At 66.5% G+C, this 57,015-nt stretch carries 48 protein-coding genes and 3 pseudogenes (1 of these 51 only partly in view); 26 read left to right on the forward strand and 25 right to left on the reverse strand.

Annotated elements, in window-relative coordinates:
- Positions 1-59: 59 nt before the first annotated feature.
- The 4 genes from B2X67_RS17190 to B2X67_RS17205 all read right to left on the reverse strand — a co-directional run bounded on the left by B2X67_RS17190 (position 60) and on the right by B2X67_RS17205 (position 3,199).
- Positions 60-296, reverse strand: coding sequence for a (2Fe-2S)-binding protein (locus tag B2X67_RS17190; protein WP_273232897.1), 237 nt, complete (start codon positions 294-296; stop codon positions 60-62).
- A complete protein-coding gene (locus B2X67_RS17195) occupies positions 289-1,410 on the reverse strand; it encodes an NAD(P)/FAD-dependent oxidoreductase (protein ID WP_286786239.1) in 1,122 nt (373 codons plus the stop codon). The genes B2X67_RS17190 and B2X67_RS17195 overlap by 8 nt, the downstream gene beginning before the upstream one ends.
- A complete protein-coding gene (locus B2X67_RS17200; protein WP_286786240.1) occupies positions 1,407-2,396 on the reverse strand; it encodes a 4-hydroxyproline epimerase in 990 nt (329 codons plus the stop codon). The genes B2X67_RS17195 and B2X67_RS17200 overlap by 4 nt, the downstream gene beginning before the upstream one ends.
- A 131-nt stretch (positions 2,397-2,527) precedes the next feature.
- Positions 2,528-3,199, reverse strand: a complete 672-nt coding sequence (locus tag B2X67_RS17205; protein ID WP_273232937.1) for a GntR family transcriptional regulator — start codon at positions 3,197-3,199, stop codon at positions 2,528-2,530.
- A 158-nt stretch (positions 3,200-3,357) separates the two neighbouring features.
- On the opposite strand from B2X67_RS17205, the gene B2X67_RS17210 reads away from it, so the two are divergent.
- The 6 genes from B2X67_RS17210 to B2X67_RS17235 all read left to right on the forward strand — a co-directional run bounded on the left by B2X67_RS17210 (position 3,358) and on the right by B2X67_RS17235 (position 11,203).
- The gene (locus B2X67_RS17210) at positions 3,358-4,110 is read left to right on the forward strand and encodes a FadR/GntR family transcriptional regulator (protein WP_273232893.1); all 753 of its coding nucleotides are present in this window, start codon (positions 3,358-3,360) and stop codon (positions 4,108-4,110) included.
- A 400-nt stretch (positions 4,111-4,510) separates the two neighbouring features.
- A complete protein-coding gene (kdgD, locus tag B2X67_RS17215; protein WP_273232891.1) occupies positions 4,511-5,422 on the forward strand; it encodes a 5-dehydro-4-deoxyglucarate dehydratase in 912 nt (303 codons plus the stop codon).
- A gap of 14 nt (positions 5,423-5,436) precedes the next feature.
- Positions 5,437-6,873: an aldehyde dehydrogenase family protein gene (locus B2X67_RS17220; protein ID WP_286786241.1), complete on the forward strand. Its 1,437-nt coding sequence runs from the start codon at positions 5,437-5,439 to the stop codon at positions 6,871-6,873.
- 236 nt (positions 6,874-7,109) lie between these two features.
- Complete coding sequence (locus B2X67_RS17225) at positions 7,110-8,471, forward strand: MFS transporter (protein ID WP_273232889.1); 1,362 nt, start codon at positions 7,110-7,112, stop codon at positions 8,469-8,471.
- A gap of 61 nt (positions 8,472-8,532) precedes the next feature.
- Positions 8,533-10,086 (forward strand): galactarate dehydratase, encoded by a 1,554-nt coding sequence (garD, locus tag B2X67_RS17230; RefSeq protein ID WP_286786242.1) that lies wholly within the window; start codon positions 8,533-8,535, stop codon positions 10,084-10,086.
- Positions 10,087-10,300: 214 nt separating this feature from the next.
- Positions 10,301-11,203: a chemotaxis protein gene (locus B2X67_RS17235; RefSeq protein WP_273232886.1), complete on the forward strand. Its 903-nt coding sequence runs from the start codon at positions 10,301-10,303 to the stop codon at positions 11,201-11,203.
- 51 nt (positions 11,204-11,254) lie between these two features.
- Here B2X67_RS17235 and B2X67_RS17240 read toward each other — a convergent pair whose 3' ends face one another.
- Complete coding sequence (locus B2X67_RS17240; protein ID WP_090228629.1) at positions 11,255-11,968, reverse strand: murein L,D-transpeptidase catalytic domain family protein; 714 nt, start codon at positions 11,966-11,968, stop codon at positions 11,255-11,257.
- A 146-nt stretch (positions 11,969-12,114) separates the two neighbouring features.
- On the opposite strand from B2X67_RS17240, the gene B2X67_RS17245 reads away from it, so the two are divergent.
- Positions 12,115-13,728, forward strand: a complete 1,614-nt coding sequence (locus B2X67_RS17245) for a L,D-transpeptidase family protein (RefSeq protein WP_286786243.1) — start codon at positions 12,115-12,117, stop codon at positions 13,726-13,728.
- Between the two features lie 93 nt (positions 13,729-13,821).
- Here the strand turns inward: B2X67_RS17245 and ahpF are convergent, their stop codons facing one another.
- From ahpF to B2X67_RS17260, 3 genes are all read right to left on the reverse strand, one after another.
- Positions 13,822-15,378 (reverse strand): alkyl hydroperoxide reductase subunit F, encoded by a 1,557-nt coding sequence (gene ahpF / locus B2X67_RS17250; protein WP_273232882.1) that lies wholly within the window; start codon positions 15,376-15,378, stop codon positions 13,822-13,824.
- A gap of 266 nt (positions 15,379-15,644) precedes the next feature.
- Positions 15,645-16,208 carry an alkyl hydroperoxide reductase subunit C gene (gene ahpC, locus B2X67_RS17255; RefSeq protein WP_090228623.1) on the reverse strand — a complete coding sequence of 188 codons (564 nt, stop codon included), beginning with the start codon at positions 16,206-16,208 and terminating at the stop codon, positions 15,645-15,647.
- 249 nt (positions 16,209-16,457) lie between these two features.
- Complete coding sequence (locus B2X67_RS17260) at positions 16,458-17,057, reverse strand: short chain dehydrogenase (protein ID WP_286786244.1); 600 nt, start codon at positions 17,055-17,057, stop codon at positions 16,458-16,460.
- Positions 17,058-17,185: 128 nt separating this feature from the next.
- On the opposite strand from B2X67_RS17260, the gene B2X67_RS17265 reads away from it, so the two are divergent.
- Positions 17,186-17,524, forward strand: coding sequence for a DUF5629 family protein (locus tag B2X67_RS17265; RefSeq protein ID WP_286786245.1), 339 nt, complete (start codon positions 17,186-17,188; stop codon positions 17,522-17,524).
- Positions 17,525-17,593: 69 nt separating this feature from the next.
- Here the strand turns inward: B2X67_RS17265 and B2X67_RS17270 are convergent, their stop codons facing one another.
- The 5 genes from B2X67_RS17270 to B2X67_RS17290 form a co-directional block, all read right to left on the reverse strand.
- Positions 17,594-18,295: an ABC transporter ATP-binding protein gene (locus B2X67_RS17270; protein ID WP_273232873.1), complete on the reverse strand. Its 702-nt coding sequence runs from the start codon at positions 18,293-18,295 to the stop codon at positions 17,594-17,596.
- A gap of 4 nt (positions 18,296-18,299) precedes the next feature.
- Complete coding sequence (livG, locus tag B2X67_RS17275; RefSeq protein WP_090228615.1) at positions 18,300-19,067, reverse strand: high-affinity branched-chain amino acid ABC transporter ATP-binding protein LivG; 768 nt, start codon at positions 19,065-19,067, stop codon at positions 18,300-18,302.
- Positions 19,064-20,323, reverse strand: a complete 1,260-nt coding sequence (locus B2X67_RS17280; protein ID WP_090228613.1) for a high-affinity branched-chain amino acid ABC transporter permease LivM — start codon at positions 20,321-20,323, stop codon at positions 19,064-19,066. The genes livG and B2X67_RS17280 overlap by 4 nt, the downstream gene beginning before the upstream one ends.
- The gene (livH, locus tag B2X67_RS17285; protein ID WP_090228610.1) at positions 20,320-21,234 is read right to left on the reverse strand and encodes a high-affinity branched-chain amino acid ABC transporter permease LivH; all 915 of its coding nucleotides are present in this window, start codon (positions 21,232-21,234) and stop codon (positions 20,320-20,322) included. The genes B2X67_RS17280 and livH overlap by 4 nt, the downstream gene beginning before the upstream one ends.
- Before the next feature lie 118 nt (positions 21,235-21,352).
- Complete coding sequence (locus B2X67_RS17290) at positions 21,353-22,474, reverse strand: branched-chain amino acid ABC transporter substrate-binding protein (protein WP_286786246.1); 1,122 nt, start codon at positions 22,472-22,474, stop codon at positions 21,353-21,355.
- A gap of 374 nt (positions 22,475-22,848) precedes the next feature.
- On the opposite strand from B2X67_RS17290, the gene B2X67_RS17295 reads away from it, so the two are divergent.
- From B2X67_RS17295 to B2X67_RS17310, 4 genes are read left to right on the forward strand one after another with little or no spacing between them, the layout of a single operon-like run.
- Positions 22,849-23,169, forward strand: a complete 321-nt coding sequence (locus tag B2X67_RS17295; protein ID WP_090228606.1) for a DUF2288 domain-containing protein — start codon at positions 22,849-22,851, stop codon at positions 23,167-23,169.
- A 51-nt stretch (positions 23,170-23,220) separates the two neighbouring features.
- Positions 23,221-23,595, forward strand: coding sequence for a DUF5064 family protein (locus B2X67_RS17300; RefSeq protein ID WP_282343381.1), 375 nt, complete (start codon positions 23,221-23,223; stop codon positions 23,593-23,595).
- 53 nt (positions 23,596-23,648) lie between these two features.
- Positions 23,649-24,536, forward strand: a complete 888-nt coding sequence (locus B2X67_RS17305) for an NAD(P)-dependent oxidoreductase (protein WP_286786247.1) — start codon at positions 23,649-23,651, stop codon at positions 24,534-24,536.
- Positions 24,533-25,330 (forward strand): hydroxypyruvate isomerase family protein, encoded by a 798-nt coding sequence (locus B2X67_RS17310; RefSeq protein ID WP_286786248.1) that lies wholly within the window; start codon positions 24,533-24,535, stop codon positions 25,328-25,330. The genes B2X67_RS17305 and B2X67_RS17310 overlap by 4 nt, the downstream gene beginning before the upstream one ends.
- Here the strand turns inward: B2X67_RS17310 and B2X67_RS17315 are convergent.
- Positions 25,304-27,493 (reverse strand): putative bifunctional diguanylate cyclase/phosphodiesterase, encoded by a 2,190-nt coding sequence (locus tag B2X67_RS17315; protein ID WP_286786249.1) that lies wholly within the window; start codon positions 27,491-27,493, stop codon positions 25,304-25,306. The genes B2X67_RS17310 and B2X67_RS17315 overlap by 27 nt on opposite strands.
- Before the next feature lie 236 nt (positions 27,494-27,729).
- On the opposite strand from B2X67_RS17315, the gene B2X67_RS17320 reads away from it, so the two are divergent.
- Entirely contained in the window at positions 27,730-29,061 is a 1,332-nt protein-coding gene (locus B2X67_RS17320; protein ID WP_286786250.1) for a spinster family MFS transporter, read from the forward strand.
- A gap of 61 nt (positions 29,062-29,122) precedes the next feature.
- On the opposite strand, the gene rapA is transcribed toward B2X67_RS17320, so the two are convergent.
- Positions 29,123-31,966 (reverse strand): RNA polymerase-associated protein RapA, encoded by a 2,844-nt coding sequence (gene rapA, locus B2X67_RS17325; RefSeq protein WP_286786251.1) that lies wholly within the window; start codon positions 31,964-31,966, stop codon positions 29,123-29,125.
- 191 nt (positions 31,967-32,157) lie between these two features.
- Here rapA and B2X67_RS17330 point away from each other — a divergent pair, with 191 nt between their 5' ends.
- The 7 genes and pseudogenes from B2X67_RS17330 (at position 32,158) to ccoM (ending at position 37,910) form a co-directional block, all read left to right on the forward strand.
- Positions 32,158-32,457, forward strand: a complete 300-nt coding sequence (locus B2X67_RS17330; protein ID WP_273232857.1) for an aspartate-semialdehyde dehydrogenase — start codon at positions 32,158-32,160, stop codon at positions 32,455-32,457.
- 5 nt (positions 32,458-32,462) lie between these two features.
- The gene (locus B2X67_RS17335; protein ID WP_286786252.1) at positions 32,463-33,068 is read left to right on the forward strand and encodes an alpha-ketoglutarate-dependent dioxygenase AlkB family protein; all 606 of its coding nucleotides are present in this window, start codon (positions 32,463-32,465) and stop codon (positions 33,066-33,068) included.
- Between the two features lie 198 nt (positions 33,069-33,266).
- Positions 33,267-33,777: pseudogene (locus B2X67_RS17340) on the forward strand (sigma-70 family RNA polymerase sigma factor).
- The gene (locus B2X67_RS17345) at positions 33,774-34,739 is read left to right on the forward strand and encodes a FecR domain-containing protein (RefSeq protein ID WP_273232935.1); all 966 of its coding nucleotides are present in this window, start codon (positions 33,774-33,776) and stop codon (positions 34,737-34,739) included. Before B2X67_RS17340 ends, B2X67_RS17345 begins: the two are co-directional and overlap by 4 nt.
- Positions 34,740-34,805: 66 nt before the next feature.
- Positions 34,806-37,226, forward strand: a complete 2,421-nt coding sequence (locus tag B2X67_RS17350) for a TonB-dependent receptor (RefSeq protein ID WP_286786253.1) — start codon at positions 34,806-34,808, stop codon at positions 37,224-37,226.
- Positions 37,227-37,457: 231 nt separating this feature from the next.
- Positions 37,458-37,613: a hypothetical protein gene (locus B2X67_RS17355; RefSeq protein WP_090228577.1), complete on the forward strand. Its 156-nt coding sequence runs from the start codon at positions 37,458-37,460 to the stop codon at positions 37,611-37,613.
- A gap of 180 nt (positions 37,614-37,793) precedes the next feature.
- Positions 37,794-37,910, forward strand: a complete 117-nt coding sequence (gene ccoM, locus B2X67_RS17360) for a cytochrome c oxidase subunit CcoM (RefSeq protein WP_275937449.1) — start codon at positions 37,794-37,796, stop codon at positions 37,908-37,910.
- A 267-nt stretch (positions 37,911-38,177) separates the two neighbouring features.
- Here ccoM and codA read toward each other — a convergent pair whose 3' ends face one another.
- The 10 genes from codA to B2X67_RS17410 form a co-directional block, all read right to left on the reverse strand.
- Positions 38,178-39,419 carry a cytosine deaminase gene (gene codA / locus B2X67_RS17365; protein ID WP_286786254.1) on the reverse strand — a complete coding sequence of 414 codons (1,242 nt, stop codon included), beginning with the start codon at positions 39,417-39,419 and terminating at the stop codon, positions 38,178-38,180.
- On the reverse strand, positions 39,416-40,657 hold the full coding sequence (locus B2X67_RS17370; protein WP_286786255.1) for a PucR family transcriptional regulator: 1,242 nt from the start codon (positions 40,655-40,657) through the stop codon (positions 39,416-39,418). The genes codA and B2X67_RS17370 overlap by 4 nt, the downstream gene beginning before the upstream one ends.
- Positions 40,657-41,586, reverse strand: coding sequence for an ABC transporter permease (locus tag B2X67_RS17375; protein ID WP_286786256.1), 930 nt, complete (start codon positions 41,584-41,586; stop codon positions 40,657-40,659). Before B2X67_RS17375 ends, B2X67_RS17370 begins: the two co-directional genes overlap by 1 nt.
- Positions 41,586-42,659, reverse strand: a complete 1,074-nt coding sequence (locus tag B2X67_RS17380; protein ID WP_273232845.1) for an ABC transporter permease — start codon at positions 42,657-42,659, stop codon at positions 41,586-41,588. Before B2X67_RS17380 ends, B2X67_RS17375 begins: the two co-directional genes overlap by 1 nt.
- Positions 42,660-42,674: 15 nt before the next feature.
- Positions 42,675-44,195 carry an ABC transporter ATP-binding protein gene (locus B2X67_RS17385; protein WP_286786277.1) on the reverse strand — a complete coding sequence of 507 codons (1,521 nt, stop codon included), beginning with the start codon at positions 44,193-44,195 and terminating at the stop codon, positions 42,675-42,677.
- Positions 44,196-44,200: 5 nt separating this feature from the next.
- Positions 44,201-45,313 carry a BMP family ABC transporter substrate-binding protein gene (locus B2X67_RS17390; protein ID WP_286786257.1) on the reverse strand — a complete coding sequence of 371 codons (1,113 nt, stop codon included), beginning with the start codon at positions 45,311-45,313 and terminating at the stop codon, positions 44,201-44,203.
- Complete coding sequence (locus B2X67_RS17395) at positions 45,310-46,371, reverse strand: isopenicillin N synthase family dioxygenase (RefSeq protein ID WP_286786258.1); 1,062 nt, start codon at positions 46,369-46,371, stop codon at positions 45,310-45,312. Before B2X67_RS17395 ends, B2X67_RS17390 begins: the two co-directional genes overlap by 4 nt.
- A gap of 29 nt (positions 46,372-46,400) precedes the next feature.
- Complete coding sequence (codB, locus tag B2X67_RS17400) at positions 46,401-47,675, reverse strand: cytosine permease (protein WP_273232840.1); 1,275 nt, start codon at positions 47,673-47,675, stop codon at positions 46,401-46,403.
- 271 nt (positions 47,676-47,946) lie between these two features.
- Entirely contained in the window at positions 47,947-48,417 is a 471-nt protein-coding gene (locus tag B2X67_RS17405; RefSeq protein WP_273232839.1) for a MaoC family dehydratase, read from the reverse strand.
- On the reverse strand, positions 48,414-49,355 hold the full coding sequence (locus B2X67_RS17410; RefSeq protein ID WP_286786259.1) for an alpha/beta hydrolase: 942 nt from the start codon (positions 49,353-49,355) through the stop codon (positions 48,414-48,416). Before B2X67_RS17410 ends, B2X67_RS17405 begins: the two co-directional genes overlap by 4 nt.
- A gap of 225 nt (positions 49,356-49,580) precedes the next feature.
- Here B2X67_RS17410 and fadD2 point away from each other — a divergent pair, with 225 nt between their 5' ends.
- The 6 genes and pseudogenes from fadD2 to hrpA all read left to right on the forward strand — a co-directional run.
- Entirely contained in the window at positions 49,581-51,269 is a 1,689-nt protein-coding gene (gene fadD2 / locus B2X67_RS17415) for a long-chain-fatty-acid--CoA ligase FadD2 (protein WP_286786260.1), read from the forward strand.
- 227 nt (positions 51,270-51,496) lie between these two features.
- A complete protein-coding gene (gene fadD1, locus B2X67_RS17420) occupies positions 51,497-53,185 on the forward strand; it encodes a long-chain-fatty-acid--CoA ligase FadD1 (protein WP_286786261.1) in 1,689 nt (562 codons plus the stop codon).
- 185 nt (positions 53,186-53,370) lie between these two features.
- A pseudogene (locus tag B2X67_RS20920) lies at positions 53,371-54,195 on the forward strand (cache domain-containing protein); the annotation flags it as partial.
- Between the two features lie 261 nt (positions 54,196-54,456).
- Positions 54,457-55,053: pseudogene (locus B2X67_RS20925) on the forward strand (methyl-accepting chemotaxis protein); the annotation flags it as partial.
- A gap of 237 nt (positions 55,054-55,290) precedes the next feature.
- Positions 55,291-56,070 carry an SGNH/GDSL hydrolase family protein gene (locus tag B2X67_RS17430; RefSeq protein WP_286786263.1) on the forward strand — a complete coding sequence of 260 codons (780 nt, stop codon included), beginning with the start codon at positions 55,291-55,293 and terminating at the stop codon, positions 56,068-56,070.
- Between the two features lie 120 nt (positions 56,071-56,190).
- Positions 56,191-57,015: the start of an ATP-dependent RNA helicase HrpA gene (gene hrpA / locus B2X67_RS17435; RefSeq protein ID WP_286786264.1), read on the forward strand. 3,285 nt of this gene lie beyond the right edge of the window; 825 of the gene's 4,110 nt are visible here — the first part of the coding sequence; the start codon lies at positions 56,191-56,193; the stop codon falls past the right edge of the window.

The following is a 57,015-nucleotide window of genomic DNA, read 5'->3' on the forward strand; positions in this document are numbered from 1 at the left end:
GAGGGCGGCGGCCATGCCGGCCGGGCCGGCGCCGATGATCAGCAGTTCGACCGCCTCGCTCATGGCCGGGTCTCCACCCGCATGCCCTCGCGGCAGAGCGTCTGGCAGGCCAGCCGGCGCACGCCGTCGATGCTCACCCGGCATTCCTGGCAGATGCCCATGCCGCAGAGCGGCGCGCGGCGCTGGCCGCTGACCGAGGTGCGCGTGCAGCCGTCGCCGCCCAGGGCGAGCGCGGCGGCCACGCTGGTACCGTCGGCAACGCGCAGCGGGCGACCGTCGAGAAGGAGTTCAGGCATGCGCGGGGTCTCCGAAGAAGCGCTGCGGCGAGTAGTCCTGCGCCGCCAGGGGCGAGGTCTCGCCGAGCAGTTGCGCGACCAGCAGGTCGGCGGTGCCGGGCGCGGTGGTCACGCCGAGGCCCTCGTGGCCGACCGCCAACCAGAGGCCCGGTCGTTGCGGGTGTTCGCCAACCAGCGGCAGGCCGTCCGGGCTGGCGGCGCGAAGGCCGGTCCAGCTGCGGATCGCGTTGAGGTCGCCCAGGCCGGGCATGTAGTGCAGGGCGCGGCCGAGCATCTTCGCCAGCATCCAGCCTTCCACTGCCGGGTCGACGCTGTCGAACTGCCGCGAGGCGCCGATGAACAGCTGGCCGGTGGGACGCGGCTGGATGTTGCAGGCGGCGGACGGGCCGGTCGCATTGTGCGCGCTGGTGACGTAACCCAGCTCGACCAGCGTGTGCCGGACCTTGCCGGGATAGCGGTCGGTGATCAGCAGGTGGCCCTTCTTCGGCACGATCGGCAGTTCCGGGCACAGCGTGCCGGCCTGCACGCCGTTGGCCAGCAGCACGGCCTGGGCGGCGAGCCATTGGCCGTCGGCCAGGCGCACGCGATTGCCGTCGATCTCGACCACCTCGGCGCGCTGCTGGCGGATGCGCGCGGGGTCGCTTTCCAGCAGCCAGCGCGCGGTGTTCGGTGCATAGAGAATGCCGTCGCCGGTGACCTTCAGCGCGCCGAGCAGGTCGTCGCGCAGTTCCGGTTCGGCCTCGCGCAGCGCCTGCGCGCCGAGCATCTCGCAGGCCAGCCCGCGGGCGCTCAGCACGGCGTGCTTGGCTTCGGCCACCGCCAGCTCCTCGGGGTTCTCCGCCAGCCACAGGGTGCCGTTGCTGCGGTAGGCGCAGCCCTCGGGCAATTCGGGCGCCAGCTCGCGCCAGCGCTGCAACGAGTATTCGCTCAGCGCCAGCTCGGCCGGATTGTCGTCGAGCACCAGCAGGTGGCCCATGCCGGCGGCGGTGGCGCCGGGCAGGCCGGCGTCCAGCACGTGTACGTCGAGGCCGCGCCGGGCCAGGGCATGGGCGCAGTAGGCGCCGACGATGCCGGCGCCGATGACGATGACGTCGGCGGCGCGGCCCTCGCTCACGGGCGGATGCCCCAGGCGAAGGGGTCGTCGTCCTCGATGATCAGTGTCGCTTCGGCGCTGATGTTGGCGCGCCCGCGGATGGTCGGCACGATCCGCTCGCCCTGCCATTCGAAGCTGCCCTCGAACCGGCTGCCGATCAGGCTGGCCTGGCGCCAGGTCTCGCCGGGTTGCAGCTTGCCGTCGGCCGCCAGGCACGCCAGCTTGGCGCTGGTGCCGGTGCCGCAGGGCGAGCGGTCGTAGGCCTTGCCAGGGCAGAGCACGAAGTTGCGGCTGTCGGCGGGCAGCCAGGCTGCTGCCCGCTCTTCGCTCGCGACGCTTGGCGGCGAGCCGTTCGGGGGTGTGTCCTCGGCAAACAGCTCGATGTGGTCGATCAGGCCGCCGTCTTCGCCGCGAATGCCCTGGTCTTCCAGGGCCTTCTGCACCGCGACGGTGTAGGCGGTGAGGGCGTCGAGGTTGTCGCCGGCGATGCGCAGGCCGTGTTCGGCGATCAGGAAGAACCAGTTGCCGCCCCAGGCGATGTCGCCGGTCACCCGTCCGTAGCCGGGTACCTCCAGGCCGACGGCCTGGCGGTAGCGGTAGGACGGCACGTTGCGCACGCTCACCGAGCGGTCGTCGTGCAGCGTCGCCTCGACGGTGCCGACCGGCGTCTCGACCTTGTGCACGCCGGGTTCGATCCAGCCCAGGTGCGCCAGGGACACCACCAGACCGATGGTGCCGTGGCCACACATGCCCAGATAGCCGCTGTTGTTGAAGAAGATCACCCCGGCGCAGGCCTCGGGATCGACTGGCTTGCAGTACAGCGCGCCGACCAGCACGTCGCTGCCGCGCGGCTCCAGCACGCTGGCGGCGCGCCAGTCGTCATGCCGTTCGGCGAGAATCTGCCGGCGCTCGGCCATGCTGCCGGTGCCGAGGTCGGGAAAACCGTCCAGCACCAGCCGGGTGGGTTCGCCGCCGGTGTGGGAATCGAGGACGCGGATGCGTTTCATGCTGCCACCTGAAGCCTGTGAAGGCGCCTAGAGTGGCGCTGGAGGCGGCCGCGGGGCTTGATGGATTTCCGCCGCGCCGATGACGAAATCGGCACGACGCAAAGACGCTGCGGGAAGCCCGGCAAGCACCCCTAGACTTCGGTGATCTCTTCGTTCGGCAGCTGTGCGTAGAGCGTCCGGCAGACGCCGATGATGTGCTGTTCGATCAGTTCGGCGGCGCGCTCGGCGTCGCGATCGGCACAGGCGCGGAGGATCTCCCGGTGTTCCTGGTCGGCGCGTTGCTTGCCCTCGGGGAAGGTCATCTGCATGCGCAGGTAGCGCTCCACCTTGTCGTGGATCGAACGGATCAGGTTGAGCAGGAACGGCCGTTGCGCGGCTTCGTACAGGCAGGTGTGGAACGCCCAGTTCAGCTCGGCCCAGCGGCCGACGTTGTCGTCGACGATGAATTCGTCGCAGATCGCCGTGGCCCGTTCGAGCTGCGCGCGGGTCATCTTCGGCACCGCCAGGCGGATCGCCTGCACCTCGAGGAGTACCCGCACCTCGAAGATTTGCGCCAGTTCCGGCTCGGAAATCCGCGTGACCACGGCGCCCTTGTTGCGCAGGAACTGCACCAGACCCTCGGCTTCCAGGCGCTTGAGCGCCTCGCGCACGGGAATCTTGCTGACGTTGAACAGCCGCGCGATGTCATCCTGGCGAATCGGCTCGTCCTCGGCGAAATGCCCGGAGATGATCGCTTCGCGCAGGTGCTTGGCGATCACCTCGGAGGCCGAGGGAGCGAGGCCGAGGTTGGGTGCGTTGAGAATCGCCAGGGGCATGGGAAGGGGTCCATTATCGAAGTTTGAATATTGTATACGAGCGACATGGCCGTTGCAGTCGCGCGCATGCGGGCGCGAGCGGTCGGTGATCGTACAACCTCGATCGGGTATGATCGATCCTGCCGAACAGCCATTAAGAATCTTCCATGGAAAGTCCAGATACCCCGCCGCTGCGCACCCGGCGCAAGCACCGCAGCCTCGCCCAGGAGCTGGTCACCGAACTGTCGCAGCAGATTCGCGACGGGGTGATCAAGCGTGGCGACAAGCTGCCCACCGAGTCGGCGATCATGGAAGAGCAGGGCGTCAGTCGCACCGTGGTCCGCGAGGCGCTGTCCCGGCTGCAGGCGTCCGGCCTGGTGGAAACGCGCCACGGCATCGGCACCTTCGTGCTGGATACGCCAAGCCCCAGTGGCTTTCGCATCGACCCGGCGACCATCGTCACCCTGCGCGACGTGCTGGCGGTACTCGAATTGCGCATCAGCCTGGAGATCGAGTCGGCCGGCCTGGCGGCTCAGCGCCGTTCGGCGGAACAGCTCGCGGCAATGCGGGCGGCGCTGGATGCGCTGAATCTCAGCGTCGCGCATGCCAGCGATGCGGTCGCCTCGGACTTCCAGTTCCACCTGCAGATCGCGCAGGCCACCGGCAACCGCTATTTCACCGACATCATGACCCACCTGGGCACCAGCATCATTCCGCGCACGCGGGTGAATTCGGCGCGCATCGCCCATGATGACCAACAGCACTACCTGTCCCGCCTCAGCCGCGAGCACGAGGAAATCTACGAAGCCATCGCCCGCCAGGACTCCGACGCCGCCCGCGCCGCCATGCGCCTGCACCTCACCAACAGCCGCGAACGCCTGCGCCAGGCGCACGAGCAGGCCGAGCAACTGCGGGGCTGAGGCTTCCAGCCGTTGCCGTCCTGGGATCGATGATCGCGAATACGCGTTCAGGCCGTAGGTAGAGGCGCCGCGCCAGGCTGGCCGGCTCTTTTCCCGTGCCGGTATCGAGGCCTTGGGTATCGCGGACGCCACCGTTCGGCATCCTGCCGGTGACGGGGTATCTCTGGCTGGGATCTGTCGTTTATCAGTTGTAATACGACTGCATGGTTTACGCCCGCTGAGCGACGCGGGTGTTTACGCGAATTCCTGCGGGCTAAACCGAGGATAGCCAGCAAGCCTGTAGACGAAGGTCGTAGGCGCAAATTCTCGGGCTTGTATGTTCAATCTACAGTTGTACGATGACATACGACATAGCGTAGCTCGCTCGTATTCCTCCATCGCTTTGCAGGGTGTTCCCATAATGAATCCACAAGAACTCAAGTCCATCCTCTCTTCCGGTCTGCTGTCCTTTCCGGTCACCGACTTCGACGCCGCCGGCGAATTCAATCCGGCCGGCTACGTGCGCCGCCTGGAATGGCTGTCCCAGTACGGCGCGAGCGCGCTGTTCGCCGCTGGCGGAACCGGCGAGTTCTTCTCCCTCGCGCCGGACGAATACGGCTCGGTGATCAAGACCGCGGTCGATACCTGCGCCAGCAGCGTGCCGATCCTCGCCGGAGTCGGCGGCCCGACCCGCCTGGCCATCCAGTACGCGCAGGAGGCCGAACGCCTGGGCGCCAAGGGCCTGCTGCTGCTGCCGCACTACCTCACCGAAGCCAGCCAGGAAGGCGTGGCCGCCCACGTCGAACAGGTCTGCCGCTCGGTGGACATCGGCGTGGTGGTCTACAACCGCAACGTCTGCCGCCTGACTCCCGTGCTGCTCGAGCAACTGGCCGAGCGCTGCCCGAACCTGATCGGCTACAAGGATGGCCTGGGCGACATCGAGCTGATGGTCTCGATCCGCCGCCGCCTCGGCGATCGCTTCAGCTACCTCGGCGGCCTGCCGACCGCGGAAGTCTATGCCGCCGCCTACAAGGCGCTGGGCGTGCCGGTCTACTCCTCGGCGGTGTTCAACTTCCTGCCGCGTACCGCGATGGACTTCTATCGCGCCATCGCCGCCGACGACCACGAGACCGTGGGCAAGCTGATCGACGATTTCTTCCTGCCGTACCTGGACATCCGCAACCGCCGCAAGGGCTACGCGGTGAGCATCGTCAAGGCCGGGGCGAAGATCGCCGGTTACGACGCCGGCCCGGTGCGTGCGCCGCTGACCGACCTGCTGCCCGCCGAGTACGAGGCGCTGGAAGCGCTGATGAGCACCCAGGGCGCTCAATAAGAGGACGCTTCCCCATGGCACAACGATTCGACAATTTCATCGGCGGCGAGTGGGTTGCCGGCGTCGGCTACACCGACAACATCAACCCGTCGGACCTGTCCGATTCCATCGGCGAGTACGCCCAGGCCGACGCGGCCCAGGTCGCCCAGGCGATCGAGGCGGCGCATCGCGCATTTCCGGCCTGGTCGGTGTCCGGTATCCAGGCGCGTGCCGACTCGCTGGAGAAGGTCGGCCTGGAAATCCTCGCCCGCCGCGAGGAGCTGGGCGCGCTGCTGGCCCGCGAGGAGGGCAAGACGCTGCCCGAGGCGATCGGCGAAGTCGTGCGCGCCGGCAACATCTTCAAGTTCTTCGCCGGCGAATGCCTGCGCCAGAGCGGCGATCTGCTCGATTCGGTACGCCCTGGCGTCAGCGTCGAGGTGACCCGCGAAACGCTGGGCGTGATCGGCCTGATCACGCCGTGGAACTTCCCCATCGCCATCCCGGCCTGGAAGATCGCCCCGGCGCTGGCCTACGGCAACTGCGTGGTGTTCAAGCCGGCCGACCTGGTGCCGGGCTGCGCCTGGGCGCTGGCCGAGATCATCTCGCGCGCCGGCTTCCCGGCGGGCGTGTTCAACCTGGTGATGGGCGCCGGCCGCGTGGTCGGCGAGGCCATCGTCGGCGACAAGCGTGTGGACGGCATCAGCTTCACCGGCTCGGTCGGCGTGGGTCGCAGCATCGCCACCCAGTGCGTCGCCCGAGGTGCCAAGGTGCAGCTGGAGATGGGCGGCAAGAACCCGCAGGTGATCCTCGACGACGCGGACCTTGCCGTCGCCGTGGAACTGGCCACGCAGAGCGCCTTCTATTCCACCGGCCAGCGTTGCACGGCGTCCAGCCGGCTGATCGTCACCGCCGGCATCCACGACCGTTTCGTCGAGGCGATGGCCGAGCGCATGCGTTCGATCAAGGTCGGCCACGCATTGGAGCAGGGCGTTCACGTCGGGCCGGTGGTGTCGCAGGCGCAGCTCGAGCAGGACCTGCGCTACATCGCCCTGGGCCTGGAGGAGGGCGCGCGGCTGGTGTCCGGTGGCGAGCGCGTGAGCTGTGCGAAGGACGGCTATTACCTGGCGCCGACGCTTTTCGCCGACAGCGATGCGCAGATGCGCATCAGCCGCGAGGAAATCTTCGGCCCGGTGGCCAACATCGTCCGCGTGGCCGACTACGAGGCGGCGCTGGCGATGGCCAACGACACCGAGTTCGGCCTGTCGGCCGGCATCGCGACCACCTCGCTGAAGTACTCCAACCACTTCAAGCGCCACTCCCAGGCCGGGATGGTGATGGTCAACCTGCCCACCGCGGGGGTCGACTATCACGTGCCGTTCGGCGGGCGCAAAGGCTCGTCCTACGGGGCTCGCGAGCAGGGGCGTTACGCCCGCGAGTTCTACACGACGGTGAAGACCACCTACATCGGCTGAGAACCTGTTCATGATCTGCTGCGCGTCGGCCCTACTGCGTTAAAAAACGGGCTCTAGCTCGCGGGATCGTGAACAGGTTCTGAGGACAGCAGCAGTAAGCGGAGCGGCGTCGATGGACGCCGGCCCGCAGCAACGCTTCGGCGAGGCACGCGAAAAAACGCGCCTCGCCGGCCGCACGGATGGCGGCAAACGAACCAGTAGACCCCGCCACAAAAACAAAAGTGGGAGTAACCGCTGTGCAAGACACCCAGAAGACTCACGTCCGCTACCTGATTCTGCTGATGCTGTTCCTGGTCACCACGATCAACTACGCCGACCGCGCCACCATCTCCATCGCCGGCTCCAGCCTGCAGAAAGACCTCGGCATCGACGCCGTCACCCTCGGCTACATCTTCTCCGCCTTCGGCTGGGCCTATGTGCTCGGGCAGGTTCCGGGCGGCTGGCTGCTCGACCGCTTCGGCTCGAAGAAGGTCTACGCCGCCGGCATCTTCATCTGGTCGCTGTTCACCCTGCTGCAGGGCTTCGTCGGCGGCCTGCCGGTGGCCTGGGCGGTTACCACGCTGTTCGTCCTGCGCTTCATGGTCGGCTTCGCCGAGGCGCCCTCGTTCCCCGGCAATGCGCGCATCGTCGCGGCCTGGTTCCCCACCGCCGAGCGCGGCACGGCCTCGGCGATCTTCAACTCGGCGCAGTACTTCGCCACCGCGCTGTTCGCCCCGATCATGGGCTGGATCGTCCACGCGATGGGCTGGGAACACGTGTTCGTAGTCATGGGCGTGCTCGGCATCCTCTTCTCCATCATCTGGATGAAGACCATCTACAACCCGAAGGAACACCCGCGCATCAACCAGGCGGAAATCGACTTCATCGAACAGAACGGCGGCCTGGTGGACATGGATCAGACCCGCAAGAGCGACGGCCCGCGCTGGGACTACGTGCGCCAGCTGCTGACCAACCGCATGCTGCTGGGCGTGTACCTGAGCCAGTACTGCATCAACGCCATCACCTACTTCTTCCTCACCTGGTTTCCGGTGTACCTGGTGCAGGAACGCGGCATGACCATCCTCAAGGCCGGCTTCATCGCCTCGCTGCCGGCGATCTGCGGCTTCATCGGCGGCGTCCTCGGCGGGGTGATCTCCGACTACCTGCTGCGCAAGGGCCATTCGCTGACCTTCGCTCGCAAGCTGCCGATCGTCTGCGGCCTGACCCTGTCGACCACCATGGTGTTCTGCAACTATGTCCAGGCGGACTGGATGGTGGTCGGCTTCATGACCCTGGCGTTCTTCGGCAAGGGCATCGGCGCACTCGGCTGGGCGGTGGTGGCGGACACCTCGCCCAAGCAGATCGCCGGCCTCTCCGGCGGCCTGTTCAACACCTTCGGCAACATCGCCTCGATCACCACGCCGATCGTCATCGGCTACATCATCGCCGCCACCGGTTCGTTCAAGTGGGCGCTGGTGTTCGTCGGTGCCAACGCGGTGCTGGCGGTGTTCAGCTACCTGGTCATCGTCGGCAAGATCCAGCGCGTGGTGCTGCATGACGACGACGGCGACGCCGGCACCCAGGCGGTGGATGGCAAGCTGGCCGACGCGCGTAGCTGACCGATACGACTCCCGGTTCGCCGGGAGGCTTCACCCTGACAACGACAACAAGGGCCAACCCATGCAGTTGATCGAACATTCCGATTCCCCGCGTTACGTGCGCCTGCACGATGACGACAACGTCGTGGTGGTGGTGAACGACCAGGGCGTCGCTGCCGGCAGCCGTTTTCCCGATGGCCTGACGGTGATCGAAGGCGTGCCGCAGAGCCACAAGGTGGCGCTGCGCGACATCCCCGCGGGCGGCCCGGTGCTGCGTTACGGGCAGGTCATCGGCTACGCCCGCGAAACCCTGCGCCAGGGCAGCTGGGTGAAGGAAACCCAGCTCGACATGCCGTCGGCGCCGCCGCTGGACAGCCTGCCGATGTCCGACGCGGTGCCGTCCTCGCTGCCGCCGCTGGAAGGCTTCACCTTCGAGGGTTACCGCAATGCCGACGGCACCGTAGGCACGCGCAACATCCTCGGCATCACCACCACCGTGCAGTGCGTCACCGGCGTGCTCGACCACGCGGTGTCGCGAATCCGCAAGGAGCTGCTGCCCAAGTACCCGAACGTCGACGACGTGGTGGCGCTGACCCACAGCTACGGCTGCGGCGTGGCGATCACCGCGCGCGACGCCTACATCCCGATCCGCACCGTGCGCAACCTGGCGCGCAACCCGAACCTGGGCGGCGAGGCGCTGGTGATCGGCCTCGGCTGCGAGAAACTGCAGGCCGGCCAGGTGATGCACGAGGACGATCCGTCCGTCGACCTCTCCGAGCAGTGGCTGTATCGCCTGCAGGATTCGCGCAACGGCTTCGTCGAGATGATCGAGCAGATCATGGAGCTGGCCGAGGCGCGGCTGCAGAAGCTCGACCAGCGCCGCCGCGAGACCGTGCCGGCCTCCGAGCTGATCCTCGGCATGCAGTGCGGCGGCAGCGACGCCTTCTCCGGCATCACCGCCAATCCGGTGCTGGGTTACGCCTCGGACCTGCTGATCCGCGCCGGCGCCACGGTGATGTTCTCCGAGGTCACCGAAGTGCGCGATGCCATCTACATGCTCACCTCGCGCGCCGAGAACACCGAGGTGGCCAACGCGCTGGTGCGCGAGATGGACTGGTACGACCGTTACCTGCAGAGCGGCGAGGCCGACCGCAGCGCCAACACCACGCCCGGCAACAAGAAGGGCGGGCTGTCCAACATCGTCGAGAAATCCCTCGGCTCGATCGTCAAATCCGGCAGCAGCGCGATCAACGGCGTGCTCGGCCCGGGCGAGCGGGTCAGCCGCAAGGGCCTGATCTTCTGCGCCACGCCGGCCAGCGACTTCGTCTGCGGCACCCTGCAGCTCGCCGCCGGGATGAACCTCCACGTGTTCACCACAGGCCGCGGCACGCCCTACGGCCTGGCCATGGCGCCGGTGGTCAAGGTGTCCACCCGCACCGAGCTGGCCGAGCGCTGGCCGGACCTGATCGACATCGACGCCGGGCGCATCGCCAGTGGCCGGGCGACCATTGAGGAGATGGGCTGGGAGCTGTTCCGCTACTACCTGGACGTCGCCAGCGGCCGCCAGCAGACCTGGGCCGAGCGCCACGTGCTGCACAACGACCTGGTGCTGTTCAACCCCGCGCCGATCACCTGATCGGCCTTCCGCCGCTCCGGTGCCGCCCGCCTGGCGCTCCGGCGGGCGCCGTTGCAGCGCCCAGGCTGTCCGCCGTCATGGCGAGCCCCGCCGCGAGGGGTAAGATCGCGTCTCTGCGCTGAAGTCTGCGAATCGCCCGCCGATAATCCCTGGTGTCCGTGTTTTCGTGCGTCGCGCAGCGGCCCGATCACTTCAACAGCCCCACGGGAGTTCCATGTCCTCATCCTTCGCCAAGAGCGATGCGCTCTCCCTGCTCCTGTTCACCTTGCGCAGCGGCAAGCTGATGGCAATCAACCTGCTCAAGGTCAGCGAGATCATCCCCTGCCCACGGCTGACCCATCTGCCGGACTCGCACCCGCACGTGGAAGGCATCGCCACCCTGCGCGGCGTCGCCCTGTCGGTGATCAACCTCAGCCGGGCGATCGGCGAGCAGCCGCTGAGCGATCCCGCCGCCGGCTGCCTGATCGTCACCCAGGTCAGCCGGTCCACCCAGGGTCTGCACGTGCAGGGCGTGACCCGGATCGTCCACTGCCGCACCAGCGACATCCGCCCACCGCCCTATGGCTCCGGGCGCAAGTCGTTCATCACCGGCACCGCCGAGGTGGACGGCGAGCTGATCCAGATTCTCGACATCGAAAAGGTCATCCACGGCATCGCGCCGGCGCCCATCGAGCTGGGCGTGGACGAACTGGATACCGAGGATGCGCAACTGCTGTCGGAGGCGCGGGTGCTGGTGGTGGACGACAGCCAGGTCGCGCTGCACCAGTCGCTGATTTCGCTGCAGCACCTGGGCGTGGTCTGCCACACCGCCCACAGCGCGCGCGAGGGGATGTCGATTCTCGAAGCGCTGCACGGCAGCGAGGACGCGATCAACATCGTCGTCTCGGATATCGAGATGCCCGAGATGGACGGCTACAGCTTCACCCAGAGCCTGCGCCGGCACGCCGACTTCCGCGACATCTACGTGCTGCTGCACACCTCGCTGGATGCCACGATGAGCGCCTCCCGAGCCACGGAAGCCGGGGCCAACGACGTGCTCACCAAGTTCTCCGCGCCGGAGCTGGGCAAGTGCCTGGTGCGGGCCGTGCGCGCCAATCACGCGGCGCGCATCCGCTAAGGGTTGCCGGGAAGGCGCCGATGTTCGGCGCCTGGTCGGGGCGCGCGTGGCTCAGCCGCCGCGGGCCGCCGCCAGGCTGGCGACCAGCTTGGGCTGGCAGTTGAGGTAGACCGACGACTGCAGCCAGCGCTGGTCCGGGTAGTAGGAGAACATGAACTGCCCTCCCTTGAGGCTGTCCACCACTTGTTGCGCCACTTCCGGGCGCACGGCGGGGCAGCCGAGGCTACGGCCGATGCGGCCCTGGCTCCGGATCAGCGCGGGACTCACGTAATCGGCCGGATGGATGACGATGGCGCGCTCGCGGGCGCGGTCGTTGATCCCCGGCTCCAGGCCGTCCATGCGCAGCGAGTAGCCATGTTTGCCGATGTAGCTTTCCTGGGTGCGGAACAGCCCCAGGCTCGACTGATTGCTGCCCTCGACGTTGGAAAAGCGCGTCGCCAGGTTTTCCCCGGATTTCTGCCCGTGGGCGACCAGGTCGCTGAGCACCAGCCGGTTGCTCCGCAGGTCGAAGATCCACAGGCGCCGTTCGGTGGACGGCCGCGAGAAGTCGATGATCGCCAACCGCTGCGCCGGCAGCGCGCCGTTGTTGATGGCGCAACGCATCGCCGAAACGGCGTGCTGGAGGATCTTGCGATTGAGTTGTGGCGCCTGGGCGGCGAGGGTATCCACCTGGCGATCCGGCAGTCGCGGCGCGGCCGAAAGCGGGTTCGCCAACATCCCCATGCAGACGGCTGCCAAACCGAGCCGTCGAAAAATTGTCATCATGCAGGTAGGTCTCTGTAGTGCGGCTTCCCGGCGTTCACCGGCCGGTTCCGTCTCGTGAGGTCGTTGTGCCTCGCAATTCTCATGCCTGCGGCGTACCGCGAAGTGCGCGGATTCTAGCAGGCGATCCGCCGTTCGGAGTCGAAAAGTTGCTCAATAAACGTACACTTGGTCTGGTTGGGCTGGCGCTGGCCGCCCCGCTGGCATCGGCGCAGGACGTCCTCGTCAACCCAATCCAGCAGCAATTGGCGGACACCCGCTTCGGCTGCGTGCAGCCCGCGCCGGCGCTGAACGAAGTCGATCGCGAGTGGCTGCAGGCCTTCTACCTGCAACGTGGGTTCCAGCCGGCCTGGACGGACGAGCGTCTGCAGCGGCTGTTCACCCAGCTGGATGACCTCGCCGACGACGGCCTCGACCCGCAGGCGTACCAGGTGCATCCGCTGCGCCAGTTGGCGCAGTTCGAGCAGCCTTCGCCACAGCTGTCCGCCTGCACCGAGGTGCTCGCCTCCAGCGCCTACCTGCAGGCGCTGCGGCACCTGGCGTTCGGCCGTCTGGATCAGGCCAAGGTCGAGCCGATGTGGCAACCCGAGGGCAGCCAGCCGACCCTCGACCGCGGGCCGCTGCTGCACCTGGCGGAGGAACACCTGTCCGATCCCGCCCTGGCGTTCGCCGAGGCGCGGCCGGCCACCGAGGCCTACCAGAAGCTGCGCCTGCGTTACGCCGAATTGCGCCGGCAGCCGCTGCCTTCCTGGCTCGCGGTGCCCGCCGGACCGCTGCTGAAGCCCGGCGCGGTGGATGCGCGCGTGCCGTTGCTGGAGCAGCGCCTGCTGCTGCGCGGCGACCTCGCCCAGGGAGTGCCGCCCGCCGAAGCCGGCCAGGGCGCGGTCTACTCGCCGGAGCTGGTCGCGGCCGTGGAAGCCTTCCAGGGCCGTCATCTGCTCAAGCAGGACGGCGTGATCGGCCCGTCCACCCTCACCGAACTGAACCGCTCGGCCAGCGAGCGCATGGATCAGATCCGCGTCAACCTCGAGCGGCTGCGCTGGCTCGCCCACCAGCTCAGCCCGACCGGCGTACTGGTGGACGTGGGCAGCGAAGTGGCGTTCTACCGCGACGACAAGCTGGTCTGGCGCGCGCGCACCCAGGTCGGGCGCCCGTCCCGGCCGACGCCGCTGCTGCGCTCGCAGATCACCCACCTGACGCTGAACCCGACCTGGACCGTGCCGCCGACCATCCTGCGCGAAGACAAGCTGCCCGAACTGCAGCGCGACGCCGCCGGCTACCTGGCCAGCAACAACATGCAGGTGATCGATTACGACGGCAACGCGGTCGATCCGCGGGGCGTCGACTGGACCCATCCGGGGCGCATCCTGATCCGCCAGGAGCCCGGCCCGCACAATGCCCTCGGCCGCGTGGCGATCCGCTTCCCCAACCCGTTCTCGGTGTACCTGCACGACACGCCGAGCCAGCGCCTGTTCGATAACCTGCCGCGGACCTTCAGCTCGGGCTGCGTGCGCGTGGAGCGGGTCTCCGAGCTGATCGACCAGTTGCTCGCCGAGGTCACGCCGAGGGAACGCGAACGCATCGCCCGGCTGTGGGAAACCGGCCGCACGCTGCGCGCCGACCTGCCCAAGCCGGTGCCGATCCTGATGGCCTACTGGACCGCCCAGTTAGGCGACGACGGCCAGCTGCAGTTCCGCCCCGACATGTACGGCTACGACGCGCGCGTGCTCGCCGCGCTGAATGCGGCGGGCAAGCGCGGCTAGCGCGGGTGGACGCGGCGCCTGTGACGCCCCTTTCGCAGGCATGAAAAAAGCCGGGCATCTCGCGATACCCGGCTTTTTCGTTTGCCTGACCGATCAGCTGTTGCGGATCAGGTGGTCGAAGGCGCTCAGCGAGGCCTTCGCGCCTTCGCCGACGGCGATGACGATCTGCTTGTACGGCACCGTGGTCACGTCGCCGGCGGCGAAGATGCCCGGCAGCGAGGTTTCGCCGCGCGCATCGACAATGATCTCGCCGCGGGGAGACAGCTCCACCGAGCCCTTCAGCCAGTCGGAGTTCGGCAGCAGGCCGATCTGCACGAAGATGCCTTCCAGTTCCAGGGAAACGAACTCGTCGGAGTTGCGATCCTTGTAGACCAGGCCGTTGACCTTCTGCCCGTCGCCCTTGACCTCGCTGGTCAGCGCGCTGGTGATCACGCTGACGTTGGGCAGGCTGTAGAGCTTCTTCTGCAGGACCGCATCGGCGCGCAGCTTGCTGTCGAACTCCAGCAGGGTGACCTGGGAAACGATGCCGGCCAGGTCGATGGCCGCTTCGACGCCGGAGTTGCCGCCGCCGATCACCGCCACGCGCTTGCCCTTGAACAGCGGACCGTCGCAGTGCGGGCAGTAGGCCACGCCCTTGTTACGGTATTCCTGCTCGCCGGGCACGTTCATTTCCCTCCAGCGGGCGCCGGTGGAGAGGATCACGGTCTTCGCCTTGAGGCTGGCACCGCTCTCGAACTTCACTTCGTGCAGGGCACCTTCACCGCTGGCCGGAATCAGCTGGCTGGCGCGCTGCAGGTTCATGATGTCGACCTCGTACTGGCGCACGTGCTCTTCCAGCGCGCGTGCCAGCTTCGGTCCTTCGGTCTCCTGCACGGAGATGAAGTTCTCGATGGCCATGGTGTCCAGCACCTGACCGCCGAAGCGCTCGGCGGCGACACCGGTGCGGATGCCCTTGCGCGCGGCGTAGATCGCCGCCGCGGCGCCGGCCGGGCCGCCGCCGATGACCAGCACGTCGAAGGCTTCCTTGGCGTTGAGCTTCTCGGCATCGCGGGCCGAGGCGCCGGTGTCGATCTTGGCGAGGATCTGCTCGACGTCCATGCGGCCCTGGCCGAACAGCTCGCCGTTCAGGTAGATGCTCGGCACCGACATGATCTGGCGATCGTTGACTTCGTCCTGGAACAGCGCGCCGTCGATGGCGACGTGGCGGATGTTCGGGTTGAGCACGGCCATCAGGTTCAGCGCCTGGACCACGTCCGGGCAGTTCTGGCAGGACAGCGAGAAGTAGGTCTCGAAGTTGAATTCGCCTTCCAGGCCCTTGATCTGCTCGAGGGTTTCGGCCGTGGCCTTCGACGGGTGACCGCCGACCTGCAGCAGGGCGAGTACCAGCGAGGTGAATTCGTGGCCCATCGGCAGGCCGGCGAAACGCAGGCTGATGTTGCCGTTGGGACGGTTGAGCGAGAACGACGGCTTGCGGGCGTCCGCGCCATCGGTCTTGAGGGTGATCTTGTCGGTCAGGCTGACGATGTCCTGCAGCAGGCCGAGGGTTTCCTGAGATTTCGCGCTGTCATCGAGGGACGCGACGATCTCGAACGGCTGGGTGACCTTTTCGAGGTAGGCCTTCAACTGGGTTTTAAGATTGTCGTCCAACATGGCGGCGGTTTCCCTTTGCTGAATTTTGAGAAAAGAACGCCCGGGCGGATCGCACCCGGGCGTCGGGCACCTCCTAAACTTTATGAGCCTAGTCGGCGGAAAATGGACTGAAGAGCGTCGCGAGCGACGGCAGTGCGAGGCGAAATCAGGCGAGGGCCGGTCGGAGTCGCGGGCGACTTTACGAGCGGTAAATGAGCAGCCCGTCCTAGGCGGCCCCACCTGATTTCAACGCTGCAATGCCTAGCGCAGCAGCTCTGCAACCATTTTTAGATCTTGCCGACCAGGTCCAGCGATGGAGCCAGGGTCTTCTCGCCTTCTTTCCACTTGGCCGGGCAGACTTCTCCCGGGTGAGCGGCGGTGTACTGGGCGGCTTTCAGTTTGCGCAGGGTTTCCGACACGTCACGAGCGATCTCGTTGGAGTGGATTTCTACGGTCTTGATCACGCCTTCCGGGTTGATCAGGAAGGTGCCGCGCAGGGCCAGGCCTTCTTCCGGAATGTGCACGCCGAAGGCGTTGGTCAGTTGGTGGGTCGGGTCACCGATCAGCGGGAACTGGGCCTTGCCAACGGCCGGCGAAGTTTCGTGCCATACCTTGTGCGAGAAGTGGGTATCGGTGGTGACGATGTACACCTCGGTACCGGCCTTCTGGAACTCGGCGTAGTTGTTGGCGGCGTCTTCGATCTCGGTCGGGCAGTTGAAGGTGAAGGCAGCCGGCATGAAGATCAGTACCGACCACTTGCCTTTGAGGGATTCCTCGGTGACTTCGATGAACTTGCCGTTGTGGAATGCGTTGACTTTGAAAGGCTGGACTTGAGTGTTAATCAGAGACATCAGTGGAGCTCCTTCAGGGGGTTTGGAAAATTTGATGTCGCCATCCTAACGAGGTTGGCGGGAAAGTTTTAATTGATTGAGGCGATGACTGTCATTGGCTGACTCTATGCAGAGGCGCCTCGCGCGCGAAGAACATGATCGACCAGTCGCCCGCAACACGCCAGCAGCGAAAACGGCCCGCAGGGGGCCGCTCCGTTCCATCGGGGATTCTCATGTCTGGGTGTGACACTCCCAAGACCCCGATGTTCGTCAGCGCGGCTTGTAGACCTGCCCGGTCTGCGCGCCCTCGACGCTCTTCGCGTAGGCCAGCGCCGCTTCCGCCGCGGGGATCGGCTTGAAGCCGCGGAAATAGCTGGCGTATACCTCCATCGACTCCTCGACCACCGTCGGGCTCACGGCGTTGACGCGCAGGCCGCGGGGCAGCTCGATCGCCGCGCCGCGGACGAAACCTTCGATCGCGGCGTTGACCAGGCTCGCCGAGCTGCCGAAACGGATCGGCTCGTCGCTGATGATGCCCGAGGTGAAGGTGAAGGACGCGCCGTCGTTGGCGAACTCGCGGCCGATCAGCAGCAGGTTGACCTGGCCCATCAGCTTGTCGCGCAGGCCGACGGCGAACTGTTCCTCGCCCATCTCGGCCAGCGCGCCGAAGTGCACCTTGCCCACCGCGCTGACCAGCGCATCGAAGTGGCCGACCTGCTCGAACAACCGACGGATCGAGGCGGTATTGGTGATGTCGACCTGATGGTCGCCGTTGCTGCGGCCGACCCGGACGATCTCGTGGCGCGGGGCGAGTTCGGCATCGATCGCCTTGCCGAGGGTGCCGCTGGCGCCGATGAGGATGATCTTCATGGAGCTGCTCCTGTCGGGGAATGGACACCCAGTGTAGGCGCAAGCCGGTCACGGCGGTGAGCGCCCGCGCGGCAGTGGGCACTGCGCAGGCGCTATCATGCGCGCTCCCTTTGCCGACGATGACCCCCATGACTACGGAAACACCGACGCTGCTGACCGCCCTGGAAACCGCCGACATGCTGCTGATCGACGACCTGCACGCCTGGCAGTTCGCGCTGGACGAGGCGGCGCTGGCGCAGGGCGTCTTCGGCGACGCCGACAGCCTGCTGAGCATCGAGTGCATGGACGGCCGTACCCGCCGCGTCTGGCGCTTCTCTTCCGTGCAGGTACGGGCCGCCACCTTCGATGCGCCGAGCGACAGCTGGCGCATCGCCGACGCCGATGGCGAACACCGGCTGGTGTGCTTGGCGGCATTCGGTGGCGACGACAGCGACGCCGACGAAGACGACGCCAGCAACGACGCGTAGAAAACGCGAGCCGCCTGACAGCGCGCATAAAAAAACCGCCCCGAAGGGCGGTTTTTCGTTCTGGCAGGCTTAGCCGCCGAGGTAGGCGTCGCGCACCTTCGGGTCGTGCAGCAGTTCCTGGCCGCTGCCCTGCATGACGATCCGGCCGTTCTCCAGCACGTAGCCGCGGTCGGCGAGCTTGAGCGCCTGGTTGGCGTTCTGCTCGACGAGGAACACGGTCACGCCGTCTTCGCGCAGCTGTTCGATGATGTCGAAGATCTGCTGGATGATGATCGGCGCCAGGCCCAGCGACGGTTCGTCGAGCAGCAGCAGCTTGGGCTTGCTCATCAGCGCACGGCCGATGGCGAGCATCTGCTGCTCGCCGCCGGACATGGTGCCGGCGCGCTGTGCCAGGCGTTCCTTGAGCCGCGGGAACAGGTGCAGCACCTTGTCCAGTTGCTGCTGGTTGTCCGCCTTGCTGCCGAAGAAACCGCCCATGGCGAGGTTTTCCTCTACGGTCAGGCGGGCGAACACGCGGCGGCCTTCCGGCACCACGGCGATGCTCTTGCGCATGATCTGCGGGGTTTCCAGGCCGACCAGTTCCTCGCCTTCGTAGCGAATGCTGCCGCTGGTGGCCTGCGGCGTGCCGCAGAGGGTCATCAGCAGGGTGGATTTGCCGGCGCCGTTGGCCCCGATCAGGGTGACGATCTCGCCCTTGCGGACTTCCACGCTGACGCCGTGCAGCGCCTGGATCTTGCCGTAGAAGGTGGACACGTTATCGAAATACAGCATTGGATTACGCCTCCCCCAGATAGGCTTTGATCACGTCCGGGTTGTCGCGGACCTGCGCCGGCGTGCCGTCGGCCAGGGGCGTGCCCTGGTTGATCACGAAGATGTGGTCGGAAATGCTCATCACCAGGTGCATGTCGTGCTCGATCAGCAGCACGGTGACGTTGTGCTCGTCGCGCAGCACGCCGATCAGCTGCTTGAGGTCTTCGGTTTCCCGCGGGTTGAGGCCGGCGGCCGGCTCGTCGAGCATCAGGATGCGCGGGCGCGTCATCATGCAGCGGGCGATCTCCAGGCGGCGCTGCTGGCCGTAGGCGAGGGTACCCGCCGGGCGGTTGGCGACGTCGGTCAGGTTGACCCGTTCCAGCCAGTGCGCGGCGAAATCCATCGCCTCGCGCTCGCTGCGGCGGTAGCCCGGCGTCTTCAGCAGGCCGGCGAGGAAGTTGGTGTTGAGGTGGCGATGCTGCGCCACCAGCAGGTTTTCCACCGCGGTCATGTCCTTGAACAGGCGCACGTTCTGGAACGTCCGCACCACGCCCTTGCGCGCGATGTGATGGCCCGGCAGACCTTCGATCTGCTCGCCGGCGAGGCGGATGCTGCCGGAAGTCGGCTTGTAGAAACCGGTCAGGCAGTTGAACACGGTGGTCTTGCCGGCGCCGTTCGGGCCGATCATCGAGACCACCTGTTTTTCCTCGACGCGCAGGTTCACCCCGTTGACGGCCAGCAGGCCGCCGAAACGCATGGACAGCCCGCTCACTTCAAGAATCGGCTGGCTCATCGTTTCAACTCCAGGTGGGGACGCTGCATGGGCAGCAGGCCCTGCGGACGCCAGATCATCATCAGCACCATCAGGGCGCCGAACATCAGCATGCGGTACTCGCTGAACTCACGCATCAGCTCGGGCAGCAGGATCATCACGATGGCGGCGAGGATCACCCCCAGCTGCGAACCCATGCCGCCGAGCACGACGATGGCGAGGATGATCGCCGACTCGATGAAGGTGAAGGATTCCGGCGTCACCAGGCCCTGGCGGGCGGCGAAGAAGCTGCCGGCGAAACCGGCGAAGCAGGCGCCGAGGGTGAACGCCGAGAGCTTGATCGCGGTGGGGTTCAGGCCCAGCGCGCGGCAGGCGATCTCGTCCTCGCGCAGCGCTTCCCAGGCGCGGCCGATGGGCATGCGCAGCAGGCGGTTGATCACGAACAGGGTCAGCAGCACCAGCAGCAGGGCGATCAGGTAGAGGAAGATCACCTTGTTGATCGAGTTGTAGGCCAGGCCGAAATACTCGTGGAAGGTCTGCATGCCCTCGGCGGCCTTGCGCTCGAAGGAGAGGCCGAACAGCGTCGGCTTCTCGATGTTGCTGATGCCGTTGGGGCCACCGGTGATGCTGGTCAGGTTGCGCAGCAGGATGCGGATGATCTCGCCGAAGCCCAGGGTGACGATCGCCAGGTAGTCGCCGCGCAGGCGCAGCACCGGGAAACCGAGCAGGAAGCCGAACAGCGCGGCCATCGCCCCGGCGATCGGCAGGCAGGTCCAGAAGCCGAAGCCGTAGTAGCTCGACAGCAGCGCATAGCTGTACGCGCCCACGGCGTAGAAGCCCACGTAGCCGAGGTCGAGCAGGCCGGCGAGGCCGACGACGATGTTCAGGCCGAGGCCGAGCATCACGTAGATCAGGATCAGCGTGGCGATGTCCACCGCGCCGCGCGAGCCGAAGAACGGCCAGACCAGCGCGAGCATGACCAGCGCCAGGATGATCCAGCGCTGCGTCGACGGCAGGGTTAGGAAGTTGCCGGCACCGGCCGGTACGCTCGGCAGGTTCGGGCTGGCGGCCCAGCCGGCGGCCAGGTGATGGCGGAACAGCTGCCAGACGAACATCGCCACGGCGCAGCCGGCGATGATCCACAGGGTGGTGGCGCTGGCGCCGTGCACCTGCAGGCCGATGCCCACGGTGGTCAGCTTGAGGCCGAGCACCGGGTAGGCCACGGCGATCACCAGCAGGGCGCTGAAGAACGCGGTCTTGAGTTTGTGTGCGGTCATACTTTTTCAACCTCCGGGCGGCCCAGGATGCCGGTCGGCCGGAACAACAGAACGAGAACCAGCAGGCTGAAGGCGACGACGTCCTTGTACTGGTCGCCGAACAGGTCGGCGCCGAAGGCTTCGGCGACGCCCAGCACCAGCCCGCCGAGCATGGCGCCGGGGATGCTGCCGATACCGCCGAGCACCGCGGCGGTGAACGCCTTGATCCCGGCGAGGAAGCCCAGGTGCGGGTTGATCACGCCGTATTGCAGGCCCAGCAGCACCGCCGCGACCGCCGCCAGGGCGGCGCCGATGACGAAGGTCAGGGCGATGATGTTGTTGGTGTTGATGCCCAGCAGGTTGGCCATCTTGATGTCTTCGGCGCAGGCGCGGCAGGCGCGGCCGAGGCGCGAACGCGAGATGAACAGCGTCAACCCGAGCATGGTCAGGGTGGTGACGACGAAGATCAGGATCTGCATGTAGGAGATCGTCACGCCGTTGTCGCCGAGCACCAGATTGCCGGGGATCAGGTTGGGGATCGCCTTGTCCTTCGAGTCCTGGGTCAGCAGGACCTCGTTCTGCAGGAAGATCGACATGCCGATCGCCGAGATCAGCGGGATCAGCCGGTTGCTGCCGCGCAGCGGCCGGTAGGCGACCCGTTCGATGCTGTAGCCATACGCACTGGTGACGATGACGCTGGCGGCGAAGGCCGCGATCATCACGATGGGCAGGCTGTGGATGCCGAACATGGCGAGGCCGGCGATGGCCATGAACGCCACGTAGGAACCGATCATGTACACCTCGCCGTGGGCGAAGTTGATCATGCCGATGATGCCGTAGACCATGGTGTAGCCGATGGCGATCAGGGCATAGGTGCTGCCAACGGTGAGACCGTTAACCAGCTGCTGAAGGTAGTGGTAGAGCTCGGGCATTACCTGACTCCTGGAACATCCCGTACTGCGGCGCTCGTGACGCGTGGATGTCCGGAACATGCGGATAGACAAAGCCCACTGCGCGAACGCAGTGGGCTTTGGGTTTCAAGCGTGACGCTTACTTGGCTTCGGTCTTGGTACCGTCCTGGTGCCATTCGTAGACCACGAAGCTGAAGTCCTTCAGGTCGCCCTTGTCGTCGAAGCCGAGGCTGCCGGTCGGGGTGTCGAAGCTGTTGGCGCGCAGCGCTGCGGCGACCTTGTCGGTGTCGGTGCTGCCGGCTTTCTTGATGCCTTCGGCGATCACCTGGACCGCGGCGTAGGCCGGGAACACGAACGGACCGGTCGGGTCCTGGTTCTTCGCCTTGAAGGCCTCGACCAGCGCCTGGTTCTTCGGATCCTGGTCGAAGGATTTCGGCAGGGTGACCAGCAGGCCCTCGGAAGCCGGGCCGGCGATCGCCGAGATTTCCTTGTTGCCCACGCCTTCCGGACCCATGAACTTGACCTTCAGGCCTTTTTCACTGGTCTGGCGCAGGAGCAGGCCGAGTTCCGGGTGGTAGCCGCCGTAGTAGACGAAGTCGACGTTGGCCTGCTTCAGCTTGGCGATCAGCGAGGAGAAGTCCTTGTCGCCGGAGTTGATGCCTTCGAACATCGCGACCTTGACGCCTTTGGCTTCCAGGGTCTGCTTGACGGCGGTGGCGATGCCTTCGCCGTATTGCTGCTTGTCGTGGATCACGGCAACCACTTTCGGCTTGACGTGGTCGGCGATGAAGGCGCCTGCGGTCGGGCCCTGCAAGCTGTCCAGGCCGATGGTGCGGAAGATCAGCTTGTAGCCGCGCGCGGTGATTTCCGGGCTGGTGGCGGCCGGGGTGACCATCATGATGCCTTCGTCTTCGTAGATGTCCGAAGCCGGCTGGGTGGAGCTGGAGCACAGGTGGCCGACGACGAATTTCACGTCGTCGTTGACGATCTTGTTGGCCACGGCGACCGCTTGTTTCGGGTCGCAGGCGTCGTCGTAGACCACGCCTTCGAGTTGCTCGCCGTTGACGCCACCGGCCTTGTTGATCTGCTCGATCGCCATCTTGGCGCCGATGAACTGCATTTCACCGTACTGGGCGACCGGGCCGGTCACGGGGCCGGCGAGGGCGATCTTGATGGTGTCGGCGGCAACGGAATAGCTGGCAGCGCCGGCCAGGGCCATGGCGGCGAACAGTTTGGAAAGCTGCTTGGTAGCCTTGTTCATTGGTGCTCCACTCTCTGGTGTTTTGGTTGTGTCGGCTCTGCGCGGCAGGCCGTGGAACCGAACGGTAGACCCTCCGGGTCATGCCCGTACAACTGTACCGGTACAGTGTAAGGCGGGCATCGACGGCTTGAAAGCCAAGGCGCCAAGCGGAACGGAGGGGTGTCGCCTAAACGCAACAAGTGTACAAAATTCCGCCGCAAATTCCTCGTCTCGCATGCTGTTTGCATAGATCTGACCGGAACATCGGGAGCGGGGCGCGGCCGGGGCACGCCGTTGCGCAGGCCGCGCAGCCCATCGCGCGCCCAGCCGCGACGGTTTGGCGCGCTGCGCTCTGGGCATTATCATTCGTCTCCGCGACAGCCACAGGTGAGTCCATGACCGGCTCCGACGAAACGCTCTACGCCAAGCTTCTCGGCGAAACCGCAGCAATCGGCTGGGCCGAGCTGCAGCCTTTTTTCGCCCGTGGCGCGCTGCTCTGGGTCGCGCCCGCGCTGGACCTGGTGGAAGTCGCCCAGGCCGTGGCCGAGGACGACGGCGAAAAGGTCGGTGCATGGATGCGAGGCGGTGCGCTGGGCAAGATCGAGGACGCCCTCGCCGAAGACCTGGTCGCCCGCGATCCGCCGCTCTGGGCGGTGGTGGTGGCGCCCTGGGTGCTGGTTCAGGAACGCGACCTCGGGCAGGGTGCCAGGCACTGAAACTATCCACGGGCAGACAGTCCGATCCTTTATGCCTTACGGGAGCACCACATGTTCGAATCGGGCCATCTGCATCTTCACCACCTCAGCTTCCCGGGTATGCCGGACGGGCAGGAGTTCTCCATCGACGTGCACTACGAGGTACGCAGTGACGCGCAGGAAGGGCAGATGCTGCACATGCTCATGAAGGGCGACGTGGACGGCAAGGCCTTCGAGGAGACCTTCGAGCTTCACCGCGACGACGCCTTCAATTTCGCCACCAAGATCAGCCGGATCGCCGAGCAGCATGGCAGGCATCCGCATTTCGGCAGCGTGTTCGTCGATCACAAGGATTTCGACGCGATGTTCGCCGACATCCGCCGGCTGCTCGATCTCAAGCCCGGCGAGCCGATGAACCTCGATCACCTCGGCCAGGACGGTCTTTGAGCGGCGCCAGCCCGGGCCGGGCTGACGTCCGACGCTTGCAGGAGCACCTTTGGATGAGCGCGTTGCCGAAGCTCGCCTTCGCCGGCACAGGCCTGATGGGCCAGCCCATGAGTCGCCGCCTGCTGGCGGCCGGCTATCCGCTGCGGGTATGGAACCGCAGCCCGGACAAGACCGAAGCCCTGGCCGCGGCCGGCGCGATGGTCGTCGATGGCCCCGCTGCGCTCTGCGCCGGTAGCGACGTCGTGATGCTCTGCCTGAGCGATACCGCGGCGGTGCGCGAGGTGGTGTTCGGCGCCGGCGGTATCGTCGAGGGCGCGCGGCCCGGCCAACTGCTGGTGGATTTTTCCAGCCTCGATCCGGCCGAGACCCGGCAGATGGCCGCCGAACTGGCCTCGCGCACCGGCATGCGCTGGGTCGATGCGCCGGTTTCCGGCGGCACCCTGGGCGCCGAGGCCGGCAGCCTGACGATCATGGCCGGCGGCGAGGCGGCGGACATCGAGCGGCTGCGGCCGATCCTGGCGCACCTCGGCCAGCGCCTGACCCATATGGGCGACGTCGGCGCCGGGCAGGTGACCAAGGTCTGCAACCAGATGATCGTCGCCTGCAACGCCCTGGTGATCGCCGAGGTGGTGGCCCTGGCCGAGCGCTCGGGCGTCGATGCCGCGCTGCTGGCGCCCGCGCTGGCCGGCGGTTTCGCCGACTCGAAACCGCTGCAGATTCTCGCTCCGCAGATGGCCGAACGGCGCTTCGAGCCGATCCGCTGGCACGTGCGCACCTTGCTCAAGGACCTCGACACGGCGGTGAAACTGTCCCGCGAGCAGGGCTCGGCGACGCCCATGAGCGGCCTCGGCGCGCAACTGATGCGCCTGCACGGCGGCCACGGTTACCTGGGTCGCGATCTGGCCACCCTGATCGAGCACTACCGGGAGTTGGAGGCATGAAGATCGCCGCGAACCTGTCCCTGCTGTTCACCGAATTGCCGCTGCTGGAGCGCATCGAGGCCGCCGCCGCGGCGGGTTTCGACGGCGTCGAGGTGCAGTTTCCCTACGAGGTGTCGGCCCAGGATTTCAAGGATGCCCTCGACGCTGTCGGCTTGCCGCTGCTGCTGTTCAATCTGCCGGCAGGCGATCTGATGCAGGGCGGCCCGGGGCTGGCCGCCATGCCGCAGCGCCAGGCAGAGTTCGACGAGGCCCTGCGCCTGGCGCTGGATTACGCCCGGGTGCTGCGCCCGCGCTGGGTGAACGTGCTGGCCGGGCGCCTGGCCGAGGGCGTTCCCCGCGAGCTGGCGTTGCAGACGCTGACGGCGAACCTGCGCCGCACCGCCGAGGCGTTCGCCGAACTGGGCATCGGTGTGCTCGCCGAAGCGATCAATCCGCTGGACATGCCCGGCTTTCTGATCAACACCCCGGAGCACCTGCAGACGCTGCTCGAGGCAGTGGCGCACGAGAACTTCCGCGCGCAGTTCGATCTCTATCACATGGCGCGCCAGGGCCTCGACCCGGCCGCCGGGATCGAGGCGCTCGGCGAGCGTATCGGCCATGTACAGTTCGCCGACTGCCCCGGTCGCCATGAGCCCGGCAGCGGCACGCTGGATTTCGCTTCGGCGTTGCAGGCGCTGCGTCGCAGCGGCTACCGCGGCTGGCTGGCGGCGGAATACCGGCCGGGCGGGGCAACCGTGGATTCCCTCGGTTGGCTGCCGAGCTGGCGCTCAGACCAGGCTGATCTGCCCGGATAACGGCAGCGGCAACTCCGGCCGTTCGGCGAGGAAGCTCTCCAGTTGCGCCATCGGCAGCGGCCGGCAGAACAGGAAGCCCTGCATGAAATCGCAGCCCTGGTCGCGCAGGAAGCTCACCTGCTCCTGCGTCTCGACGCCCTCGGCGACCACCTGCAGGCGCAGCGCGTGGGCCATCGCCAGGATCGCCTGGATGATCTGCCGGTCCTCTTCGGTCGCCGCCAGGTCCTGGATGAACGAGCGGTCGATCTTCACCGTGTTGATCGGCAGGCGCTTGAGGTAGGCGAGCGACGAATAGCCGGTGCCGAAGTCGTCGATCGCCAGGGACACGCCGAGCTGGCGGATCTCCTGGAGCAGCGAGATCGCCCGGTTGATGTTGCTCATCAGCGCGTTTTCGGTCACCTCCAGTTCCAGCATCTGCGGCTGCAATCCGGACTGGCGCAAGGCCTGGTCGACCTCGTCGGGGAGCTGTTCGTGGGCGAGGTTCAGCGCCGAGCAGTTCACCGTGACGATCAGCGGCGGATGACCGCGCGCCTGCAAACGGGCGACGTCGTGGCAGGCGCGGCGCAGCACCCAGCCATCCAGTTCGGTGATGAAACCGTTGGCCTCGGCGATGCCGATGAAGCGGTCCGGCGAGAGCATGCCGTGCTGCGGATGCTGCCAGCGCACCAGGGCTTCGAGCTTGGTGGTGCGGCCGCTGCGCAGGTCGATGATCGGCTGGTAGAACAGCTGCAGCCCCTCGTCGCGCGCCAGCGCCTTGCGCAGGTCCTCCTCCAGTTCCAGCTCGAACGACGCCTTGCTGCGCAGCCGTTCGCTGAAGAAGGTGAAGTGGTTGCGCCCGCTGCCCTTGGATTGATAGAGCGCCATGTCCGCGTGCTTGAGCAGCTCGTCGCAGGCGTCGCCGTCCTGCGGGAACAGGCTGATGCCGATGCTGGTGGTCATCACCATGCTGCGCCCGGCGAGGGCGATCGGCTCCTTCATGGTCTGCATCACCCGTTGCGCCAGCAGGCGCGCGTCGTCCTGCTGCTCGAGGCTGGCGAGGATGCAGAACTCGTCGCCGCCGAAGCGGGCGATGGCGTCGCCCTCGCGCACCGCGCTGCGGATGCGCTGGGCGATCACCTGCAGCAGCTCGTCGCCGGCGTCGTGCCCGAGGCTGTCGTTGATCCGCTTGAAGTGGTCGATGTCGAGGAACATCACCGCCATGTCGCGGCGTTGTTCGGAGTGTTCCTCGAGCTTCTCGGCGAACAGCGCGTTGAAGCCGCGACGGTTGAGCAGGTTGGTCAGCGCGTCGTGGTGCGCCGCCTTCTTCAGCGACGCCTGGGCATGGTCGAGCTTGCGCAGCAGCGCGTTGACCCGGCGCAGGTCGCGCTCCTTGCTTTGCAGCTTGCGATTGGTCCAGGCCGCACCGAGGCTGATGACGATGATCATCAGTGTGATCAGGCCGATGCTGAGGCCGAGTTGCAGGGTGTCGTTCGCCGGCTGCAACTGGAGCGGCGTGCCTTCCGGCACCGCCAGCGTCATCGCGTGCATCCCGGTGAAGTGCATGGAAAGGATCGCCAGCGCCACCAGCGCGCTGGCGCCGAGCTTGAGCAGGCGCTGGCGGGACGTGGTGCGCCGGCGGAAGTGCATGGCCAGCAACAGGATCACCAGGCTGGCGGCGACGGCCAGTATCAGCGAAAGGACGAAGAGGCGCGGGTCGTAATGCTGGCTGGCCGGGGAGACGATCGACAGCATCCCGCTGTAGTGCATGGCGGAGATGCCCAGGCCGATGCAGACCGCCGACACCACGTAACGCCGCATCGGCAATGCCGGTTTGTTCAGGGTGAACATCGTCAGCGCCGCGGTGATCAGCGCGATGATCAGCGAAGCGAGGGTCGCCGGCAGCGTGTAGTGGATCGGAATCGGCGCGCGGAAGGCCAGCATGCAGAGAAAATGCAGCGACCAGATGCCGCCGGCCATGCACAGCGCGCCCAGTACGCCCCAGGTCAGGCGCCCGCGCCGCCGCCGCGCATGCACCATGCGTTCGGTGATGCCCAGGGTGGTGAATCCCGCTGCCGTGGCGACGATGAAGGCGAGCATCACCAGCCAGCCGTTGTGCATGCAGTGCAGCGCGACCATTCCGTCCCTGGGCAGGTTGAACAGGGCTGCAAGACCGGGCGATTCCATGTTGATCGGGACTCCAGGCGGGGACGCTTGCCCTTAGAGCGTGTGGCGGTTTCTTTGTTCAAATAAACGACGCCAGAGAATCGTCGTTATATCGCAGCAACTGCAAGGCTGTCGCATTTGCTGACATAACACCCGCGAATGGTCGCAGACACCCGGGGCCTGCCGTCTTAGATTGCAGTCAGGCGCCTGGGCCGCGGTATGACCAGGGAAGTTATAACAACAAGAGAGACCGACCCATGCAGCCCTCCACGCAAGCGGCGAATGCCTGGCGCATCCTGTTCCTGCTGTTCCTCGCCAACCTGTTCAACTTCTTCGATCGCACCATCCCGGCGATCATCATCGAGCCGATCCGCCACGAGTGGGGCCTCAGTGACCTCCAGCTGGGCCTGATCGGCACCGCCTTCACCCTCGTCTATGCCATCGCCGGCGTGCCGCTGGGGCGCATGGCCGACACCGGCGCGCGGCGCAAGATCATGGGCTGGGGCCTGGCGGCCTGGAGCGGTCTTACCGCGATCAACGGCCTGGCCTGGAATTTCTGGAGCTTCCTGCTGATCCGCATGGGCATCGGCATCGGCGAGGCCAGCTACGCGCCGGCCGCCAACTCGCTGATCGGCGACCTGTTCCCCGCGCACAGGCGTGCCCGCGCCATGGGCATCTTCATGCTCGGCCTGCCGCTGGGGCTGCTGCTGGCGTTCTTCACCATTGGTGCAATGGTCGAGGCGTTCGACAGCTGGCGCGCGCCGTTCTTCATCGCCGCCGTGCCTGGCCTGCTGCTGGCGGCGTTCATGTTCCTGATCAAGGAGCCGGCACGCGGCGCGGCGGAGACGGTCAAGGTGGATGCCGCGCCGGTGGAGAAACCGCTGCGCAAGGTGCTGGTGATCCGCACCTTCTGGTGGCTGACGCTGGCCGGCCTGGCGTTCAACTTCGCCACCTACGCCTGCAACTCGTTCATGGTGCCGATGCTGATGCGCTACTTCCTGCTGCCGTTGCAGCAGGCGGCAGTGGCGACCGGGGTGATCGTCGGCGTGACTGGCCTGATCGGCCTGACGCTGGGTGGCTGGGTGGCGGACCGGTTCCACCAGAAATCCGAGCGCGGGCGCTTGATGTTCGCCGCGGTGAGCATGCTGGTGGCGGCGGTGGCCACCGGTTTCGCGCTGTTCTCCGGGCGTATAGAGATCGGCCTGTTCATCACCGTCTACAGCATCGGCTGGCTGTTCTCCTACAACTTCTACACCTGCGTCTACACGGCGATCCAGGACGTCATCGAGCCGCGCCTGCGCGCTACCGCGATGGCGCTGTTCTTCGCCGGCCTGTACCTGCTCGGCGGCGGCCTCGGCCCATTGGTCGTCGGCGTCCTCTCCGACTACTTCGCCCAGGCCGCGATGCACGCCGCCGGCGCCAGCCAGATGAGCGAGGCGTTCAAAGCGGTCGGTCTGCACAACGCCATGTACCTGATCCCCTCGGCGCTGTTCGTCACCATGCTCTGCCTGCTCCAGGCGATGCGCAGCTTCGCCCGCGACTCGCGTGCGATGCAGGCTGGGCTGGTGGCCGCCGCCCCGGCGGCCTGATCGGCACGACGAAAAAAAGGCCCGCATCTGCGGGCCTTTTTCGTTTCCGGGGGCTGGCGCCTCAGCCGGCGACCAGCACGCGGATCGCCTCCAGGCGCAGCGCGGCCTTGTCGAGGCAGGCCAGGCCTTCCTCGCGCTGGTGGCGCAGCGCATCGATCTCGCTGTCGCGCACGCTCGGGTTGACCGCCTGCAGCGCCACCATGCGCGCCAGCTCCTCGTCCAGTTCGGCCATCAGGCGGTGCTTGGCCTGTTCGACGCGTTCGACGTGGCGCGGGCTGACCTTCGCCTCGGCGGCGTTGATCTGCGGGCCGAGCACGTCGCGCTGGGCCTGGATGAACTTGTTGGCGCTGGCCCGTGGCACGCTTTCGAGCTGATCGTTGAGGGTCTCGAAGGCGACCTTGGAGGCCAGGTCATTGCCATTGCCGTCGAGCAGGCAGCGCAGCGCCACCGGCGGCAGGAAGCGCCCGAGCTGCAGCGCACGGGGCGCCACCACTTCGCTGACGAACAGCAGCTCGAGCAGCACGGTGCCGGGTTTCAGCGCCTTGTTCTTGATCAGCGCCACCGCGGTGTTGCCCATCGAACCGGCCAGCACCAGGTCCATGCCGCCCTGCACCATGGGGTGTTCCCAGGTGAGGAACTGCATGTCCTCGCGGGCCAGCGCCTGGTTGCGGTCGTAGGTCACGGTGACCGCCTCGTCGTCGCCGAGCGGGAAGCTGGCGTCCAGCATCTTCTCGCTGGGGCGCAGCACGAGGGCGTTCTCGGAGTGGTCCTCGCTGTCGATGCCGAATGCGTCGAACAGCTCTTCCATGTAGATCGGCAGGCTGTACTGGTCGTCCTGCTCCTCGATCGCCTCGACCAGCGCGACACCTTCGCCGGCACCGCCGGAGTTCAGTTCCAGCAGGCGGTCGCGGCCGGAATGCAGTTCGCCTTCGAGGCGCTCGCGCTCGGCGCGCGCGTCGTCCACCAGCGCCTGCCATTCGCCATCGTCGCCGCCTTCGAGCAGCGGCAGCAGGCGCGGGCCGAACTGGTGCTGCAGGGCATTGCCGGTAGGACAGGTGGCGAGGAAGGCGTTCAGCGCCTGGTGGTACCACTGGAACAGGCGCTCCTGGGCGCTGTTTTCCAGATAGGGCACGTGCAGCTGGATGACGTGCTTCTGGCCGATCCGGTCGAGGCGGCCGATGCGCTGCTCGAGCAGGTCCGGGTGCGCCGGCAGGTCGAACAGCACCAGGTGATGGCTGAACTGGAAGTTGCGGCCCTCGCTGCCGATTTCCGAGCAGATCAGCACATGCGCGCCGAATTCCTCGTCGGCGAAATAGGCGGCGGCGCGGTCGCGTTCGAGGATGTTCATGCCTTCGTGGAACACCGTGGCCGGAATGCCGGAGCGCACGCGCAGGGCGTCCTCCAGGTCGAGCGCCGTTTCGGCGTGGGCGCAGATCACCAGCACCTTGAACTTCTTCAGCATCTTCAGCGTGTCGATCAGCCACTCGACGCGCGGGTCGAAGCGCCACCAGCGCTCTTCGCCGGCGTCCGGCTGCGCCTGGTAGCTGAGTTCCGGATACAGCTCGGCCTGTTCGCCGAGCGGCAGCTCCATGTACAGGTCCGGATTGGGCAGCGGATACGGGTGCAGCTGGCGCTCGGGAAAGCCCTGGACCGCGGCGCGGGTGTTGCGGAACAGTACGCGGCCGGTGCCGTGGCGGTCGAGCAGTTCGCGGACCAGGCGGCCGCTGGCGTCGATGTCGCCGTCGCTGATGGCGGCGATCAGTGCTTCACCCTCGGCGCCGAGGAAGCCGCCGATGGTGGCCTGCGCGGCCGGCGAAAGACGGCCGTTCTCCAGCAGCTCCTGCACCGCCTCGGCGATCGGCCGGTAGTTGGCGCTCTCGGCGCGGAACGCTTCCAGGTCGTGGAAACGGTTCGGGTCGAGCAGGCGCAGGCGCGCGAAATGGCTGTCCTGGCCAAGCTGCTCCGGTGTCGCGGTGAGCAGCAGCACGCCGGGAATCACTTCGGCCAGCTGTTCGACCAGCGCGTACTCGGGGCTGGCCTTCTCCGGATGCCAGACCAGATGGTGCGCCTCGTCGACCACCATCAGGTCCCAGCCGGCGGCGAACGCGGCGTCCTGGGCCTTCTCGCTGCGCACCAGCCATTCCAGGGAAACCAGGGCGAGCTGGGTGTCCTCGAACGGATTGCTGGCATCGCTCTCGGCGAAACGTTCGCCGTCGAACAGCGCCACCTGCAGGTTGAAGCGCCGGCGCATTTCCACCAGCCACTGGTGCTGGAGGTTTTCCGGAACCAGGATCAGCACGCGATTGGCGCGCCCGCTAAGCAACTGGCGATGGATCACCAGGCCGGCCTCGATGGTCTTGCCCAGGCCCACTTCGTCGGCCAGCAGGACGCGCGGGGCGATGCGGTCGGCGACTTCACGGGCGATGTGCAACTGGTGAGCGATGGGTTGCGCACGCGCGCCGCCCAGGCCCCACAGCGAGGATTGCAGCACGCGGCTCTGGTGTTCGAGGGTGTGGTAACGCAGGGCGAACCAGTTCAGCGGGTCGATCTGCCCGGCGAACAGGCGGTCGCTGGCCAGGCGGAACTGGATGAAGTTGGACAGCTGGGTTTCCGGCAGCGTCTGCGCCTGGTTCTGCTCGTCGAGCCCGTGATAGACCAGCAGGCCATCGACGGTCTCGACTTCGCGCACGGTCAGCTTCCAGCCTTCGAAGTGGGTGATCTCGTCGCCGGGGGCGAAGCGCACGCGCGTGAGCGGCGCGCTGCGCAGGGCATACTGGCGGGTGTCGCCGGTGCCCGGGTAGACCACGGTGAGCAGGCGACCGTCCTGGGAGATGACCGTGCCGAGTCCCAGCTCTGCTTCGCTGTCGCTGATCCAGCGTTGCCCCGGTTGATACTGCTGCGCCATGCCGCTCTCCGTCTGAGAAATCGCTTCGAAAAAGCCGGTTATCTTAACGGAAGGACCGGCGCAGGGCGACGGCACTTGCCGATTCAGGCACAGTCCAAGGTGCTGCAAACGCGTTGCAACGACGAAAGGACAGCCGCCTGGCTAAAGGTAGCCGGCCGCGCGCCGACAGACATCGCAAGGAGGGATTGAAGATGCTATCGCCGATAACCCCAACCATGTTGCCGGTCGCCACCCAGCCGGACCCGGTCGTGCAACGTCCCGTGGTTCCCGCCGTCGCGCCGGTGCAGCAGACCTCTGCCGAGGATGCGGTGGCGCTGGACAGGCGCCACCCGCAGGAGACCGAAGAGCTGCTGCGCGAGGAGCAGCGTCGGCGTCAGCGCCGCCGTGCCTACAGCGCCGCCGAGCTGGCGGAGGGCAATGTCGACGAAGCCGATGCCGAGGCGGTGGAAGCCCTGCCGCGCCAGGGGCTGTGGGTGGATGTCGAGGTCTGAGTGACGTGGACCTGTTCGCCGACATCCCGCTGCAACTGGCCGACGCCGATCTGCGCTACCAGCCGGACTGGCTGGACGCCGAAACCGCCGATGCCTGGCTGCAGGCGCTGATGTGCGATACGCCCTGGGAACAACCGATCGTGCAGGTGCATGGCCGGCGCCTGCCGGTTCCGCGCCTGGTCGCCTGGTATGCCGATCCCGGCATTCACCTCAGCTATTCCGGGCTGACCCATCGCGCGTCGAGCTGGACACCGTTGCTCGCGCAGATTCGCCGGCGCGTCGAAGACGCCGCGGGGCAGGCGTTCAATGGCGTGCTGATCAACCACTACCGCGATGGCCAGGACTCCATGGGCTGGCACGCCGATGACGAGAGCTACCTGGGGCGCAATCCCGTGATCGCCTCGCTGAACCTGGGCGGCGCGAGACGCTTCGACCTGCGCCGCAAGGGGCAGAGCCGCATCGAACATTCGCTGACCCTCGGCCACGGTTCGCTACTGGTGATGGGCGGTACGACGCAGCATCATTGGCAGCACCAGGTGGCGAAGACGCGCAAGGCCTGCGCGCCCCGCCTCAACCTCACCTTCCGTTACTTGCAAACCCAGCATCGTTAGCCTGGATGCGCAGTACGGCGCAGACGTTTTCTGCGGAGCCGGCATGAGTGGGAGCGACCCGCGAGGCCATTCGATGGGTTTCGCCGGGCGGGGCGGTTCGCAACGGGTGTGCGGCACCTTTCGAAAAGCGCTTGGTTTTCGTCCGATTCACTAATTAGAATCAGTCTCATTTGATATCCGTCGCCCGGGTTCCTTGAGATGACTGAAGCAGTGACGTCGACGGAGCGGTCCCTTGATGCCTTGTACCGCGACCACCATGGCTGGCTGGAAAGCTGGCTGCGCCGGCGAATGGGCAACGCGTGGGATGCGGCGGACCTCAGCCAGGATACCTTTCTGCGGGTGCTCGCCAGCTCCCAGAAAATCGCCGACATGCGCGAGCCCAGGGCTTATCTGCTAACCGTGGGCAAGCGCCTGCTGAGCAACTTCTACGCGCGACGCAGCCTGGAACACGCCTATCTCGAAGCCCTGGCGCAAATGCCTGAAGACAGCGCGCCGTCTGCGGAACAACGCTGGCTGCTGCTGGAAACGTTGCACGCGCTCGATGAGCTGCTTCGACGGGCTGCAGGCCCAGGTGCGCCGCGCCTTTCTATTGAGTCAGCTCGACGGCCTTGGCTACCGCGATATTGCCGAACGCCTGGAGGTTTCGGAGCGCACCGTCAAACGCTACATGGCCCAGGCCTACGAGCATTGCCTGCTGGTGGAATGGTGACGCGCCGAGTGCCCTCGAACGAGGATCGCGAGGTAATACGCCAGGCGGCTCAGTGGTTGGCGCTGCTGGAGTCGGCGGGCAGCCGCGAGGACGATCACCCGGAGTTGCAGCGCTGGCGCGAGAGTTCCACTACCCACGAGCGCGCCTGGCAGAAGGCCCGCCAACTGCGCGAGCGCTTCTGCGGCCTGCCGTCGGGGCTGGCGATGTCCACTCTGGACCGACCGGATCAGGGCCGTCGCGCGCTGCTCAAGCGAGCCTTGGGCATTGCCGCGGTGGTTCCTGCAGCCTGGTTGCTGAGCCGGCAATTGCCGCTGGATGTCTGGCGCTCCGACCTCCACACCTCCACGGGCGAGCGCCGTAAGTTACCGCTGGCCGCAGGTAGCCTGTTGCAACTCAACACCGACAGTGCCGTGAACCTGGACCCGGGCAATGGCGTCGTGACGCTGCTGCGTGGCGAAATTGCGCTGAGCGTGCCGGGTAACGCGGCACTGGCTATCGAGGCGCCATATGGGCGCATCCTCGTGGGTCGGAGCGCGGTCTGTGTACGGCTCAATTCCAACGACTGCCAGGTGTCAGTGCTCAGCGGCTCGGTTCAGTTGCAGCCGTTGCGGGGCGTGTCGATGGATTTGCATGCAGGTCAGCAGGTCCGACTGGCGTTGAACGGGGCAGGGCCGGTCGGCGTCTTCGACGTTTCCGCGCCCGGTTGGCGCGAGGGCGTACTGACGGCGCAGGACCAGGACCTGGGTGACTTCCTGCGCGAACTGAGCCGTTATCGCGCCGGCCTGTTGCGCTGGGAGCCGGAGCTCGAAAGCCTTCGTGTCACCGGCACATTCCGTCTCGACGACACCGACCAGATCCTTTCGTTGCTGGCGGCCAGCCTGCCGGTCGAGGTGCAGATGCGTAGCCGTTACTGGGTCACGCTGCGGTCTCGCAAAGCCTTCACGCAGAAGAACAGTGCGTAAAGCCCGTCCCTTTTTTTCAGCTCGCCGGTCATTCCCGGTAAGTGAATAAAGTACGAGAGACTTGCCATGTCCGCTGCACCGCCTTTTCGTAAAAGCCCGCTGTCGCATCTCGCCTTGTTGCTGGCCCTGAGTTCCCTCCCGCCATCCATCCCGAGCAGTTGGGCAGACACGCCGCCGCTGCGTAGTTACGAGGTCCCTTCCGGTAGCCTGGGTTCCGCACTGACGCGTTTTGCCGGGCAGGCAGGTGTCAGCCTGTCGGTCGACCCGGCGCTGGTCAGTGGACGTACCACGGCCGGTCTTTCCGGGCAGTATGGCGTCGAGGAGGGCTTCGCCCACTTGCTGCTGGGCACCGGCCTGCGACTGGTGCCCGTCGGCGAGCAGGCCTACACCCTCGCGCCGGTCGCGGAAGGCGGAGCCCTGCAACTGGCGCCCGCCTCGATCATCGCTGCCAGCGGCTCGGCGGACGGCCAGGCCTATGCCGGCGGCCAGGTCGCCCGGCTCGGCTCGCAGGGTTTGCTGGGTTCGCGCGACTTCATGGATACGCCGTTCAGCATGACCACTTACACCTCGGAGGCGGTCAAGAATCAGCAGGCACGCACCCTGGCCGATCTGACCGCCAGCGATCCGGCGGTACGCTCCACCAATCCGGCGGGCGGTCGTTTCGAACAATTCACCATCCGTGGCTTCAGCCTGTTCAACAGCGATGTGTCCTACGGCGGCCTCTACGGCATCATGCCGACGTACTCCATCGACATGGAGATGGCCGACCGGGTCGACATCATTCGCGGCCCGACTCAACTGATCAACGGCATATCGCCGCGCGGTAGCGTCGGCGGCGGCATCAACATCGTTCCCAAGCGCGCCACCGACAAGCCCATCACCGAATTTACCGGCACCTATGTCTCCGACAGCCAGGTGGGCGGCGCGCTGGACGTAGGCCGCCGCTTTGGCGATGACAACCGCTTCGGCATCCGCTTCAACGGCGTCAAGCAGTCCGGCGATACCGAGTGGGATCACCAGAAGGTCGACCGCGAGATGGCCGTGCTCGGCCTGGACTTCCGCGACGAGCGCCTGCGCCTGTCGATGGATGTAGGCCATACCGAGCGCGACACCGATGCGCCCCAGGAGCGCGTGCTGGTAGGCGCCGATGCGCCCGTGCCCAGGGCGGATGATGTTCGCCACAACTATGCCCAGGCCTGGACCAAAGCCCGGACCCGCGACACCTTCGGTGCGATACGGGGTCAGTACGACATCGACGACTCGCTGATGGTTTACGGCGCGGTCGGGGCACGTAAGAGCAACCACGACTTCCTGCGCCACAACGTATCGATCACCAATGCCGCAGGCGACTTCAGCATCCAGCCGCGCGACTTCACCCGCGACGAAGACGTACGCACGGTCAACGCCGGTGTGCGCAAATGGTTCCGGACCGGCGCCGTGAGCCATGAGGTGAATCTGGCTGCCGACTATTTCTCGATGGACTTCGAGAACGGTGGCGGGCGTTACGCCAACCGCCCGGGCAATCTTTACGACCCGGTCACTACGCCCGAGCCGACCGTGCGGACCCGGAACGACGCGAAGGTCTACACCGAGAACCGCTTCAGCGGCGTCGCCCTGTCCGACACCCTGGGCTTCTTCGAGGATCGGATGCTCCTGACGCTCGGCGCGCGCTGGCAGCGGGTGAAGGTCGACGACTGGGAGAATGGCATCAAGGGCGAAACCTCCTACGACGAGGAAAAACTCTCGCCGTCGGTTGGCGTGCTGTTCAAGGCTATCGATCAGTTGTCGCTTTACGCCAACTACATGGAAGGGCTGAGCCAGGGCAAGATAGCTCCCTCGACCGCCAGCAACGAAGACGACATATTCCCCCCTTTCATCAGCCGCCAGCTTGAGGCCGGTGCCAAATACGACATGGGTAAGTTCGCCATTACCGCTGCAGCATTTCGCATCAAGCAGCCTGCCTATGAGACAGGTGATGCGCCCGCTTCTGGTGTAAAGGGTACCTTCGGCCCGAGCGGCAAGCGGGTGAACGACGGTATCGAGTTGAGCCTGTTCGGCGAGCCCGTCGGTGGCGTCCGCCTGCTCGGCGGTGTGATGTACATCGACAGCAACCTGGAAGATACCAACAACGGTGGCGCCAACGATGGTAACCGCGCCCCGGCCACGCCCAAGTACAACGCCAACCTAGGTGCCGAGTGGGACGTGCCAGCGCTGCAGGGGCTAACCCTCACCGCCCGTGGCATCTACAGCAGTTCCCAGTATCTGGATCAGGCCAACACCAAGGAAATCGACTCTTGGACGCGCTATGACGTTGGCGCCCGCTACGCCTTCAAGGTCGATGGAAAGACCATTACCCTGCGCGGCACTGTCGAAAACCTGCTGAACGAGCGGGACTGGATCTCCGCCGGCGCTTCGGACGATAGCGAGCCAGGTTTGACGCTCGCCACACCGCGTACCTACATCCTTTCGGCCACGATCGGCTTCTAGAACCGGCGAAGTGCCTGGGCGCCGGCCCCGGCACTTCGCCGGATACCGTTCCGCGTATGGGGACCGGAAAGGAGATCATCTCGAGTGGTCTCCGACCGATGTCCATGGCTGAGGTAACGCCACGCATCCCGTAAGGCCGATTGAGCGGTCAATTGCAGACAGCTCGATAAAAATGCAGGAAAATTGCACCGAAAAGGCGTCGGCGGCATAGGCACTATGGGGAAGGTCAACATGAGCGACGACAAATTGATCGACTTCGCCGCCGAGCGAGACAAACGCATCCACGATCTGCGCGACAAGCGCCTGGATGAAATGCGTCAGGCCTTCGAGCAGGCGATGCCCCTGGCGAAAAAGAAGAAGCCGAAGAACAAACCGAAAAAACGCTAGAACCCCCGCCATCCGCGGCCATCGGTCGCCCATCAATCCGCCAATGCTTGACTCAGGTCATTCCCCCAGGAAGCTGTCGGATTGGCTTTCCCCGCACTTGATTCAAATCAATTTTGCCCACGTCGAGGGTGACTATCTTGGACCCATCCAAGCATAACGCCCCATCGCAGGAGGCCATCCATGTTTCTAGATGAAGTGGTAATCGCAGGTCTGCTTATCGTCGGACTCTGTGTCGTTTTCTGCACCAGTTTCGGACTTTTCATCTGGAAGGATTCGAAGAAGCAAAAAGCAAACTGATCCTTCTTTAAAGAGCACGCAAGGCACTTGGGGCGACTTCGGTCGCCCGTTTTTTTGCCTGCAGAAAAGTGGTTTGGGCATAGCCGTTGTCGATTTTGCGAGCGCCGAGCCCGTCATCCTTACCGCCTTCCGCCTTCCGCCTTCCGCCTTCCGCCGTTTTCCGTTCGGCCCGATCGAGTGGCTCGACGTGCATTCCGCCCACGCATTCCCGCCTTGTCAGCGAACCGACCCGTGATCGGTCCCTGAGTCGTGCCTCCCCGTGTTCCCTCAGCCCGCCATGCGCTCGATTTTCGCCGGGGTGCGTTGCATCAGCACCTTGCCGTGACGGATCGAGACCAGCGCGTGGCCCTGGCTGCGGAGCATTTCGTAGTCGCTGGGTGCGGAAAGAATCAACAGGTTGGCCGGGCGGCCGGCATCCAGGCCGTAGCGCTCGCCCAGGTTCAGGGTGCGCGCACTGTTGTCGGTGATCAGGTCGAGGCCGCGCTGCAGGTCGTCGTAACCGAGCATGTGGCAGATGTGCAGGCCGGCTTCGAGGATGCGCATGATGTTGCCATTGCCCAGGGGATACCACGGGTCGACGATGGAGTCCTGGGCGAAGCAGACGTTCATCCCGGCGCGGTCGATTTCCGCCACCCGCGTCAGGCCGCGGCGCTTTGGATAAATGTCGAAACGGCCTTGCAGATGAATGCTCTCGGTCGGGCAGGAGATGAAGTTGATCCCGGACATCTTCAGCAGGCGGAACAGCTTGGAGCAGTAGGCGTTGTCGTAGGAACCCATTGCCGTGGTGTGGCTGGCGGTGACGCGTTCGCCCATGCCGCGCACGCGGGCTTCCTCGGCCAGTACCTCGAGGAAGCGCGACTGCGGATCGTCGGTTTCGTCGCAGTGCACGTCCACCAGGCAGCCGTTGCGCTCGGCCAGGTCCATGAGGAACTTGATCGAGCTGACACCCTGGTCGCGGGTGTTCTCGAAGTGCGGGATGCCGCCGACCACGTCGGCGCCGATCACCAGCGACTCTTCCATCAACGCGCGGCCGTTGGCGTAGGACTCGATGCCTTCCTGCGGGAAGGCGACGATCTGCAGGTCGATCAGGTGGCGGGTTTCCTCGCGCACCTCGACCATCGCCTTGAGCGCGGCCAGGGTCGGGTCGGTGACGTCGACGTGGGTGCGCACGTGCTGGATGCCGTGGTCGACGAGCATGTCGATGGTCTTCTTCGCCCGCGTCTTGCTGTCCTCGTGGGTCACCAGCGCCTTGCGCTCGGCCCAGCGCTCGATGCCTTCGAACAGCGTGCCGCTCATGTTCCAGGCCGGCTCGCCGGCGGTGAGGGTGGCGTCCAGGTGGATGTGCGGCTCGATGAAGGGCGCCGTGACCAGGTTGCCGGCGGCGTCGAGGTCGCCGGGGTTGGCGACGCTGCTGCCGACCTGGGCCTGGATCGCGGCGATGCGTTCGCCGCTCAGCTCGATGCGGTACAGGCCGTCTTTTCCGCGCAGGCGGGCGTTGACGATATTCATGCAGGACTCCGTGGATTTCGGGGAGACGATAGCCGCCAGATCATCAGAGCGACGGCGGTGTTCAGGCGCTGGTGCGGGTCGTCGAACGAGCGGCCGGTGAGTGCTTCGATACGCTGCATCCGGTAGCTCAGGGTGTTGCGGTGCACGGCCAGACGCTGCGCGGCCAGAGCCAGGTTGCCGTTCTCGTGGAACCAGGCCTCCAGCGTCGGCATCAGCACCGGTTCATAGCGCGAGTCGTCGCCGATCAACGCGCCAAGGGTGGTATCGACGAAGCGGTCGAGCAGCTTGCGGTCGCGAATCGCGCCGAGCAGTTCGAGCACGCCGAGTTCGTTGAAGCAGCATAACCCCAGGCGCTCCGGGAAGGATTGCGCGGCGACCAGCGCCTGGCGCGCTTCGCCGAGGGCAAGCGCGTAGCCGGACGGGCCATGGCCGCCGGCGCTGAGGCCGAGAAACAGCCGCAGCGGCGCCAGGGTTTGATTGAGTTCGTCGAGCAGGCCGGTCATCAGTTGCCGGTTGAGCTGCTCGCGCTGGGCGTCGGCGGCGGGCAGCAGGGCGATCCAGTGCTCACCCTGGCAGACCAGGGCAAGTGGCTCGCCGAGGTCGTTCAGGGCCTGTTCAAGACGTCGTTGCAGGCGCTGGCGGCTGGCCTGAAGGCTGCGCTCGGCGTCCTGCAAGTCGTCCCCGGCGAACAGTCGCTCGCTGTTTTCCAGCTTGAACAGCGCCACCTGGCGCGGCACGGCCAGCGGCAGGTGCAGGGTCTGGGCGCGCTGGGTGAGAACGTCGAGGGATTGGTAGTCGCCTTCCAGCAACTGCTCCAGGACGTGCTGGCGCGAGCGCCCGAGCAGTTGCTCCTGGACCAGCGCGGTGCCGATGGCCTGGGTCACCACCACCATCTTCAACTGGTAGGGCTGCTCGAGCAGCGGCACGCCGAGGCGCTCGGCTTCGGCGATCACCGCTTCGGGAATCTGCTGGATGAATTCCTCGCCGGTGAGGATGACCATTCCGGCGACCACCCGCTGCTGCGCTTCGCGCACCAGTTGCAGCAGGTTGGCCTCGTCGCGGGGATGGTTGATGCCGGTGACGAAGATCAGCTCGCCGCCCATCACCCAGTCGGCGATGCCTTCGTTCTCCGCCACGTAGGGCCAGCGCACCGGATTGTCGAGGCCTGCCGCGCCGGCGCGCAGGTGCATGCTTTCCAGCCCGGGGAGGGCGAGTGCGTCGGCGACGGTCAGGCTCATCAACGGCGGTCCTGGCGGATGTAGGACTGCCCGAGCGCCGCCGGTTCGGCGTTGCGCCGCGCCCGCGAGCAACTGGCGGCCACCAGCACGACGATGGTCAGCGCGTAGGGCAGCATGCCCATCAGGTACACCGGTGCGTCGAAGCCGCTGGCCTGCAGGCGTGGCAGCAGCGCCTCCACCGCGCCGAAGAGAAAGGCACCGAGGATCGCCCGCAGCGGGTCCCAGCGGGCGAAGATGACCAGCGCCAGGGCGATCCAGCCACGCCCGGCGACCATGTTCTCCACCCAGACGTTGCTCGCTACGGCAGACAGGTAGGCGCCGCCGAGGCCACCGAGGGCGCCGCAGCAGGTCACCGCGAACAACTGGTGCAGCTGCACGTTGACGCCGGCGACATCGGCGGTCGCCGGGTCCTCGCCGACCGCGCGCAGGCGCAGGCCGAAGTGGCTGCGGGCGATCAGCCACCAGCAGCCGAGGGTGAGCAGTATGGCCAGGTAGGCCAGCGAGTCCTGGGCGAACAGCAGCTGGCCGAGCAGCGGCACCTGGGCGAGGCTGCCCAGGTCGACGTTGGCCACGCCTTCGAAGGTGCGATGCACGTAGTCGCGGCCGAGCAGTCCGGCGGCGCCGAGGCCGATGGCCATGGTCGCCAGGCCGGCGAGAATCTGCTCGGCGCGCAGCAGCACCACGGCGATGCCGAAGCCCAGTGCGAGCAGGGCGCCGGCGGCTACCCCGGCGGCGATGCCGAGAACCAGGCTGCCGCTCTCCAGGGTCACCGCGGCGGCGGCCATCGCGCCCATCGCCAGGTAACCCTCGACGCCAAGGCTGACCACCCCGGCGCGTTCGGAAAGGATCAGGCCGACGCTGGCGACAAGCAGCGGGATGGCGGCGGTCGGTACGCTGCCGAGCCAGCTGCCGAGGAAGGCGATGTCCATCAGCGCGGCTCCTTCTTCATGTCGATGCGGTAGTGGGCGAAGAACTGCGCGACCAGCAGGCTCATCAGGATCAGCCCCTGCAGCAGCACGACGACGGCGTCGGACAAACCGTAGAACACCTTCAGCGTGCTGCCGGCGTTGTACAGCCCGGCGAGGGCGAAGGCGGTGGGCAGAATCCACAGCGGTTTGAAGCGCGCGACGAAGGCGATGACGATGCCGCTGAAGGTCATGTTCCAGCCGATGTTCTGTGTCAGGCGGTACTCGCTGCCGGTGATGATCAGGCCGCCGGCGAGGCCGGACAGCGCGCCGGAGAGCAGCACCATGATCGCCAGCGTGAGGCCCACCGGGATGCCGGCGGCGCGCGCCACCTGCGGGTTGGCGCCGATGGCGGCGGCGTGGAAGCCGAGCCGGCTGCGTTCGCTGAGCATCGCCACCAGCAGGGTCACGGCAAGGGCGATGAAGATGCCGCTGTGCAGGTTGCCAAAGCCGAGCAGCGCCAGGCGCTCGTCGCCGCCGATTTGCATCGACATCGGGAAGCTGTTGGCAGGATCGCGCCAGGCCCCGAACAGCAGGTGCTGCAGCAGCAGGTAGGCGATGTTCGAGAGCAGCAGGGTGACCACCAGTTCGCTGACCTGCAGGCGCAGGCGCAACAGCAGCGGCAGGGCAATCCAGGCGGCGCCGAACAGCGCGGAGGCGAGCAGCATCAGCGGCAGCCGCAGTGCCTCGGGGCCGACGCCGTAGAGGGAGACGGCCGTGGCGCCGATGGCGCCGAGCCAGATCTGGCCCTCGATGCCGATGTTCCAGAACTTCACCCGCATGGCGACCGCCGAGGACAGCCCGACGAGAATCAGCGGCACCGTCAGGGTCAGCGTCTGCGCCAGCCCCTGCGGGCTGATGAAGACCTGCACGAAGAGGTCGTCGAGCAGCGACTCGGTCGGTACGCCGGCCCAGACCAGCAGCGCCAGGCCGAGCAGGATGCCGGCAGCCAGGCCGCCGACGAAGGTGCCGACGCCGCGACGGCCGGACAGCGTCAGGCGGCGTTGCAGGGCGAAGGTGTAGGGCAGCGCGATCATCGTTTCATTCTCATGTCAGACATGCCCGAGCATCAGCCGGCCCACCTCTTCGGCGCTCGACCCGCCCGGGCACTCGCCGGTGATGCGGCCGGCGCTCATCACCGCGATGCGGTCGGAGAGCGCGAGTATTTCCTCCAGGTCTTCGCTGATCAGCAGGCAGGCGGCGCCGCTGGCGGCCACCTCGCGGATCGCCTGGTGGACCACCGCGCAGGCCTTGACGTCGAGACCGCGGGTCGGCGAATGGGCGACCAGCAGGCGCACGCCGCTGTCCAGTTCGCGGGCCAGCAGTACCTTCTGCGCGTTGCCGCCGGAGAGCAGACTGGTGCGCAACTCCGGGGTCGCGCCGGCGATGGCCTGGCGGGCGATGGCGGCCAGGGCGTCGGCGCGCATGCGTGCGCGGTTCAGCCAGCCGCTTCGGTAATGGCCGCAGCGCACGCGGGTCAGCGCCAGGTTGTCGGCCACCGAGAGTTCGCCGATCAGGCCGCTGGCCATGCGGTCGGAGGGAATGATGCGCAGGCCGAGGTCGCGGCGACGGGCGATGGACGCGTGGGTCACCTCGGCGCCGTCCAGGGACAGGTTGCCGGCCTCGATCGGCAGGCTGCCGAGCAGGGCGTCGGCGAGTTGCTGCTGGCCGTTGCCGCCGACGCCGGCTACGCCAAGCACTTCGCCGGCGCGCACGCGCAGGCTGACGCCGTCGATACCGACGCCGCCGTCGGCGCGGCTGACGCACAGCTGGTGGGCGATCAGCAGGTCGGCGCCGTTGCTGATCAGCGTGGACGGCGCGCGCTCCGGGCCGGCCTTCTGCTCGCCGACCATCAGCCGGGCGATTTCTTCCATGGAAAGGCTGGTGGTCGGCAGGTTGGCGGCCACCGTGCGGCCCTGGCGCATCACCGTCAGGCGGTGGCTGTGGCCGATCACTTCGCGCAACTTGTGGGTGATCAGCACGATGCTCAGGCCGGTATCGGCCATGCGCCGGATCGCCGAGAGCATGTCTCCGGCCTCACGGTCGGTGAGCACCGCGGTGGGTTCGTCGAGGATCAGGATGCGCGCGCCGAGGGCCAGCACCTTGCAGATCTCGGCACGCTGGCGCTCGGCTACCGAGAGATCGGCGACCTGCGCCTGCGGGTCGATGCGCAGGCCGATCTGCTCGGCGGTGCGCAGCAGCGCGGCGCTGGCTTCGGCGGCGCTGCGCAGGCCCTTTCGCCCGCCAGCGGCGAGCAGCAGGTTCTCCACCACGCTGAAGCGCTCCACCAGGCGGAAATGCTGGTGCACCATGCCGATGCCCGCCGCGCTGGCGTCCGCCGGACGACGGATCGCCAGGCGTTCGCCCTGCAGGCGGATCTCGCCATCGTCGGCGAGGTAGACGCCGGTGAGGATGTTCATCAGGGTCGACTTGCCGGCGCCGTTCTCGCCCAGCAGCGCATGCACTTCGCCGCGCTCCAGGTGCAGGCCGACGCCTTCGAGCACCAGTCGCTCGCCGAAGCGCTTGCTCAGCCCGCGCAGCTCCAGGAATACCGGGGCCGAGGCCGCCGGCATGGCTGTCACTTGACGCTCCCGACGGTGCCCTTGACCAGGTAATCCATGTTCCAGATCGCCGCGTCGTCCAGCGTCGCGCCGGCGGCCACCGCCTCCTCGCCGTTCTGCTTGAACAGCGGGCCGCTGAACGGCGAGAAGCTGCCGGCGATGATCTGCGCGCGCACCGCCTCGATCTTCGCGCGGGCCTCGGCGGGCACCTTGTCGCTCAGCGGGGTGATGTCCACCACGCCTTCGGCGAGGCCGGGGAAGGCGCCGTATTCGTTCGGCTCCCAACTGCCGTCGACGATCTTGCGGATGGTCGGCACCAGGTACTTGTCCCAGTGGAAGACCACCGAGGTCAGGTGACCCTTGGGTGCCATCTTGCTCATGTCCAGCTGGAAGCCGACCGAGGCCTTGCCGGCCTTTTCCGCGGCGGTGAAGGGGCCGGCCGAGGACAGGTTGTTGGCGATCACGTCGGCGTTCTGCTCGAGGATCGACTTGGCCGCCTGGCTTTCCTTGGCCGGGTCCCACCAGGAGTTGGTGTAGAGGGCGATGGTCTTGATCGTCGGGTCGACCGACTGCGCGCCGAGAGCGAAACCGTTGATGTCCCAGTTCACCGGCGCCACCGGGAAGCCGCCGAGCATGCCCAGGGTCTTGTTCGGGCTGACCGAGGCGGCGGCGATGCCCGCCAGGTACCAGGCCTCGTAGGTGCGCGGGTAGAAGCTTTCCAGGTTGGCCGCGTTGGTGGTGCCGGAGGCGGCGAGGAAGGCCACCTGCGGGTACTTCCTGGCCGCTTCCAGCACGCCGTCGGAGTAGCCGAAGGAGGTGGTGACGATGATGTTGAAGCCGCGCTGCACGTAGAGGTCGATGGCGTTCTTCAGCGCGGTGGATTCCTCGGGAATGCTCTCCGCCACGGCGATCGGGTAGCCGAGTTCGCTGGCCACCTGCTGACGGCCGTTGTCGATGGATTCGTTCCAGCCGCCGTCCTTGACGGTGGCGGCATAGATGAAGGCGATCTTCGGCTTGCCGGCCAGCTTGAAGGCTTCCGCCGCCTGCGCGGGTGCCAGGGCGAGCAGGGCGGTGGAGGCCAGCAGGCCGATACAGGCGAGGTGCAGGGACGCGTGACGGCGAGTTTTCATGGGGTATTCCCTTCAGGAGATTGGCTTTCGTCTTTCTGGCGGTGGAAGTAGGTGTGGTCGAAGCGCGAGCGGATGTAGTCGCCGGCGGTGATCGGCGGGTACTGCGGCGGCCAGTCCGGGTTCTGGCAACTCGGCAGCACCTCGATCAGGCTCTGCGAGTCGGGGCCGAAGAAGAAGGGGATCGAGTAGCGCTGGCGCCCCGAGGAGTTGATCGCGCGATGCAGCGTCGAGGCGAAGTAGCCGTTGGTCCAGCGCGCCATCAGGTCGCCGACGTTGACGATGAAACAGCCGAGAATCGGCAACGCCTGGATCCACTCGCCGGCGCTGTTGAGCACCTGCAGGGCCGGCACCTCGTCGGTGCGCAGGATGGTGAAGCACTCGTAGTCGGAGTGCGCGCCGATGCCGATCTGCGCGTCGTCGATGGCGCCGCTCTGGCTCGGGTAGGAGAGCACGCGCATGTGCGCCATCGGCTTGTTCAGGTAGGCCTCGAAGAAGTCCTCTTCGAGCTCCAGGGCCAGGGCGAAGGCGGCGAAGATGCGCCTGCCGAAATCCAGCATGGCGGCGTGGTAGGCGAGCAGCGCGGGCTTGAAACCGGGCAGTTGCTCGGGCCACTGGTTGGGGCCGTAGCCGAACACGCCGGCCTGCACGTCGGGGTCGTCGGCGGGCACTTCCAGGGCCAGGTCGAACCCCTCGTGCATGTCGCCCTGACCTTCCTCGTTGGTGTTCTCGCCGAGCATCGGCGTGTAGCCGCGCATGTTCGGCGAGCGGTCGATGTCCACCGCCTTCTTCACCTCCAGCGGCAGGTCGAAGAAGCGGTGGGCGGCGCTGAAGGTGGCATCGATCACCTCGTCCGGCACGCCGTGCCCGCGGGCGTAGAAGAAACCGACCTCGGTGCACGCCCTGCGCACCTCCTCGCCGACCCGTTGCCGGGCTTCCGGGTCGCCGCCGTACATGGCGGAGAAATCGATCACGGGGATTTCGGAGAAGGGCAACTGGCGCGCTTCAAGGCCCGAGGCGCTGAAGCTGCGGGGTCCGTTGCCGGTTCTTACGGTTTGCATGGTGGCGTCCCTGAAGTGAATGGCGTAGTTCAGGCGCGGCTGGTGCCGGCGCTGCGGGTGGCCAACTGGCGCAACTGGAACAGCACGACATACGCCAGCGCGCCGACCAGGATGCCGACGATGGGCGCCACCCAGGGCGAGACGTAGGCGCAGAAGGCACCGATGAAGTAGGCGGCGAGGCCGACGGCGTTGAACTTCGGCAGGCGCACGTCCGCCAGGCGCGGGTAGCGCTGCTTATGCCCGTAGAAGTAGTCGGCCATGATCACGCCGCCGATTGGCGGGATGATCGAGCCGAGCAGGATCAGGAACGGGATCAGCATCTCGTACATGCCGCCGATCGCCAGCAGGGTGCCGATGCCGGCGCCGACCACGGTGATCAGCTTGCGTCGCTCGCTGCGCAGCAGGTTGCAGCCGGCGGCGGCGAAGTTGTAGATGGTGTTGTCCTGGGTGGTCCACAGGTTGAGGAAGAGCATCACCACCGCGACGATCGACAGGCCCTGCAGGACCAGCACTTCGACCACGTCGGGTTGCTGGTAGACGATGGCGCCGTAGGCGCCGGTGACGATCATCAGGCCGTTGCCGAAGAAGAACCCGACCATGCTGGAGAGCATCGCCACCCGGCCGTTGCGGGCGAAGCGCGTCCAGTTGGTGGCCTGGGTGGCCCCGCTGACGAAGGTGCCGAAGATCATGGTGATCGCCAGGTTCATGCTCATGCTTTGCTGCGGCTCGATGGCCAGCAGCGCACCGAGGCCGCCGACCTTGTCGGTGGCCAGCCACAGCGACCAGACCAGGAACAGGCACATGGCCGGCACCGCAACGCGCGAGAGCAGGTCCAGGCCCCTGTAGCCGACGAAGGCGGTGATGCAGAAGCCGAAGCCGAACAGCACCATCAGCGGGATGGTCCAGCCTTCCGGCAGGCCGAGGATCTTCACCAGCGCCAGGGCCATGGTCGCGGTGCCCCAGGCGTACCAGCCGACCTGGGTGAAACCGAGCAGCATGTCGGACAGCTTGCTGCCCACCTCGCCGAAGCAGAAACGCCCCATCAGCACCGAGTTCAGCCCGCTGCGGCAGGCGATCAGGCCGAGCACGGCGGCGTAGGCGCCGAGCAGCAGGTTGCCGATGATCGCCGCCCAGATCAGTGTCTTGAAGTCGAAGGCCATGCCGATCTTGCCGCCGGCGAACATGGTGGCGGTGAAGAAGGTGAAGCCGAACAGCATGATCGAGGTGGAAAACAGGCCCTTGCGCGCGCCGGCCGGGACCTCGCTGAGGGGGTAGTCGTTGCCGCTGTCCGGTGCCTGAGCCATGTCCGTGTCCTCCTGCCGTGATTGGGTGTGGCCTCGGCGATTGCGAAGGCTGTGCCAGTTCCGGGCGGGGAGGCGAAAAAGCGGGGTGTTGTTCAGGGTGACGGGTCGGGTTGTGCGATTTGCACAAAGAAACGGCGATTTATTCCGTTATCCGGTACGAATGCTTGTGCGATATGGCCATGTCGTGGGCCGGGCTGGTGCGTGCGAAAGCCGCCTTGCACCAGTTGGGGCCGACCGCCTCGCGCGGTCGCGAGGTGGTCGGCGGCGGGTTTCAACCGATGCTGATCGGCGGCAGTTCGGCCAGGGCGATGTCCAGCGCCTCGGTCGGCGCCATCACCTCGGCTTCGCCGTCCACCACCTTCTTGCCATCCTGGTTGATCACCCGGGTGGCGATGCGCACGCGGTTCTTCGGCAGCTTTTCGAGAATTTCCAGCTCCACGGTCAGGGCGTCGCCGAGCTTCACCGGGCGGGTGAATTTCAGGCTCTGGCCCAGGTAGATGGTGCCCGGTCCCGGCAGCTCGCAGGCGATGGCCGCGCTGATCAGCGCGCCGCTGAACATGCCGTGGGCGATGCGCTCCTTGAACTGCGTGCCGGCCGCGTAGGCGGCGTCGAGGTGCACCGGGTTGCGGTCGCCGGAGACCGCGGCGAACAGCTGGATGTCGCGTTCTTCGACGGTCCGTTCGTAGCGTGCGGTCTGGCCGACTTCGAGGCTGTCGTAGGGGAAGTTGCGGAGCTGGGTCATGGCGTGTCCTTGGCGGATGAGTCGAGGGCCTGTTGCAGCCAGTCGATGAGGAAGGCGGTCATCTCGTCGCGATTGGTCTCGTTGAGCAGCTCGTGACGGGCGTCCGGGTAGAGTTTCAGTTGCACCTTGCGCAGGCCGGCGCGCTGCATCGCTTCTGCGAGGTCCTCCAGGCGCTCGCCGTCGCTGACCGGATCGCACTCGCCGCCGATCACCAGCAACGGCAGGCGCGCGTCGATCTGCGCCAGCTTTTCCAGCGGGGTGATCTCCTGCAGCCCGCCGAGGAGGTCCATCCACAGGCGGTTGGTGCAGCGGAAGCCGCACAGCGGGTCGGCGATGTAGGCGTCCACTTCCGCCGGGTCGCGGCTTAGCCAGTCAAAGGCGGTGCGGTTCGGCCTGAAGGCCTTGTTGAAGGAGCCGAAGGACAGGAAGTCGATCAGCGCGCTGCGCCCGGTCGGGCCCTGGCGCCATTGCTCGAAACGCGCCACCTGGCGCGCCGCGCGATACAGCGAGACCGGCTGGTAGTTGGAGCCGGAAAGGATCGCGCCGCTCACCGCGCAGCTGTGCTGCATCAGGTAGGCCTGGGCGATGTAGCTGCCCATGCTGTGGCCGAGCAGGAAGATCGGCGTGCGCGGGTGCTGCTGGCGAATGTGGTGGTTGAGCGCGGCGAGGTCGTCGATCACCCGTTGCCAGCCATCCTTCACCGCGTAGTCGCCGAGGATGCCGCGCTGCGCCGTCTGGCCGTGGCCACGCTGGTCGTGGGCATACAGCTCGAAGCCGGCGGCGACCAGCGCGGCACCGAAACGGGCATAGCGGCCGGCGTGTTCGGCCATGCCGTGGGCCAGCATCAGCACGGCTTTCGGCGGTTGTTCGGCGAACCAGCGCTGGACGTGGACGGGCGCGGCATCGCTGGTGGTGAGCCAGAAGGCATCGTGGCGCATGGTGGTTCTCGAACCCTGTGGTGGCGGCATTTTGCACGGGACGACCGGCAGCGCAAGCCACCGGTGACCGCTTGAGCATAGCCAGCCGGCGCGGTAGCAGCCTGCGGCAAAGCCGGCAAGATTCACGCGGTCTATGGCGATTTGCGCCGTCCGGCCCACCTGCTAACGTCCGGAAAGGCCCGCACGAGCGGGCGCGCCACGTTCAGGACCAAGGAGACAATAACAATGCAGCCTGATTTCTGGAGCGACAAACGTCCGGCCGGAGTGCCCGCTTCGATCGATCAGACGGCTTACTCGTCCGTCATCGAAGTGTTCGAGCGCTCGTGCAAGCGGTTCGCCGACCGTCCGGCGTTCAGCAACCTCGGCGTCACCCTCAGCTACGCCGAGCTCAATCGCCAGGCCGCCGCCTTCGCCTGCTACCTGCAGAAGCACACCGACCTGCAGCCCGGCGACCGCATCGCCGTGCAGATGCCCAACGTGCTGCAGTACCCGATCGCCGTGTTCGGCGCCCTGCGTGCCGGGCTGGTGGTGGTCAACACCAACCCGCTGTACACCGCCCGCGAGATGCGCCACCAGTTCAAGGACGCCGGCGTGCGCGCGCTGGTCTACCTGAACATGTTCGGCAAGCTGGTCGAGGAGGTGCTGCCCGATACGCAGATCGACTACCTGATCGAGGCGCGCATGGGCGACATGCTGCCGAGCCTCAAGGGGCTGCTGGTCAACACGGTGGTGAAGAAGGTCAAGAAGATGGTCCCGGACTATCACCTGCCGCAGGCGGTACCGTTCAAGGAAGCGCTGCGCAAGGGGCAGGGACACGGGCTGAGGCCGGTGAACGTCGGCCTCGAGGACATCGCCGTGCTGCAGTACACCGGCGGCACCACCGGGGTGGCCAAGGGCGCCATGCTCACCCACGGCAACCTGGTGGCCAACATGCTGCAGGTGGACGCCTGCATGCAGCAGCTCGGCCCGGACGGCAAGCCGCTGATGAAGGTGGGCGAGGAGGTGATGATCGCGCCGCTGCCGCTGTACCACATCTATGCGTTCACCGCGAACTGCATGTGCATGATGCTCAACGGCAACCACAACGTGCTGATCACCAACCCGCGCGACATCGGCGGCTTCATCAAGGAGCTGAAGAAGTGGCGCTTCTCCGCGCTGCTCGGGCTGAACACCCTGTTCGTCGCGCTGATGGACCATCCCGACTTCAAGACCCTGGACTTCTCCAATCTCAAGCTGACCAATTCCGGCGGCACCGCGCTGGTCAAGGCCACCGCCGACCGCTGGAAACAGATGACCGGCTGCACGGTGGTGGAAGGCTACGGCCTCACCGAAACCTCGCCGGTGGCCAGCACCAACCCCTACGGCGACAAGGCGCGCCTGGGCACCGTGGGCATCCCGGTGGTCGGCACCGCCTTCAAGGTGATCGACGACGACGGCAACGAGCTGCCGCTGGGCGAGCGCGGCGAACTGTGCATCAAGGGCCCGCAGGTGATGAAGGGCTACTGGCAGCGCGAGGAGGCCACCGCCGAGGTGCTGGACGCCGAGGGCTGGCTGAAGACCGGCGACATCGCCGTGATCGACCCGGATGGCTACACGCGCATCGTCGACCGCAAGAAGGACCTGATCATCGTCTCCGGCTTCAACGTCTACCCCAACGAGATCGAGGAAGTGGTGATGGCGCATCCGGGCGTCGCCAGCTGCGCCGCCATCGGCGTCGAGGACGAGCGTTCCGGCGAGGCGGTGAAGCTGTTCGTCGTGCCGCGCGAGGGCGGGGTCAGCGTCGAGGAACTCAAGGACTACTGCAAGGCCAACTTCACCGGCTACAAGGTGCCCAAGCACATCGTCCTCAGGGACGCATTGCCGATGACGCCGGTGGGCAAGATCCTCCGCCGCGAGCTGCGCGACATCGCCTGAGGCGTCTGGAAAGGGCATTTCAGGCAAGGCTGAAAAATATGACCGGATACTTGTATCCGGTCATTTTCGTTACTGGCTAGGCAGATGTTGGTGCTGGTGGGCTCCTGGCAAAGCTGCTACGCTCGGCGCGATTTTTTGCCCTCCCCGTGCGAGGGCAGGATGCGCAGACACAATAACCAATCGCCTCAAAGGCGATGAGACCAGCTGTTGCTTAGGAGTGGGCTTCCATGATCGAAAACTTCTGGAAGGACAAGTACCCGGCGGGCATCCCTGCTGACATCAATGCCGACCAATACCCGAACATCCAGGCGGTATTGAAAGAGTCCTGCCAACGCTTCGCCGACAAGCCCGCCTTCAGCAACCTCGGCAAGACGATCAGCTACGGCGAGCTGTACGAACTCTCCGGCATCTTCGCCGCCTACCTGCAGAACCATACCGACCTGCAACCCGGTGACCGCATCGCCGTGCAGATGCCCAACGTGCTGCAGTACCCGGTCGTCGTGTTCGGCGCGATGCGTGCCGGCCTGGTGGTGGTCAACACCAACCCGCTGTACACCGCGCGGGAGATGGAGCACCAGTTCAACGATTCCGGCGCCAAGGCGCTGGTTTGCCTGGCCAACATGGCCCACCTCGCCGAAGACGTGCTGCCCAAGACCGGCGTGCGCCACGTCATCGTCACCGAGGTCGGCGACCTGCTGCCGCCGCTCAAGCGCCTGCTGGTCAACAGCGTCGTCAAGTACGTGAAGAAGATGGTGCCGGCGTTCAACCTGCCGCAGGCGGTGAAGTTCAACGATGCCCTCGCCAAGGGTCGCGGCAAGGCGCTGCGCGAATCCGCTCCGCAGGGCAACGACGTCGCCGTGCTGCAATACACCGGCGGCACCACCGGCGTGGCCAAGGGCGCGATGCTCACGCACCGCAACATCATCGCCAACATGCTGCAGTGCAAGGTGCTGATGGGCGCCAACCTCAACGAGGGCTGCGAGATCCTCATCGCGCCGCTGCCGCTGTACCACATCTACGCCTTCACCTTTCACTGCATGGCGATGATGCTGATCGGCGGGCACAACATCCTCGTCACCAATCCGCGCGACCTGCCCGGCACGGTGAAGGAACTCGGCAAATGGAGGTTCACCGGCTTCGTCGGCCTGAACACCCTGTTCGTCGCGCTGTGCAACAGCGAAGACTTCCGCCGCCTCGATTTCAGCGCGCTGAAGGCGACCTTCTCCGGCGGCATGGCGCTGCAACTGGCTACCGCCGAGCGCTGGAAAGAGGTCACCGGCTGCGGCATCTGCGAAGGCTACGGCATGACCGAGACCAGCCCGGTCGCCACGGTCAACCCGTTCCAGCACATCCAGGTCGGCACCATCGGCATCCCGGTGCCCTCGACCCTGTGCAAGGTCATCGACGACGCAGGCAACGACCTGCCGATCGGCTCCATCGGCGAGCTGTGCATCAAGGGCCCGCAGGTGATGAAGGGTTACTGGCAGCGCGAGGAAGCCACCGCCGAGGTGCTCGACGCCGATGGCTGGCTGAAGACCGGCGACATCGCGGTGATCCAGGAAGACGGTTACCTGCGCATCGTCGACCGCAAGAAGGACATGATCATCGTCTCCGGTTTCAACGTGTATCCGAACGAACTGGAAGACGTGCTCGCCACCCTGCCGGGCGTGCTGCAGTGCGCCGCCATCGGTATCCCGGACGAGAAATCCGGCGAGGCGATCAAGGTCTTCGTGGTGGTCAAGCCGGGCGAGAGCCTGACCAAGGACCAGGTCATGCAGCACATGCACGACAACGTCACCGGCTACAAGCGACCGAAGTCCGTGGAATTCCGCGACGCGCTGCCGGCCACCAACGTCGGCAAGATCCTGCGCCGCGAGCTGCGTGACGAAGAGCTGAAGAAGCTCGGCAAGAAGTAAGCGTACCGCCGTTCGGAGAAGCCCCGCTTATGCGGGGCTTTTTCGTTGCTGCGCGGCGTCCGGACCTGCGGCAGTCTGGCGCAGGTATTTCGCTCGTCGTCCCGTTGCTGCGCGCTTTTTGTCAGAATTGCCGCCTCGGTGGCGACGCCGCCCGGCGTCCGTTACGCTCTATAAGGAAATGCTTCATGCTCAGCCTGAGATTGCGCCCCAAAGTGTTGCTGCTGGTCCTGGTGCCCTGCTTTCTGCTTTCCCTGACGCTCGGGGGGTTGTCGGTCTGGGTGCTTCAGGGCGTCGCCGCGCAGCAGGAGGCCGAGGCCCGCAGCAGCCTGATCGAGGCCCGGCGTATTGAGATCGAGCATTACGTACAGGTCGCGCGCAAGGCGATCGCGCCGCTGTACGAGGCCTCCGCGGAGGGCGACCTGGAAGCCCGGGCGCGCGCCGTCGAGCTGCTGCAGAACCTCGGCTATGGCAAGGACGGCTACTACTGGGGGTATGACGAGAGCGCCGTGCGGCTGTTCCAGGGCAGCACCGGCGACAAGATCGGGCAGAGCTTCCAGGACTACCGCGATCCGCAGGGCGTCTACGCGATCCGCGAGCTGGTGCGAGCCGGGCGTGACGGCAGCCATTACGTCGACTACAGCTTCGTGCTCGGCGATGGCACCACCCTGGTGCCGAAGATCGGCTATTCCGAGTACCTGCCGAAGTGGCACATGGTGTTCGGCACCTCGATCAACCTGGACGGTATCGAGCGGGAAGTTCAGACCATTCGCGCGCACTTCGGCAAACGCATCGACCAACTGACGTGGCTGATGATCGGCAGCGCCGTGGGCCTGCTGCTGGTGATCGGCGCCGTCGCGATGTACCTCTCCGGCACGCTGCTGCGGCCGCTGCTGCGGATCAAGGCGAGTCTCGACGAGGTGGCCCGCGGCGATGGCGATCTCACCCAGCGGCTGCCGGTGACCGGCGCCGACGAGCTGGGCGAGCTGGCCAGCGCCTTCAATCGCTTCGTCGAGAAGATCCAGGCGCTGGTGCGCCAGGTCAGCAATACGTCCTCCGAGCTGTCGATGCTGGTGGAGGCCGTGGCCAGTCAGGCGCATCGCTCGGAACAGGCGATGGATCGCCAGCGCCAGGAGACCGATCAGGTCGCCACGGCGATCAACGAAATGTCCGCGGCTGCCCAGGAAGTCGCCAGCAGCGCGCAGCGCGCCTCGGAAGCGGCGCAGGAAACCGACGAGCAGGGACGTAAGGCGCGCGAGGTGGTGGAGCAGAGCATCGTGCAGATCCACAGCCTGGTGGAGGACGTGCACGCCAGCGGCGCCGTGATCGACGGTCTGCATGGCGACGTGCAGGGCATCGTCGGGGTGCTCGAAGTGATCCGCTCGATCGCCGACCAGACCAACCTGCTGGCGCTCAACGCGGCCATCGAAGCCGCCCGCGCGGGCGAGGCCGGGCGCGGGTTCGCCGTGGTCGCCGACGAGGTGCGCGCGCTGGCCAGCCGCACCCAGCAGAGCACCGGCGAGATCCAGGCGATGATCAACCGCTTGCAGAGCGCCACCGCCCAGTCGCTGACCGCCATGCAGCGCAGCGGCGAGAAGGGCCAGGCCACCAGCAGCCAGGCCAACCAGACCGGGCTTTCGCTGGAGGCCATCACCACGCTGGTCGGCACCATCAACCTGATGAACGCGCAGATCGCCTCCGCCGCGGAAGAGCAGACAGCGGTGGCCGAGGAGATCAACCGCAGCGTTCACCAGATCGCTTCGGCGGTCGACAGCGTCGCCTCGGACGCGGCCCAGGGCGCGCGCACCGCCGCCGAGTTGAACGCGCTCAGCGGTCGGTTGCAGGCGCTGGTGCAACAGTTCCGCGTATGAGTCCCGGCGCCCCGCGCAACGCGGGGCGCCACCTGCTCCGGGCCTGAAGCTCCGCCGTTCACGCCGCTTCGCTTGCCTATCCCTGAGCGTTCCGCCGTCGCCGGAGCGCTTCTACCTCTCGTCGCCGAACGCTTGGAATTGAGCGTTTTTTGCACAGATATCGCATATAAGCGTGCTGTCACACGGGCGCGCCAGAATCTCCACGCCCGTTCTCTTCACGTTCACCGAGTGATCTTTATGCGAACTCAGCTGCGACAGTTCTTCCTGACGTCCTTTCTTTTCGTCACCGCCGTTTTCAGCCAGGCCCAGGCCGGGGAGCCGCTGCAGGTGCTCTTCGTCGGCAACAGCTACACCTTCTACAACCAGCTGCCGCTGATGGTCCGGCAGATGTCGGTGGAGGCCAAGCAGCCGCGCGCGCTGGAGGTTAAGGACGTCACCGTCGCCGGTTCCAGCCTGAAGCAGCACTGGGCCCGCGGCGACGTGCAGAAGGTGCTCGCCAGCCAGCACTGGGATTACGTGGTGATCCAGGATTTCAGCCTGATGCCGCTGCAGGACGCCGAATCCACCCGCAAGTACGCCGGCCTGGTCGCCCAGGCCGCGCGCCAGGCCGGCGCCCAGCCGATCTTCTACCTGACCTGGGCGCGGCAGAACGACCCCTCGATGCAGTCCACGCTGGACGCCGTCTACACCCAGGTGGCGAAGGAGAACCACGGCCTGCTGGCGCCGGTCGGCGATGCCTGGAAAGTCGCCCTGGCCAGCCAGCCGCAGCCGACGCTGTTCATCGCCGACGGTAGCCATCCGACCTACACCGGCTCCTACCTCGCCGCCTCGGTGTTCTACTCGCTGATCTACGGCAACCCGCCGCCGGCGCCGCAGGCCGCGCAGAGCAGCCGTTTCGAACACGCCACCGCCGCCGAGCTGCAGCAGGACGCCTGGACCGCGCTGCAATCGGTGGACGTCGCCCTGCGCACGGTGCCCGCCGGGCTCGGCGGCGCGACGGTACAGGCGACGCGCTGAGTCGCACGCCCGTCCGGGCAGCAGGCACACACGGGATCGACGCGCCGGTCCCGTGTTCGTTGCGGGGTGCGGAAATCTGCGACAATCCGCCCTCCGCCGTAGATGCCAGCCAAGCGCCTGATGACCGATTCGAACGCCACCGCCGATGCCCTGCTGAAAAACCTCGACCAGACCCTGATCGCCGACCGTCACCGGCTGCGCCGGCAGTTGCACGAGCTGCGCAAGAACGGCGGGGGGGACGACGCCAGGCTGGCGCAGTGGATCGAGCGTTTCCAGGCTTCGGTGGCCAAGGTCGAGGCCCGCCGCGCCAGCGTGCCGGCGATGCGCTACGACGACCAGTTGCCGATCGCCGCCAAGCGCGACGAGATCAAGGCGGCGCTGGAGAAACACCAGGTGCTGGTGATCGCCGGCGAAACCGGCTCGGGCAAGACCACCCAGTTGCCGAAGATCTGCCTGGAGATCGGGCGGGGCGTGCACGGCCTGATCGGTCACACCCAGCCGCGTCGCCTGGCCGCGCGCAGCGTCGCCACGCGGGTCGCCGAGGAGGTCGGCACGCCGCTCGGCGAACTGGTTGGCTACCAGGTGCGCTTCGAGGACCAGAGCACCGACAGCACGCTGATCAAGTTGATGACCGACGGCATCCTGCTCGCCGAAACCCAGCACGACCGCTACCTGGAACGCTACGACACGATCATCGTCGACGAGGCCCACGAGCGTTCGCTGAACATCGACTTCCTCCTCGGCTACCTGAAGATCCTGCTGCCGCGGCGCCCGGACCTGAAGGTGATCATCACCTCGGCGACCATCGACCTCGAGCGCTTCAGTCAACACTTCAGCGGGGCCGGCCTCCCGGGCGCGCCGATCGTCGAAGTGTCCGGGCGCACCTATCCGGTGGAAACCTGGTACCGGCCGCTCGCCGCCGAGAACGACGAGGACGGCAACCGC

The organism is Pseudomonas sp. UBA3153 (assembly GCF_002364635.1).
Classification (GTDB): domain Bacteria; phylum Pseudomonadota; class Gammaproteobacteria; order Pseudomonadales; family Pseudomonadaceae; genus Pseudomonas_O; species Pseudomonas_O kuykendallii.

Bases quoted from the DNA above. Each gene is read 5' to 3' on its own strand.
- B2X67_RS17190 (WP_273232897.1), bottom strand. From the start codon at position 296: ATGCCTGAACTCCTTCTCGACGGTCGCCCGCTGCGCGTTGCCGACGGT.
- B2X67_RS17200 (WP_286786240.1), bottom strand. From the start codon at position 2,396: ATGAAACGCATCCGCGTCCTCGATTCCCACACCGGCGGCGAACCCACC.
- B2X67_RS17210 (WP_273232893.1), top strand. From the start codon at position 3,358: ATGGAAAGTCCAGATACCCCGCCGCTGCGCACCCGGCGCAAGCACCGC.
- kdgD (WP_273232891.1), top strand. From the start codon at position 4,511: ATGAATCCACAAGAACTCAAGTCCATCCTCTCTTCCGGTCTGCTGTCC.
- B2X67_RS17220 (WP_286786241.1), top strand. From the start codon at position 5,437: ATGGCACAACGATTCGACAATTTCATCGGCGGCGAGTGGGTTGCCGGC.
- garD (WP_286786242.1), top strand. From the start codon at position 8,533: ATGCAGTTGATCGAACATTCCGATTCCCCGCGTTACGTGCGCCTGCAC.
- B2X67_RS17235 (WP_273232886.1), top strand. From the start codon at position 10,301: ATGTCCTCATCCTTCGCCAAGAGCGATGCGCTCTCCCTGCTCCTGTTC.
- B2X67_RS17240 (WP_090228629.1), bottom strand. From the start codon at position 11,968: ATGATGACAATTTTTCGACGGCTCGGTTTGGCAGCCGTCTGCATGGGG.
- ahpF (WP_273232882.1), bottom strand. From the start codon at position 15,378: ATGTTGGACGACAATCTTAAAACCCAGTTGAAGGCCTACCTCGAAAAG.
- ahpC (WP_090228623.1), bottom strand. From the start codon at position 16,208: ATGTCTCTGATTAACACTCAAGTCCAGCCTTTCAAAGTCAACGCATTC.
- B2X67_RS17260 (WP_286786244.1), bottom strand. From the start codon at position 17,057: ATGAAGATCATCCTCATCGGCGCCAGCGGCACCCTCGGCAAGGCGATC.
- B2X67_RS17265 (WP_286786245.1), top strand. From the start codon at position 17,186: ATGACTACGGAAACACCGACGCTGCTGACCGCCCTGGAAACCGCCGAC.
- B2X67_RS17270 (WP_273232873.1), bottom strand. From the start codon at position 18,295: ATGCTGTATTTCGATAACGTGTCCACCTTCTACGGCAAGATCCAGGCG.
- livG (WP_090228615.1), bottom strand. From the start codon at position 19,067: ATGAGCCAGCCGATTCTTGAAGTGAGCGGGCTGTCCATGCGTTTCGGC.
- B2X67_RS17280 (WP_090228613.1), bottom strand. From the start codon at position 20,323: ATGACCGCACACAAACTCAAGACCGCGTTCTTCAGCGCCCTGCTGGTG.
- livH (WP_090228610.1), bottom strand. From the start codon at position 21,234: ATGCCCGAGCTCTACCACTACCTTCAGCAGCTGGTTAACGGTCTCACC.
- B2X67_RS17290 (WP_286786246.1), bottom strand. From the start codon at position 22,474: ATGAACAAGGCTACCAAGCAGCTTTCCAAACTGTTCGCCGCCATGGCC.
- B2X67_RS17295 (WP_090228606.1), top strand. From the start codon at position 22,849: ATGACCGGCTCCGACGAAACGCTCTACGCCAAGCTTCTCGGCGAAACC.
- B2X67_RS17300 (WP_282343381.1), top strand. From the start codon at position 23,221: ATGTTCGAATCGGGCCATCTGCATCTTCACCACCTCAGCTTCCCGGGT.
- B2X67_RS17305 (WP_286786247.1), top strand. From the start codon at position 23,649: ATGAGCGCGTTGCCGAAGCTCGCCTTCGCCGGCACAGGCCTGATGGGC.
- B2X67_RS17310 (WP_286786248.1), top strand. From the start codon at position 24,533: ATGAAGATCGCCGCGAACCTGTCCCTGCTGTTCACCGAATTGCCGCTG.
- B2X67_RS17315 (WP_286786249.1), bottom strand. From the start codon at position 27,493: ATGGAATCGCCCGGTCTTGCAGCCCTGTTCAACCTGCCCAGGGACGGA.
- B2X67_RS17320 (WP_286786250.1), top strand. From the start codon at position 27,730: ATGCAGCCCTCCACGCAAGCGGCGAATGCCTGGCGCATCCTGTTCCTG.
- rapA (WP_286786251.1), bottom strand. From the start codon at position 31,966: ATGGCGCAGCAGTATCAACCGGGGCAACGCTGGATCAGCGACAGCGAA.
- B2X67_RS17330 (WP_273232857.1), top strand. From the start codon at position 32,158: ATGCTATCGCCGATAACCCCAACCATGTTGCCGGTCGCCACCCAGCCG.
- B2X67_RS17350 (WP_286786253.1), top strand. From the start codon at position 34,806: ATGTCCGCTGCACCGCCTTTTCGTAAAAGCCCGCTGTCGCATCTCGCC.
- B2X67_RS17355 (WP_090228577.1), top strand. From the start codon at position 37,458: ATGAGCGACGACAAATTGATCGACTTCGCCGCCGAGCGAGACAAACGC.
- ccoM (WP_275937449.1), top strand. From the start codon at position 37,794: ATGTTTCTAGATGAAGTGGTAATCGCAGGTCTGCTTATCGTCGGACTC.
- codA (WP_286786254.1), bottom strand. From the start codon at position 39,419: ATGAATATCGTCAACGCCCGCCTGCGCGGAAAAGACGGCCTGTACCGC.
- B2X67_RS17370 (WP_286786255.1), bottom strand. From the start codon at position 40,657: ATGAGCCTGACCGTCGCCGACGCACTCGCCCTCCCCGGGCTGGAAAGC.
- B2X67_RS17375 (WP_286786256.1), bottom strand. From the start codon at position 41,586: ATGGACATCGCCTTCCTCGGCAGCTGGCTCGGCAGCGTACCGACCGCC.
- B2X67_RS17380 (WP_273232845.1), bottom strand. From the start codon at position 42,659: ATGATCGCGCTGCCCTACACCTTCGCCCTGCAACGCCGCCTGACGCTG.
- B2X67_RS17385 (WP_286786277.1), bottom strand. From the start codon at position 44,195: ATGCCGGCGGCCTCGGCCCCGGTATTCCTGGAGCTGCGCGGGCTGAGC.
- B2X67_RS17390 (WP_286786257.1), bottom strand. From the start codon at position 45,313: ATGAAAACTCGCCGTCACGCGTCCCTGCACCTCGCCTGTATCGGCCTG.
- B2X67_RS17395 (WP_286786258.1), bottom strand. From the start codon at position 46,371: ATGCAAACCGTAAGAACCGGCAACGGACCCCGCAGCTTCAGCGCCTCG.
- codB (WP_273232840.1), bottom strand. From the start codon at position 47,675: ATGGCTCAGGCACCGGACAGCGGCAACGACTACCCCCTCAGCGAGGTC.
- B2X67_RS17405 (WP_273232839.1), bottom strand. From the start codon at position 48,417: ATGACCCAGCTCCGCAACTTCCCCTACGACAGCCTCGAAGTCGGCCAG.
- B2X67_RS17410 (WP_286786259.1), bottom strand. From the start codon at position 49,355: ATGCGCCACGATGCCTTCTGGCTCACCACCAGCGATGCCGCGCCCGTC.
- fadD2 (WP_286786260.1), top strand. From the start codon at position 49,581: ATGCAGCCTGATTTCTGGAGCGACAAACGTCCGGCCGGAGTGCCCGCT.
- fadD1 (WP_286786261.1), top strand. From the start codon at position 51,497: ATGATCGAAAACTTCTGGAAGGACAAGTACCCGGCGGGCATCCCTGCT.
- B2X67_RS17430 (WP_286786263.1), top strand. From the start codon at position 55,291: ATGCGAACTCAGCTGCGACAGTTCTTCCTGACGTCCTTTCTTTTCGTC.